This window comes from Paracoccus benzoatiresistens, from assembly GCF_026913015.1.
Lineage (GTDB): Bacteria > Pseudomonadota > Alphaproteobacteria > Rhodobacterales > Rhodobacteraceae > Paracoccus > Paracoccus benzoatiresistens.
The window spans coordinates 1-42,197 of the sequence record NZ_JAPTYD010000031.1; the positions used below are offsets into that span (position 1 = coordinate 1).

Here is a 42,197-nt window from a genome sequence, read left to right on the forward strand (position 1 = left end):
GTGCGACTGGCGGGACTTCAACCGGCTGACGTCATTCAGGCGTCCTGAGAGACCAACACGATATGCGGACATCCCCTTTTTTTTTGGGCCGCCCCTCACGAAATCGCGGCTTGATCGTGTCCCCGGCGCTGCCTAGCGTGCAGCAGACACCACAGCCGGAGTTCGCCGATGCACCGCCTTGCCCTGATCGCCGCCCTGGCCCTTGCCCCGGCATCCGCCGCCCTGTCGCAAGAGGCAACGGCAGCCGAGGCGGCCGAGGGGGCCGGGAAGGTCGTCAAGACCCATGCCATCGCGCTGTTTGGCGAACCCGCGCTGCCCGCCGACTTCCCCCATTACCGCTATGTCAATCCCGACGCACCCAAGGGGGGCGAGATTTCCTTTGGCGCGGTCGGCGGCTTTGACAGCTACAACCCCTTCACGCATCGCGGCCGGGCCATCGCGCTGGCGGTGATCCAGCTGGAACGGCTGATGGACAGCCCTGCGGACGAACTGGGCGTCGATTACTGCCTGCTCTGCGAGACGCTGGAATATCCCGAGAGCAAGGACTGGGTGATCTTCAACCTGCGTCCCGAGGCGAAGTTCAGCGACGGCACGCCCCTGACCGCCCATGACGTGCTGTTCAGCTTCGAGACCCTGCGCGACAAGGGCCTGTCCTCGTTCCGCATGGCGATGCAGCAGATGGTCGCCAAGGCCGAGGTCCTGGACGACCACCGCATCAAGTTCACCTTTGCCGAAGGCTATCCCCGCCGCGACGTGATCAGCCAGATGGGCAGCCAGATCGTCTTCTCGAAAAAGGACTTCGAGGAGAACAACCGCGACCTGGAGCAAAGCACCAATATCCCTTACGTCGGATCGGGCCCCTACATGTTCGACCGCGCCGACATGGGCCGCACGATGATCGTCAAGCGCAACCCCGACTATTGGGGCAAGGACCTGCCGATCAACAAGGGCCGCTTCAACTTCGACCGCATCCGCTATGAGATGTTTGGCGATTTCGACAGCGCCTTCGAGGCATTCAAGGCGGGAGAATACACCTTCCGCAACGAGACATCCTCGATGCACTGGTCCACGCGCTATGACTTCCCGGCGCTGGCCTCGGGCGCGGTGGTGCGGGAAACGCTGCCTGACGGGCAGATCGCCAGCGCCGATGGCTGGGTCTTCAACCTGCGCCGCGAGAAGTTCAAGGACATCCGCGTGCGCGAGGCGATCGGGCTGATGTTCAACTTCGAGTGGACGAACCAGACGCTGCTTTACGGCCTGGAAACGCGCGTCAACTCGTTCTGGGACAACAGCCAGTTCCGCGCCGACGGCCCCCCCACGCCCGAGGAGGTCGCGCTGCTGGAACCCGTCGCGGGCGATCTGCCCGAAGGGATCCTGACCGAGCCCGCCGTGGTCCAGCCCACCTCGGGTGAACGCCAGCTTGACCGCAAGAACATGCGCCGCGCCGTGTCCCTGCTGGACGAAGCCGGATGGACGGTGGGCAGCGATGGCGTGCGCCGCAATGCGGCGGGCGAGGTGCTGACGCTCGAAATCCTGAATGACGATGTAGGCAACGACCGGATCATCAACCCCTTCATCCAGAATCTGCGCGCCATCGGCATCGACGCCACCAACCGCCGCGTGGACAATGCGGAAATGCAGTTGCGAACCCGGTCCAAGGATTTCGACATGGTCGAGGATTCGCTGGGCCAGTCCTATGCCATCGGCGGCTATGCCGGCCAGGTCTTCGGGTCCGAGGATGCGGATGACGTGTTCAACCCGATGGGCCTGGCGAACCCGGCCATCGACAAACTGCTGGAGGTCGGCCAACAGGCGGAAACGCAGGAGGACAACATCGTGGCGATCAACGCGCTGGACCGCGCGCTGCGCAGCCTGCGCTTCTGGGTGCCGAAATGGTTCAAGGCGGAATACACGCTGGCATATTACGACATCTATCGCCACCCCGAAACCATGCCGCCCTATGCGCTTGGCACGCTGGATTTCTGGTGGGCCGATACTGCCCGCGAGGCTGAACTGAAGGCGGCGGGCGCGATCCGCTAACGGCAGGGTTGATTTCCCGGCGGTCCGGCCCGACAAGGGCCGACAACGGAAAAGGGGCCGCGAAGGCCCGCAAGGGGCAAGGGCAATCCGATGGGCGCCTATATCCTGCGGCGGTTGCTGCTGATCATCCCGACGCTGATCGGGATCATGGTGGTGAACTTCACCCTGACGCAATTCGTGCCGGGCGGCCCGATCGAGCAGATCGCGGCCCAGGTTCAAGGGGCGGGCGACGTCTTCAGCAACATCTCGGGCGCAGGCGCCGGGGCCGATACCGGCGTGGTCGAGGGGTATGAGGGCGCGCGAGGCCTGCCGCCCGAGTTCATCGCCCAGCTGGAAAAGGAATTCGGCTTCGACAAGCCGCCCTTGCAGCGGTTCCTGTCGATGATGGGCAATTACCTGACCTTCGATTTCGGGACCAGCTGGTTCCGGTCGATCAGCGTCATCGACCTGGTGGTGGAAAAGATGCCGGTATCGATCACGCTGGGCCTGTGGTCCACGCTGCTGGCCTATCTGATCTCGATCCCGCTGGGCATCCGCAAGGCCACGCGGGACGGAACGCGGTTCGACACCTGGACCTCGGCCGTGATCATCATGGCCTATGCCATCCCGGCATTCCTGTTCGCGGTGCTGCTGATGGTGCTGTTCGCGGGCGGCAGCTATTGGCAGATCTTCCCGTTGCGGGGGCTGACCAGCGACAACTTCGCCGACCTGTCGCTGTGGGGCAAGATCAAGGACTATGCCTGGCACGCGACGCTGCCGGTCATCGCCTCGACCATTTCCAGCTTTGCCACCCTGACCCTGCTGACCAAGAACAGCTTTTTGGACGAGATCAACAAGCAATACGTGATGACCGCCCGCGCCAAGGGCCTGACCGAGGGCCGCGTGCTTTACGGCCATGTCTTCCGAAACGCCATGCTGATCGTGATCGCGGGTTTTCCGGCGATGTTCCTGGGCGTCTTCTTCGGGGCGTCCATCCTGATCGAGACGATTTTCTCGCTGGACGGGCTTGGCCGCCTGGGGTTCGAGGCGGCGGTGCAGCGCGATTATCCGGTGATCTTCGGCACGCTTTACGTCTTCGGCCTGATGAGCTTGGTCGTGGGTCTTCTGTCGGACATGATGTATGTCTTTGTCGATCCGCGCATCGACTTTGAATCGAGGGCCGGGTGATGGCGCTCAGCGAACTCAACCGCCGCCGCTGGCGCAATTTCCGCCGCAACGGCCGGGCCTTCTGGTCTCTGGTGATCTTTTCGGTGCTGTTCGTGGTGGCGATGTGCGCCGAGATCGTGGCCAACGACAAGCCCATCGTTGCCAGCTATCGGGGGGAATTCTATTTCCCCGCCTATCGCTTCTATCCCGAGACTACCTTCGGCGGCGATTTCGGGACCGAGGCGATCTATAACGACCCGGCCGTGCAATGCCTGATCGTCACCGGAGGCAGCCAGGATTGCTGGGATACCCCCGAGGATCTGATCGCCGCCGTCAGGGCCGGGACCAGCGACATCCCCGAGGCCGAGCAAGGCTGGATGATCTGGCCACCTATCCCCTTCCATTACTCCACCATCAACAACGTGGGCAGCGCCCCGAGCGCGCCTGACGCCACCCACTGGCTGGGCACCGACGACACCGCGCGCGACGTTCTGGCGCGGGTGATCTATGGCTTCCGCATCTCGATCCTGTTCACGCTGATCGTGACGGTGGTGGCATCGGTCGTGGGGATCGCTGCGGGCGCGATCCAGGGCTATTTCGGCGGACGCACCGACCTGGTCTTCCAGCGGGTGCTGGAGATCTGGGCCTCGACGCCCTCGCTTTACGTGATCATCATCCTGTTCGCGATCCTGGGGCGCAGCTTCTGGCTGCTGGTCTTCGTGACCATCCTGTTCGGCTGGCCCGCGCTTGTGGGCGTGGTCCGGGCCGAGTTCCTGCGGGCGCGCAACCTCGAATATGTTCGCGCGGCGCGCGCCCTCGGCGTTTCCGACCGCACCATCATGTTCCGCCATATCCTGCCCAATGCCATGGTCGCCACGCTGACCATGCTGCCCTTTGTCGTGACGGGCACGATCAGCGGCCTGGCGGCGCTGGACTATCTGGGCTACGGGCTCCCGGCATCGGCGCCCTCGCTTGGGGAACTGGCGCTGCAGGCCAAGCAGAACCTTCAGGCGCCGTGGCTGGCCTTCACGGCCTTCTTCACCTTCGCGATCATGCTGTCGCTGCTGGTCTTCATCTTCGAAGGGGTGCGCGACGCCTTCGATCCGCGAAAGACGTTCAAATGACCAACGACCTGCAGCCCGTCATTCCCGCCCCCGGCGCAGCCGCCGCCGTGGCCGAGGACCATGGCGCGCAGATGCCGGGCGAGGCGCGGGGCCGCCCCGTCCCGTCGCCCGCCAGCGATGCGGTCCTGGCGGTCCGTGACCTGCGCATCAGCTTTCGCCAGGAAGGCCGCATCGTGCCTGCCGTCAAGGGCGTCAGTTTCCATATCGGCAGGGGCGAGACCGTCGCGCTTGTGGGCGAATCCGGGTCGGGCAAGTCGGTGACGGCGCTGTCCACGGTGCAGCTTCTGGGCGATGCGGCCCTGATCGAGGGTTCGGTCAAATACGAAGGCCGCGAAATGGTCGGCGCCCCCGACCGGGTTCTGCGCGACATCCGGGGCGATGACATCAGCTTCATTTTTCAAGAGCCGATGACATCCCTGAATCCGCTGCACACGCTGGAACGGCAGCTTGGCGAAAGCCTGGCGCTGCACCAGGGGCTGACGGGCGCGCGGGCACGGGCGCGGATCGTGGACCTGCTGACCCGCGTGGGCATCCGCGACCCGGAAAGCCGGCTGGCCGATTATCCCCACCAGTTGTCGGGCGGGCAGCGCCAGCGGGTGATGATCGCCATGGCCCTGGCGAACGGCCCCGAACTGCTGATCGCGGACGAGCCGACCACGGCGCTGGACGTGACGATCCAGGCGCAGATCCTGGATCTGCTGGCGGAACTGAAGGCGGCCGAGGGGCTGTCGATGCTGTTCATCAGCCATGACCTGGGCATCGTGCGCCGCATCGCAGACCGCGTCTGCGTGATGAAGGATGGCGAGATCGTCGAGCAAGGCCCGGTCGCGGCGATCTTCGCCAATCCGCAGCACGACTACACCCGCAAGCTGCTGGCGGCAGAGCCCGCTGGCACCGCCGACCCTGTGCCCGATGGCGCGGAAACCAGGGTCGAGACGCGCGACCTGAAGGTCTGGTTTCCGATCCAGCGCGGCCTGCTGCGCCGGACCGTGGGCCATGTGAAGGCCGTGAACGGCGCCACCTTGGCCGTGCGTGCGGGCGAGACCCTGGGCATCGTGGGCGAATCGGGGTCCGGCAAGACCACGCTGGCCCTGGCGATCATGCGGCTGATCGGCAGCGACGGGCCGATCCTGTTCATGGGGCAGGACATCTCGGCCTGGCAGTCAAGGCAACTGCGGAAACTGCGCCGGGACATGCAGATCGTCTTCCAGGACCCCTTCGGCAGCCTGTCCCCCCGCATGACCGTGGAGCAGATCATTGCCGAGGGCCTCGGCGTCCACGGCGTCGAGAAGGGCCACGACCGTCGCGCCATGGTGGCCGATATCATGGCCGAGGTCGGGCTGAACCCTGACACCATGCACCGCTATCCCCATGAATTCTCCGGCGGCCAGCGCCAGCGCATCGCCATTGCTCGCGCGATGATCCTGCGGCCGAAGGTGGTGGTGCTGGACGAACCGACAAGCGCCCTGGACATGACGGTGCAGGTGCAGATCGTCCAGCTTCTGCGCGGCTTGCAACGGAAATACGGTCTTGCCTTCCTGTTCATCAGCCACGACCTGCGCGTCGTGCGCGCCATGTCGCACAAGATCATGGTCATGCGGGCGGGCGAGGTGGTCGAGCAGGGCAGCACCGCCCAGATCTTCGACAATCCGCAGCAGGAATACACGCGCGCCTTGCTGGCGGCGGCGTTCCGCGACCACCACCGATGAAGATCCTGTTCGTCCACCAGAACTTTCCCGGACAGTTTCCCCATCTTGCGCCGGCGCTGGCGGCGCGCGGCCACCAGGTTCTGGCCCTGACGGACGAGAAGAACCAGCGGCCAAGCCCTGTCCCGACCCTGCGCTACAAGACGCCCGAGCCGGTCGAGACCAGCAGCGCCTTTGGCCGCAGCTATGCGGGACACGCCGAACGCGGCTATCTGGCGGCGCGGGGCGCGCGGGCGATGCGCGACCGGCACGGCTTCACGCCCGACCTGATCATCGGCCACACGGGCTGGGGCGAAACGCTGTTTCTTCAGGAAATCTGGGCCAAGGCGAAGCTTCTGGTCTATGCGGAACTTCTGTATCGCACGCGTGGCCATGATGTCGGCTTCGACCCAGAATTTCAGGCGGACAACGACGAATCGCGGATGATGGCCTTGGCCCGCAGCGCCCATCTGATCCAGGGAATCGTGCAGGCTGACGCGGCGATCTCGCCCACCCGCTACCAGGCCGACAGCTTCCCGCCCGCGTTGCGGGGCAAGATCACCGTCATCCATGACGGCATCGACACCGCCCGCGTCCGCCCGAACCCGGCAGCCAGCCTGACCCTGCCGGGCGGGCAGGTGCTGCGCGCGGGGGATGAGGTCCTGTCCTATGTCAGCCGCTCGCTGGAGCCCTATCGCGGCTTTCACATCTTCATGCGCGCCTTGCCCGATGTTCTGGCCGCCCGTCCGCAGGCGCAGGTGGTCGTGGTCGGGGCCGAGGGCGTCAGCTATGGCAGCGCACCCCGGGAAGGCGGCAGCTGGAAGGCCAGGATGCTGGCAGAACTGGGCGACCGGCTTGATCTGTCGCGCGTCCATTTCCTGGGGCGCGTCCCTTATCCCGACTATCTCTCGCTGATCCAGTTGGCCCGCGTCCATTGCTATCTGACCTATCCCTTCGTGCTGTCATGGTCCCTGACCGAGGCCCTGGCGGCGGGAGGCTATGTCGTGGCGTCCGACACCGAACCCGTGCGCGAGTTGATCCGCGACGGCGATAACGGCCGCTTGGTGCCATTCTTCGACATTCCCGCGCTGTCCGCCGCTCTGATCCAGGGCCTTGAGGGGGATCCCGAGGCAGACCGCCTGCGGGCGGCGGCGCGGCAGACCATCCTTGACGGCTATGACCTGCACCGCCACAGCCTGCCGCGCCAGATCGCATGGGTGGAAAGCTTCGCCCCGATGGGCTAGATCCGCGATGACAACGAAAGGCGCATCATGGTCGAGATCCGGCTGACGAATACCCGCACCCGCACCAAGCAGGCGTTCCAGCCTCTGGACCCGCAAAACGTGCGGCTCTATCTCTGCGGGCCGACCGTCTATGATCGCGCGCATCTGGGCAATGCCCGGCCGGTGCTGGTCTTCGACGTGCTGGTGCGGCTGCTGCGCCATGTCTATGGCGCGGACCACGTCACCTATGTCCGCAACTTCACCGACGTGGACGACAAGATCAATGCCCGCGCCGCCGCCACCGGCCGCGACATCCGCGAGATCACCGAGGAAACGGTGGCCTGGTATCACGACGACATGGACGCGCTTGGCGCCGACCGCCCCGATCATGAACCCCGCGCGACCGAATACATCGTGCAGATGATCGCCATGATCGAGACCCTGATCACACGCGGCCATGCCTATGAGGCCGAGGGGCATGTGCTGTTCGACGTGCGCTCCTTCCCCGAATACGGCCGCCTGTCGGGCCGTTCCGTGGATGACATGATCGCAGGCGCCCGGGTCGAGGTCGCGCCCTTCAAGCGCGATCCCATGGACTTCGTCCTGTGGAAACCGTCCGAGGCCGACCAGCCCGGCTGGGACAGCCCTTGGGGCAGGGGCCGCCCGGGCTGGCATATCGAATGCTCGGCCATGTCAGCGGCGCTTCTGGGGCCAAGCTTCGACATCCACGGCGGCGGCATCGACCTGCAATTTCCGCACCATGAGAACGAGGTCGCGCAAAGCTGCTGCGCCCATCCCGGCGCGGGTTTCGCCAATGTCTGGCTGCACAACGAGATGCTGCAGGTCGAGGGCAAGAAGATGTCCAAGTCGCTGGGCAACTTCTTCACCGTCCGCGACTTGCTGGACCGTCGCATCGCGGGCGAGGTGATCCGGTATGTCCTGCTGTCCACCCATTACCGCAAGCCGATGGACTGGACCCAAGGCAAGGCGGACGAGGCGCGCGACATCCTGTGGCAGTGGCGGCTCTTGACCAAGGACGTGGAGCCGGCAGCCGCGCCACATCCCGAGGTCATCGAAGCGCTTGCCAACGACCTGAACACGCCGGGCGCGATTGCCGTGCTGCACCGGCTGAAGGACGACCCGGCGCTGCTCTTGGCCTCGGCACGCTTCATCGGGCTGCTGCAGGCGGGCGGTGACGACTGGATGCGGGCCGATTACCAGGCGCTGGACAGCCAGTCGGCCTTCAAGGACTTCGACCAGATCCTGGCCGCGTTGCAGGACCGGCTGGCCGATATCCGGGCTCAGGCGATGGCCAGCAAGGACTTCTCGCGCCTCGACCGGGCAAAGGCCGATCTGACCGGCGCGGGGCTGGAGGTGCGCATGTCCAAGGCCGGGATCGAGCTTCTGGTCCGCCCGACCACGGTGCAGCGGGACGTGGCCCGCATCGCCGAGGACTTGCTCGCGTGACGCTGGAGGCCTGCACCGAACTGGTGCGGAGCCAGGATCCCGACCGCTTTGGCGCCGTCCTGGTGGCACGCCCGGAGGATCGCCCTGCGCTGATAACGCTTTATGCGCTGAACCTCGAAATCGCGCGCGCACCGTTGCAGTCGGACGAGCCCATGCTGGCCGAGATGCGGCTGCAATGGTGGATCGATCGCCTGGCCGAGATGGGGACAGGCAAGGCGCCGCCCCTGCATGACGTGCTGACCCCCTTGTGGGAGGTCTGGGGCAAAAGCGCCGGCCAGGCCGTTCCGCTGGCCGAGGCGCGCCGCCGCGATTGCGAGCGGGAGCCACTGGCCGGTCCGGATGCGGTGGTGGATTATGTGACCGATACCGCCGGCCGGCTGATGGGACTGGCGGCGGAACGGCTTGGGGCCCCCGCCGAGGCACGCAGGGTGGTGGCCGACCAGGCGCTTGGCGCGGGGCTGGCCGCCTGGCTGCGTGCCTTGCCGCGCCTGCAACCTCTGCGGCTTGGGCTGGACCAGCCACGACCTGCGGATGCGGTTGCGCTGGCCGGCATCGCCCGGGATGCCCTGCGCCGCGCCGCCCGGGCGCGGCATCTGCTGCCCAGACGGGCGACGGCAGCCCTGTATCCTGGCCCCCGCGTCCTGCACTTCCTGGCTGGTGTCCTGAGAGGTGACATAAACTGTTTTTCGGAAACACCTGATATCACGGAATTTCAGCGAAGGGCCGCTCTGGCGGGGCTGGCGCTGACCGGGCGATGGTGGCGATAGCGCCGGCGGGATGACAGTCGCATAAACCCTCTTTTCACGCTTTCGCCGATATGAAAGGAATTGAGATGAGGGCGCGGCGGGAAGGATCGGATGGCCAAGGCACTGGATGCACAGGCGAGGCGGGGTTATGCCCTCATCGCGCCGCCGTTCCTTTATGCGCTGCTGATCCTGGCCGCGCCGCTTCTGACCATCCTGACCTACAGCTTTCTGACCGACGGCTATCTGGAAGTCGTGCGCGACTTCACCCCCGCCAACTATGTCCAAGTCTGGACCGATCCGATCGTGCGCACGGTGATGCTCCGGTCGCTGATGGTCTCGGCCCTGGTCACGCTGGTGACGGTGCTTCTGGCCTTTCCGGTGGCCTACTACGTCAGCTTCATCGTCCGGCCCGAGAAGAAGGCCCTGTGGCTATTCCTGATCACCATCCCGTTCTGGACCAGCTACCTGATCCGGGTGTTCTTGTGGAAGGTGATCCTTGGCTATAACGGTGTCATCAATTCCAGCCTGACCGGGCTTGGCATCATCGATGAGCCGCTGACCTTCATCCTCTACAATGTCAATTCCATCGTGATCACCCTGGCCCATGCCTATGCGCCCTTCGCGATCCTGCCGATCTTCGTGGCCCTGGAGAAGATCGACCGGTCCCTGCTCGAGGCCGGGCGCGACCTGGGGGAAAGCCGCGCGATGACCTTCTGGCGGGTGACGCTGCCCCTGGCGATGCCGGGGGTGCTGGCGGCGGTGCTGATCGTCTTCATCCCGACCATCGGCGATTACGTCACGCCCGAACTGATCGGCGGCGGCAAGATCCCGATGATCGCCAACCTGATCCAGGTGCAGATGCTGGCCCTGGACAACAGGCCGCTGGGATCGGCGCTGGCCGTGACGGCCATGGCAATCGTCGCGCTGGTCAGCATCGTGTTCCTGCTGATCAACCGCCGCTTCCTGAAGGCGCGGTCATGAGCGGGAAGGGGCGCGGCCTGCAGGCTTATGCGGCCTTGTACCTGCTGTTCCTTTACGCGCCGATCATTCTTCTGCCGCTGTTCGCGTTCAATTCGGGCACGATCATCGCCTTTCCCCTGCAAGGCTTCACCACCAACTGGTTCGCGCAGATGTGGGCCAATGCCACGCTGCGCACGGCGCTGACCAACTCGCTGCTCATCGCGGTCAGCGCGGCGATCCTGGCGACCTGCCTTGGCATCTTCGCCGCCCGCGCCTCGACTCGGTTCGAGTTTCCGGGCAAGGGCGGCATGATGGGCTTCATCCTGCTGCCCATGGTGCTGCCGGAAATCATCATCGCGATGTCGCTGCTGGTCGTGCTGCTGGGCGCCGGGGTGCAACTGTCGATCCTGACGGTGATCGTCGGCCACGTCCTGATCTGCATGCCTTATGCCATCGCGATCCTGTCCACGGCCTTCTCGTCCCTGGACAAGTCGCTGGAGGAAGCGGCCTATGACCTGGGAGAAACGCGGTGGAGCGCGTTCCGGCTGGTCACCCTGCCGCTGGTCATGCCCGGCATCATCAGTTCGCTGCTGATCTCCTTCACCATCAGCCTGGACGAATTCATCATCGCCTTCTTCCTGGCGGGCAACCAGCCGACGCTGCCCACCTATATCTTCAGCCAGCTGCGCTTCCCCAAGCAGATCCCGATGATCATGGCGCTTGGCACCGTGCTGGTGGCGCTGTCCATCGTGCTGCTGACGCTGGGCGAGTACTTCCGCCGCCGCGGCAATGCCCGCATGGGCGGCAATCCTACCGGAGGGTTCCTGTGACCGACGACCGCAAGCCGATGATCGAATGTCGCGGCGTCCACAAGCATTACGGCGACTATCACGCGCTGCGCGGCATCGACCTGACCATCCGGGCGGGCGAGTTCTTCTCGCTGCTGGGCCCCTCGGGCTGCGGCAAGACCACGCTCTTGCGCACCATTGCCGGCTTCGAGGATATTTCCGACGGTGCCATCCTGATCGACCAGAAGCGCATGGACGAGGTGCCGGCCAACAAGCGGCCCACCAACATGGTGTTCCAGTCCTACGCGATCTTCCCGCACCTGACGGTTGCGCAGAACGTGGCCTTCGGGCTGCGCCGCGACCCTCGCAGCAAGGCGGAAAAGGCGGCCCTGGTCGACGAAGCCCTCGCCATGGTCGGCCTGCGCGGTTTCGGCAACCGTGCGGCTCATGCGCTGTCGGGCGGGCAGCGCCAGCGGGTTGCCCTGGCTCGCGCGCTGATCCTGAAGCCCAAGGTGCTGCTGCTGGACGAACCGTTGTCCGCGCTGGACCGCAAGATGCGCGAGCAGATGCAGGTCGAACTGATCAAGCTGCAGCGCCAGGTCGGCATCACCTTTGTCCTGGTCACGCATGACCAGGAGGAAGCCCTGGTCATGTCCGACCGCATCGCCGTGATGTTCGACGGCGAGATCGCGCAGCTTGACGGCCCCGAGGCGCTTTATGCCCGGCCCGCCAACCGCCGGGTCGCCGATTTCATCGGGGTGATGAACTTCCTGCCAGCCCGGATCCTGGGGGAAAGCGACGGTGCCGTCACGGTCGAGGCTCCGGGTCTTGGCGTGGTCGAACTGCCTGCCCGTCAGGTCAGCCGCGCAAACCCGGATGACGAGGGCCCGACCTTGGGCTTCCGGCCCGAAACCATGACGCTGGTCGGCGCGAACCAGACCCACAGCCAGCCGCGCGAGACGAATGCGACCATCGACGAGGTCGTCTATTACGGCGACATGACCTATTACGACCTGCGGCTGGATGGGGCGGCAGGGTTGGACGGCAGGGCGCGGCCCGTGCGGATCTCCATGCGCAACGTCTTCGGCCGCGACGTGCAGGAGGTCGGGACTCGGACCCGCCTGGCCTGGTCCCCTGGGTCGCTGGTGCTGTTCCGCTGAGGGGGATCGTGGTCGCTTTCTGAACCGCCGCGCCTTGAAGGCCCGGTCGGCGTCCCCTTGTCTTTCGCCGGGGAAAAGGGATGCGTTTCCTTGTCCGTCCGTACCGGCGAGTGGAGCGGGCGCTTGCAGAACCGGCACCGCTTGCCTAGAACGCGGCCTGACTTGGCTGAAAGGGGCGCGTCATGGGCTTTCGCATGGGAATTGTCGGCTTGCCGAACGTGGGCAAATCGACGCTGTTCAACGCGCTGACGAAGACGGCGGCCGCGCAGGCCGCCAACTTCCCCTTCTGCACCATCGAACCGAACGTGGGTGAGGTCGCGGTGCCCGACCCGCGCCTGGACAAGCTGGCCGCCATCGCCAATTCCAAGCAGATCATCCCGACGCGGATCACCTTCGTGGACATCGCGGGCCTGGTGAAGGGCGCCAGCAAGGGCGAGGGGCTGGGCAACCAGTTCCTGGCCAACATCCGCGAGGTCGATGCCATCGCCCATGTCCTGCGGTGCTTCGAGGACGGCGATGTCACCCATGTGGAGGGCCGCGTCGATCCCCTTGCCGATGCCGAGACCATCGAGACCGAACTGATGATCGCCGACCTGGAATCGGTCGAGCGTCGCCTTGCCAACATCGCCCGCAAGCTGAAGGGCGGCGACAAGGAGGCCGTGGCCCAGGAAAGGCTGCTCAAGGCCGCGCAGGCCGCGCTTGAATCCGGCAAGCCCGCCCGCACCGTGCAGGTGGCCGAGGACGAGCGGAAGGCCTGGAACATGCTGCAGCTGCTGACCGCCAAGCCCGTCCTGTTCGTCTGCAATGTCGAGGAGGACAAGGCCGCGACCGGCAACGCCCAGTCCAAGCGCGTGGCCGAAATGGCCCGTGCGCAGGGCGCGGGCCATGTGGTGATTTCCGCCAAGATCGAGGAAGAGATCAGCCAGCTTCCGCCCGAGGAGGCCGCGATGTTCCTGGAGGAGATGGGGCTTCACGAGGCGGGTCTGGATCGCCTGATCCGCGAGGGCTACAAGCTCTTGGGGCTGGACACCTATTTCACCGTCGGCCCCAAGGAAGCCCGCGCCTGGACCATCCACAAGGGCACGCTGGCCCCGCAGGCGGCGGGCGTGATCCATGGCGATTTCGAGCGCGGCTTCATCCGGGCCGAGACCATCTCCTATGACGATTACGTCACCTACAAGGGCGAGGCAGGGGCGCGCGAGGCGGGCAAGTTCCGCGTCGAGGGAAAGACCTATGAAGTCAAGGACGGCGATGTCCTGCACTTCCTGTTCAACGGCTGACCCCTAGCCCATCCACAGATACACACCCACGGCCGCAGCCAGCAGGATCGCGGCCAAAACACCGGCTGTGCCGCGCCACCAGGGGGTCCGTTCCAGCGGATCGACCGCCAGGGGCGCCAGCCCGTGGCCCAGGTTTTCGCGGATCCGCTGGCGCGCCCGTGCCGGGGCCATGACCGGGGTCAGGTCCCCGGCAAGCAGGGCCAGCCGTTCCTGCCAGTCGCGCAGCCGACGTGCAAAGGCAGGATCAGTAGAGGCGCGCGTCGCAGCCTCGGCCGCCGAAGCATCGGTCAGGCCAAGCGCCAGTTCGGCGGCCAACACCTCGTCCGGTTGGAGGAATTCGGCGGCCATCTCGGCCAGCCCCTCGTGCAGGTGCTGGCGGGCAGCCTCGACCGACAGGCCCGTGCGCTGCGCGAAGCCTGCCGGATCGAGCCCCTGCAGATAGGCATGGCGCACCGCCAGCACGGGATCGGACAATGCCTCGGCCAGTCCCGCATCGGGTAGCATGGCGGGCGCTGTCACCGCAGCGGGGTGCGCCTCCTGGCGGCGCAGGCTGTCGATGGCCCGGTCGCGCGCGAGCGTTGCAAGCCAGGCCATGGGCGACAGCCCGCTCTCGGCGAACTGCGGGGCGGTCTTCCAGATCTGGATAAAGCTCTGTTCCAGCGCTTCCTCGGCCTCGCGCCGGTCCCTCAGCACGGACAGGCAGATGGCGTTCAGCTGCGCCGAGGTCGCCTGATACAGCGCATCGAAGGCAGGACGGTCGCCTTTGGCGACCCGGGTGATCAGATCCTGCAGATGGGTGCGGCGGGTGTCCGGCAACGGCAATCCTTCCATGGTTGCAGGGGACAACTTAGCAGCCCCTTGTGGCCCGTCAACGCAGCCCCGGCTTGCACGCGGCAGACTTATGCGCGATCAAGGCTGACGATGCGAGGAAAGGTGCCGACAATGATGGACATGAACGCCAAACCGACTGAGGAGATCGACCTGCGCGAGGTGTTCGGTCTGGACAGCGACATGAAGGTCAAGGGCTTTGCCGAGCGCTCTGACCGCGTGCCGGAAATCGACAGCACCTACAAGTTCGATCCCGACACCACCATGGCGATCCTGGCGGGCTTCGCCTATAACCGCCGGGTGATGATCCAGGGCTATCACGGCACCGGAAAATCGACGCATATCGAACAGGTGGCGGCGCGGCTCAACTGGCCCTGCGTGCGCGTGAACCTGGACAGCCATGTCAGCCGCATCGACCTGATCGGCAAGGACGCGATCAAGCTGGTCGATGGCAAGCAGGTCACGGTCTTCCACGAAGGCATCCTGCCCTGGGCGCTGCGCAACCCCACCGCCATCGTCTTTGACGAATATGATGCGGGCCGCGCGGACGTGATGTTCGTGATCCAGCGCGTGCTGGAAACCGACGGCAAGCTGACGCTGCTGGACCAGAACGAGGTCATCACCCCGAATCCCTATTTCCGCCTGTTCGCCACGGCCAATACCGTGGGCCTGGGCGACACGACGGGCCTGTACCACGGCACCCAGCAGATCAACCAGGGCCAGATGGACCGCTGGTCGCTGGTGTCCACGCTGAACTACCTGTCCCACGACGCCGAGGCCGCGATCGTGCTGGCCAAGAACCCGACCTACAACACCGAGAAGGGCCGCAAGATCATCGGCCAGATGGTGACGCTGGCGGACCTGACGCGCACTGCCTTCATGCAGGGGGATCTTTCCACCGTCATGTCGCCGCGCACGGTGATCGCCTGGGCGCAGAACGCGCGCATCTTCGGCAACAACATCGGCTATGCCTTCCGGCTGACCTTCCTGAACAAATGCGACGAGCTGGAGCGCCAGACGGTGGCCGAATTCTATCAGCGCCTGTTCGACGAGGAACTGCCCGAAAGCGCGGCCGCGCGGGCCAAGTGAACCGGTCCATCGCTTAAGGAAAGGCGGGCCAGAAAACGGCCCGCCTTTTTCATGATCAGACTTCCTCGGCGATGGGATAGTCCACGTAGCCTTTCGGCCCGCTGCCGTAGAAGGTCGAGGGGTCCTGCTGGTTCAGCGACAGGTCCTCGGCAAAGCGGCGGGGCAGGTCGGGCGTGGCGATGAAATCCTTGCCGAAGGCCACCGCATCCGCGCGGCCCGACTGCACCATGTCACGGGCACTGTCGCGGGTCAGCTTTTCGTTGGCGATCACCACGCCCCCGAAGGCGGCCTTGATGTCGTCCATCAGGCTGTCGGGGCCCAGGTATTCGCGCAGGCAGATGAAGGCCAAGCCGCGCTGCTTCATCTCGCGCGCGACATGCGTGAACAGCGCCTTGGGGTCGCTGTCGCCCATGTCGTGGTTGTCGCCGCGCGGGGACAGGTGCAGGCCCACGCGGTCCGCGCCCCAGACGCCGATCACGGCATCCGCGATCTGGTTCAGGAAGCGGGCGCGGTTCTCGATCGGGCCGCCATATTCGTCGGTGCGGCGGTTGGTGCTGTCCTGTAGGAATTCGTCGATCAGATAGCCGTTGGCCGCATGGATCTCGATCCCGTCGAAGCCGGCGCGCTTGGCGTTCTCGGCCCCCTTGCGATAGGCCTCGACGATGCCCGGGATTTCATCGGTCTCAAGCGCGCGGGGCGTCTCGTAGTCCTTCTTGGGGCGCACCAGGCTGACATGGCCCGCGGGCTTCACGGCGCTTGGCGCGACGGGCTGCTGGCCGTCAAGGAAGATCGGGTCCGAGATCCGGCCCACATGCCACAACTGCATGAAGATCAGCCCGCCCGCGTCATGGACGGCCTTGGTCACCAGCTTCCAGCCTTCGACCTGTTCGTCGTTCCAGATGCCCGGCGTGTCGGCGTAACCCACGCCCATCGGCGTCACGCTGGTGGCTTCCGACAGGATCAGCCCGGCCCCCGACCGCTGCGCGTAGTATTCGGCCATCATGGCGTTGGGCACCCGTTCGGCACCGGCGCGGGCGCGGGTCAGAGGCGCCATGACGATGCGGTTGCGAAGGGTCAGCGGCCCGACCTGGAGCGGATCGAAAAGGGTGGGCATATGCGGTCCTTTCTGTTGTTGCGTTGTGTGCAACTGTGCATCGGCCGGCGCAGTTTCAACATGCCGCGCGTGCATGACAGCCTTGGCCTGCGCGCCGTGGCGGGCTAGAACCGCCTTCCGTTTTCGGAGGATCCCATGGACACAGCCGCCCGCATCGCCCGCATCATCGCCGCCGAAATCAGCGCCTCGCCCGCCCAGGTGACGGCGGCGGCGGAACTTCTGGACGGCGGCGCGACCGTCCCCTTTGTCGCCCGCTATCGAAAAGAGGCGACGGGCGGGCTGAACGACACGCAACTGCGGAACCTGGCCGACCGGCTCGCCTATCTGCGCGACATGGAGGCGCGGCGGGCGGCGATCCTGAACTCGATCAAGGACCAGGGCAAGCTGACCGACGACCTGGCCCGTGCCATCGCCGGGGCCGAGACAAAGGCCACGCTCGAGGACATCTATCTGCCCTTCAAGCCCAAGCGCCGCACCAAGGCGATGATCGCCCGCGAGAACGGGCTGGAGCCGCTGCTGCGCGCGATCCAGGCGGATCGCGGGACCGATCCGGCGGTGCTGGCAGCGGGCTATGTCACGGGCGCCGTGCCGGACGTGAAGGCCGCCCTGGACGGCGCACGTGACATCCTGGTCGAGGAACTGTCGGAAAACGCCGCATTGCTGGGCGCCCTGCGCGACTTCATGCGCACCGAGGCCTTCATCGCGGCCAGGCTGATCGCGGGCAAGGAAGCCGCGGGCGCCAAGTTCAGCGACTACTTCGACCATCGCGAGAAGTGGTCCGCGATCCCCGGGCATCGCGCGCTGGCGATCCTGCGCGCCGCGAAGGAGGAGATCGTGACCATCGACATCTCGCCCGACCCGGAAACCGGCGCGCAGCGGGCCGAGGGGATCGTGGTCCGGGCCATCGGCACCCTGGGCAGCGGCTCCGGCGATCAGTGGTTGCGGCAGGTCGCGGGCTGGACCTGGCGCGTGCGGCTGTCGAACACGATGTATATCGACCTGCTGACCGAATTGCGGAAGCGCGCTCATGACGAGGCGATCCGCGTCTTTGGCCGCAACCTGCGCGACCTGCTGCTGGCCGCGCCTGCCGGGGCACGGGTGACGCTGGGCATCGATCCCGGCATCCGCACCGGCTGCAAGATCGCGGTGGTGGACGCGACGGGCAAGCTGCTGGACACCGCGACCATCTATCCTTTCCAGCCCAAGAACGACCTGCGCGGGGCCGAGGCGACCCTGCTGGCGCTGATCGCCCGGCATGGCGTGGACCTGATCGCCATCGGCAACGGCACCGCCAGCCGCGAAACCGAACGCCTGGTCAGCGACGCGCTGAAGCGCCTGCCCACGGGCATGAAGGTGCCGACCAAGGTCGTTGTCAGCGAGGCGGGGGCCTCGGTCTATTCGGCCTCGGAACTGGCGGCCAGAGAGTTTCCGCAGCTTGACGTTTCCCTGCGCGGCGCGGTCTCCATCGCGCGGCGCTTGCAGGATCCGCTGGCGGAACTGGTCAAGGTGCCGCCCGAATCCATCGGCGTCGGCCAGTACCAGCACGACGTTGACCAGCGACAACTGGCGAAAACGCTGGAAGCCGTGGTCGAGGATGCCGTGAACGCGGTCGGCGTGGACCTGAACACGGCATCGGCCCCGCTGCTGGCCCATGTCGCCGGCCTCGGCCCGTCGCTGGCGCAGAACATCGTGGCCTGGCGCGACGAGAACGGCGCCTTCCCGTCGCGTGCGGCGTTGAAGAAGGTGGCCGGCCTTGGGCCGCGCGCCTTCGAGCAATGCGCGGGCTTCCTGCGCATCCGCGACGGCAAGGAGCCGCTGGACGCCTCGGCCGTCCACCCCGAGGCCTACGGCGTCGCCCGCAAGATCGTGGCCGCCTGCGGGCGCGACATTCGTGCGATCCTGGGCGACGGGGCGGCGCTGAAAGGCATCCGGGCCGAACAGTTCGTGGACGAGCATTTCGGCCTGCCCACCATCCGCGACATCCTGTCGGAACTGGAAAAGCCCGGCCGCGACCCGCGTCCCAGCTTTGTCACCGCAAGCTTTGCCGAAGGGGTCGAGGAGATCACCGACCTGAAGCCCGGCATGGTGCTGGAAGGCACCGTCACCAATGTCGCGGCCTTTGGCGCCTTTGTGGATATCGGCGTTCATCAGGACGGGCTTGTCCATGTCAGCCAGCTGGCCAACCGCTTCGTCAAGGATCCGAACGAGGTGGTGAAGGTCGGCGACGTGGTCCGCGTCCGCGTGACCGAGGTGGACGTGGCCCGCAAGCGGATCGGGCTGACCATGCGCTCTGACGCCGAGGCCGCTAAGCCCGCGCAGAAGGCGCAGGCCAAGTCAGGCCCCCGATCAGCCAGCACTGCCCCGAAAACAGGCGAGCAGGGCGGTTTCGGGGCAGCCCTTGCCGAAGCGATGCGCCGTAAATAGGAAGTTGCGCGCGCCGCGGATCCGCATCCTGCCGCCGGTCGTTTGGTGCCGTGGCAACCAGGGACGGCAGGGATGCGGATCAGGATCGAAGTCGAGCTTCACTACAGGCTTCTCACGCCGGGGCCGGCGATCCTTGCGGTCGAGGCCGCAGGCGCCTTCGGGCAGGAGATCAGCAACGCCGAGATCGATTTCGGCCCCGTCGAACATCAGGCCCGCGTTCCGGGCGAGGAAGGCATCGGCGAAAAGATCATCATCCGCGCAGCCGAGGACCTGCATTGTCGCTATTCATCCGACGTGGTGGTGACGCGCCCGCGCCCGGTCTTCGAGCGGATGGCCGCGCTGGAGGTCGATCAGATGTCGGGCGACGCGCTGCGCTATCTGTTGCCGTCGCGATACTGCCAGGCGGAGCGCTTCGTGCCCTTTGTCCAGCAGCGTTTCGGCGACAAGGCGGGGGGTGCGAAGGTGCTGGCGATCCGCGAATGGATCGAACAGCGGCTGGACTATGTCTCGGGTGTCAGCAACGCCTCCACCACTGCGGCCGATACCTTCCTGGAACGACGCGGGGTTTGCCGCGACTACGCCCACCTGATGATCGCGCTGTGCCGCGCCGCGCAGATCCCCGCGCGCATCGCCAGCGTCTTCGCGCCTTCGGTCGAGCCGCCCGACTTCCATGCGGTGGCCGAGGTCCATCTGGACGGCACGTGGCACCTGATCGACCCGACGGGCATGGCCGAGGCTGACGAGATGGCGCTGATCGCGGTTGGCCGCGACGCGGTGGACGTGGCCTTCCTGACCACGGTCACGGCGACCGAATTGCAGACGCAGACGGTCAAGGTCACGAGGGCGGAATAAGAGAAAGCCTGGCCGAGGGTTTCTCGGCCAGGCTTCCAGTGCCTTGCAGGAACGGACGGATCAGTTCTTGGCGTAGTATTCGACGACCAGGTTCGGCTCCATCACCACGGCATAGGGCACGTCGCCCAGGGCCGGGGTGCGCACGAAGGTCGCGGTCATCTTGTTGTGGTCGACTTCCAGGTAGTCAGGAACGTCACGCTCGGTCAGGCCGACGGCTTCCAGCACGATGGCCAGCTGGCGCGAACGCTCGCGGATGGCGATCACGTCGCCTTCCTTGACGCGGTAGGAGGCGATGTTGACGCGCTGGCCGTTCACCTCGATGTGGCCGTGGTTCACGAACTGGCGCGCGGCCCAGATGGTCGCAACGAACTTGGCGCGATACACGACGGCGTCCAGGCGGCGCTCCAGCAGGCCGATCAGGTTCTCGCCGGTGTCGCCCTTGACGCGCTCGGCCTCGGCATAGATGCGGCGGAACTGCTTTTCGGTCAGGTCGCCGTAATAGCCCTTGAGCTTCTGCTTGGCGCGCAGCTGGGTACCGAAGTCGGACAGCTTGTTCTTGCGGCGCTGGCCGTGCTGGCCGGGGCCGTATTCACGCTTGTTCACCGGGGACTTGGCGCGCCCCCAGATGTTCTCGCCCATGCGGCGGTCGATCTTGTACTTGGCAGACGTGCGTTTGGTCACGGCTGATCTCCTTCTTGCGTTATCGAAGGGCGTTGTCCTTTGGCCAGGGACTTGCGGTCCTGGGCCCGACAGGCTTCCCCTTGCGGGGTCCGCCAACACCAATGAAGTGCGCGCTTATAAGGGCAGGCGCGGCGCTGTCAAGTCAGCGCGCCGCCTGGCTCGAAGAAATGCGCGAGCGGCAGGGCGGCGGCACCCAGGATGCGGGCGCTGCGGGCCAGGCTGCCCTCGATGACCTGGGGGCGGTCGATGCCCGCGGCGGGCAGATGCGCCAGGGCCTTGCGCGTGGCGTCGGCCAGCGCGCGGCGCGTGGGCTGCGGGATGGCGCCGTCTATGACCGCCACCGGGATGTCCAGCAGCGCCACGGCGGACAGGACGACAAAGGCCAGAGCCTCGGCCGACTCCGCGACCCATTGCTCCTCGATGTCTGGCGGAACCTGCCAGCCGGAATCGTCTGGCGGCAGCGACCGGCCCAGCCGGTCCTCCAGGGTTGAGACAGAGGCGATGTCCAGAAGCTGGTGCCCGCCCGGGACCGGCATGGAGCCAAGCGCCCCGGCATTGCGGCGCGGCCCCACGCGCAGGCGGCCGTCCAGCACCACCCCCCCGCCCGCGAAATGCGCGATATAAAGATGCACGAAGTCCCGCGGCAGGACCGACCGTCCGAAGATCAGTTCGGCCGCGCAGGCGGTGCTGGCGTCGTTTTCCAGGAAGACCGGAAAGGGCAGGTCCTCGGCCAGCCGGGCCGCCAGGTCAAAGTCGTGCCAGCCCGTCATCTCGGCCCCCCAGTCCCACAGGCGGAAGGGTGTGGCAATGCCGAGCCCCGCGATTCGGGCCGGCTGCGGAATCGAGCCAAGGATTGTGGCGATGCCGTTCTTCGCAAAGCTCAGCACCCGGTCGGGGGTCGGATGGCTGTATATCTCTTGCCGATGGATTTTTACCTGGCCGACGAAATCCACCAGTGCCAGCTCGACCAGCCTGCGCCCCAGCTTCAGGCCAAGGAACAGCGCACCCCCGGGCGCAAGGGACAAGGGCGTGGACGGCTGGCCGACCTTGCCGCGCACCACTGCGCCGGCGTCCAGAAAACCGTGGTCAATCAGTTTCCTGGTCAGATTCGTGATGGCCTGGGGCGAGAGCCCCGTCGCTTGCGCCAGCGCTGCACGAGGCATCGGTCCGCGTCTGCGGATCAGCGACAGGATCTGCCGCTCGTTCCGGCTGAGGTCAGGCCGGTGCATCACATCGATCGACATGGGCGTGATCCTTTCCAGGCGGTATTAGTCAACGGAATTGATTTATTGACAAGAGGAAATGCTTCGTGCTTTCTGAAACAGGAAAGCGGAGGAGGCGCCGCTGTTCGGAGGAGTTTCAAGAATGATGACCAAATCTTTGGCAAGCCTGTCCCTGGCTGCGTCCGTCGTGGCCCTGTCGGTGGGGGTCGCCAGCGCGCAGGATCCGGTCAAGGCCTGCCTTATCACCAAGACCGACATCAATCCGTTCTTCGTGAAGATGAAGGAAGGCGCAACCGCCAAGGCCGAGGAACTCGGCATGGAGCTGATGACCTTTGCGGGCAAGATCGACGGCGACCACGAGACGCAGCAGCAGGCGATGGAAAGCTGCATCGCGGCGGGCGTGAAGGGCGTCCTGATCACCGCGTCCGACACCAAGGCGATCACCGAATCTGTCAAGCAGGCGCGCGACGCGGGCATCCTGGTCATCGCGCTGGACACGCCGCTTGACCCGATCGACGCGGCCGACGCCACCTTTGCCACCGACAACCGCGAGGCGGGCCGCCTGATCGGGGCCTGGGCCGCCGGAAAGATGGGCGACGGCGCGAAGGAAGCCAAGATCGCCATGCTGGATCTGGCCGCCAGTGCCCCTTCGGTCGATGTGCTGCGCAACCAGGGCTTCCTGGAAGGCTTCGGCATCGATGTGAAGGACGAAAACCTGATCGGGGACGAGGAGGACGCGCGCATCGTCGGCCATGACGTCACCTCGGGCAATGAGGAGGGCGGCCGTCAGGCGATGGAGGCGCTGATGCAGAAGGACCCGGCAATCAACCTGGTCTACACCATCAACGAACCCGCCGCCGCAGGCGCCTATGAGGCGCTGAAATCCTTTGGCATGGAAGGCAATGCGACGATCGTGTCCATCGATGGCGGCTGCCCCGGCGTGGAGAACGTCAAGGCAGGCGTGATCGGCGCCACGTCGCAGCAATATCCGCTGAAGATGGCGTCGATGGGCATCGAGGCGATCGCCGCCTTCGCCAAGGACGGCACCAAGCCGCAGCCCACCGAAGGGCTGGACTTCACCGATACCGGCGTGAACCTGGTCACGGACCAGGCGGTCGAGGGCGTGCCCTCGATCAGCGTCGAGGATGGCCTCGCCCAGTGCTGGGGCTGACCTGACCACCGGGCGGCGGCATGGAGGCCGCCGCCTTTCTCGAGAACCCGGAGGGCCCGATGTCCGACATCCCCGATCCCGTGGTCGAGCGCAACAAGACCGAAACGGTCGCCAGCTTCGAGCATCACTCGCGCGGCGCGCTGGACCGGGTGCAGCATTTCCTGCACCGTTTTCCAACAATGGTTCCGGTCATCGTGCTGGTGCTGTCGGTGATTGCCTTCGGGCTGATCTCGCCCAACTTCTTCTCGGCCTTCAACCTGTCGCTGATCCTGCAGCAGGTCGCCGTCGTCGGCACCCTGGCCGCCGCGCAATCGCTGGTGATCCTGACGGCCGGCATCGACCTGTCGGTCGGCGCGGTCATGGTGATGGTGTCCGTCATCATGGGCAAGCTGTCGGTCGATTTCGGAATTCCGGTGCCGATCGCCATTGTGATCGGGCTGGTCGTGGGGGCGGGGACCGGGGCGCTGAACGGGGCGCTTGTGACCCGGCTGAAGCTGCCGCCCTTCATTACGACGCTGGGGACATGGAATATCTTCCTTGCGTTGAATTATTACCTGTCCAACCGCGAGACGATCCGCAGCCAGACACTGGATGCCGAGGCGCCGCTGCTCAAGCTCTTCGGCGAACGCTTCAACCTGGGCGGCGCGGTGCTGACCTATGGCGTGGTGCTGATGCTGCTCGTCTTTGCCGTGCTCTGGTATGCGCTGTACCAGACGGCCTGGGGTCGCCGGGTCTATGCCGTGGGCGACGATCCCGAGGCCGCGGCCCTGGCGGGCATCCAGACCAAGCGCGTGCTGATGTCGGTCTATGTCGTCGCGGGCGTCATCTGCGCGCTGGCGGCCTGGTCCTCGATCGGGCGGGTTGGATCGGTCAGCCCGACCTCGTTCTTCGAGGCGAACCTGGAATCCATCACGGCCGTCGTGATCGGGGGCATCTCGTTGTTCGGCGGACGCGGGTCCATCCTGGGGCCGCTGATCGGGGCGCTGATCGTGGGCGTCTTCAACTCGGGGCTGCGGCTGGCGGGCGTGGACGTGCTGTGGCAGCTGTTCGCGACCGGCTGGCTGATCATCGTCGCCGTCGCAATCGACCAATGGATCAGGAAGATTTCGTCATGACCGAGCCGCTTCTGTATGCACGCAACCTGGTCAAGCGCTATGGCCGCGTGACCGCCATGGACCACGCCGACTTCGATCTGTACCCGGGCGAGATCCTGGCCGTGATCGGCGACAACGGCGCGGGGAAGTCCAGCCTGATCAAGGCGCTTTCGGGCGCCGTCCAGCCTGACGAGGGGGAAATACGGCTGGACGGCCAGCCCGTCGCCTTTGCAAGCCCCCTGGAGGCCCGCAAGGCCGGTATCGAGACGGTCTACCAGACCCTGGCCCTGTCGCCTGCGCTGTCCATCTCCGACAACATGTTCATGGGTCGCGAAATCCAGCGCCAGGGCTTCATGGGCAAGTGGTTCGGGATGCTGGACAAGCCTGCGATGGAGGCCTTTTCCCGCCAGAAGCTGTCGGAACTGGGGCTGATGACGATCCAGAACATCAGCCAGCCGGTCGAAACGCTGTCAGGCGGCCAGCGCCAGGGCGTGGCCGTGGCCCGCGCCGCGGCCTTTGGCAGCCGGGTCATCATCCTGGACGAGCCGACCGCCGCCCTTGGCGTCAAGGAAAGCCGCCGCGTGCTGGATCTGATCCTGGACGTGCGGTCGCGGGGCATTCCCATCGTGCTGATCAGCCACAACATGCCCCATGTCTTCGAGGTTGCGGACCGGATCCATATCCATCGCCTGGGGCGGCGGCTGTGCGTCATCAATCCCAAGGAGCACACCATGTCGGATGCGGTCGCCTATATGACCGGCGCAAAGGTGCCCGAGGTTCTGGCGGCATGAGCGGCGCGGAAGGGGGGCCTTGCCCCCCGTCCTTCGGACTCCCTTCAGGATATTTCGATGAAGAAGAAGGGCAGCGGCTGCTGTCCCGGATCCGCGCCCTGGAAGGGGCGCGGGTTCTGGTTGCGGTGGCGGGCGCGCCTGGATCGGGGAAGTCCACCTTCGCAGAGGCTCTGGTCGCGCGGCTGGACGATGCGGTGCTGGTCCCGATGGACGGCTTTCACCTGGACGACTGCGTGCTGGAAGCGCGCGGGCTGCGCGCCAGGAAAGGCGCGGTCGAGACCTTCGATGCCGAGGGTTTTGCGGCGCTGGTCCAGCGGCTGGCCCTGCCGTGGGACGATGTGTTCTTTCCCGTCTTCGACCGCAGCCGTGAGCTGGCCGTGGCCGGGGCGGGGGTCGTCAGCCCCGATCATCGGGTCGTGGTGATCGAGGGCAATTACCTGCTGCTGGATCAGGCGCCCTGGAGCCGGCTGCGATACGATCTGAGGGTCTGGCTGGACGTGCCCGAGGCGGAACTGGAACGCCGCCTGACCGCGCGGTGGCAGGGCTATGGCAAGGACGCGGACCAGATCGCCGCGCATCTGGAAAACGACCTTGCCAATGCGCGCTTCGTGATCCGGCGGTCGGGCGGGGCGGACCTGTCAGTCGCGCAGCCGGCCCATTAGGAGCCATGCAAGGGCTGAGCAGATCAGCGTCGCTGTCATGGCGGGGATCGGGGTGCCGTTGTAAAGCTGCCCGACCGGCGCCGCAATCAGCGTCGCCGCGATAGTGGACAGGGCCGCGATGATGGATGCGGCCATGCCAGCGATATGGCCCATGCGTTGCAGCGCCAGCGCGTTCAGGTTGCCGAAGGTCACGCCGGCCATGAAGAAGACGCTGACAGCCCAGAAGAAGAAGGCCGGGAAGCGCAACCCGGCGGGCAGGGCATCCGTCAGCGTCAGCGCCAGCATGCAGACCGAGACGACGGTCTGCATGACATAGGCCCATTTCGCGATCCGCCGCATTCCGAAGCGCATCACGAAGGTCGCGTTCAGCAGCGTGCCCGCGCCTGACAGGATCGCCATCAGCGCGAACCAAGCCGGGAAGTTCTCACCCTTGCCGTAAGCCTCTCCGAACAGTTGCTGGGCGGATGACAGCAGCGCGAACATCTGGCCGAAGCCCAGGGTCAACACCAGGGTGCAGAGCATCACCTGACGGTCGGACAGGACCTCTCGTGCGGCGGCGGTCAGGGGGCCAAGGCGCAGCGGGCGCCGTTCCGAGGGCGGCAGGGTCTCGGCCTGGCGAAGGCCAAGCCAGCCGGCCCCGATCAACGCGAACAGAATGAAGGCACCGAACACGCCGTGCCATCCCGAAAACGCGATGATGCCGGCGCCGATCGAGGGTGCCAGCGCCGGGATCATGATGAAGACCATCATCACGAAGCTGGAGATGCGCGCCATCTCTCGCCCGGAATACAGGTCGCGGATCAGCGCCAGGCCGACGATGCGCGGGCCGGAGGCGCCAATGCCCTGGACGAAGCGGGCGGCCAGCAGGAACTCGATCGATTGGGAAAAGATCGCGGCGATGGTGGCGGTGATATAGATCGCCGTGCCCAGGAAGATCGCCGGCTTGCGGCCGATGGCATCCGACAGCGGCCCGGCAAACAGCGTGCCCAGCCCCATTCCCGCCATGAAGGCCGTCAGGATCAGCTGCGCCCTGTTGACATTGTCGGGCGTCAGCTCTGCCGCGATGTCGGGCAGGGCGGGCAGCATGGCGTCGATGGAAAAGGCGACCGTGGCGAACAGGAACGCCAGCAGCGCCACGAATTCGGGCAGAGCCAAGCGACGCTGCGGCGCAGCCGTGTCGGAGGCGGTCATGGACATGGGCGAGCCTTTCGGTCAGGCTCTGCCCTATAATCGAAAACTGCACGATGTGCAAGTTAGGCTGGCGCTGCCCCGGTCAGTTCATCGATCACCTGCTGCCACAGGCTGGCAGGCTGCGCACCGCTGACCGCGTGGCGGTTCGACACGATAAAGGTCGGGACCGAGCTGATGCCACGTTCGCGGGCGTGCTGTTCGCGCGACGCAACCTCGGCCCGGTCGGCGTCGCTGGCCAGCAGGCGGGCCACCAGTTCCCCATCCATCCCCGCCCCGTCCGCGATCCGCACGAGTTCGGACGCATCGCCGATGTCGCGGGCCTCTTGCCAATGGGCTCGTAGCAGGCTGGACATGACACGCGTTTGCGCCCCCTCGAGCCCGGCCCAGTGCATCAGCCGATGGGCGTCGGTCGTGTCCGGCTCGGTGGGCGAGGGGTTCAGCACCAGGCCAAGCGCGGCTGCCCTTTGGGCCACGGTGCGGGATGCGTCCTCGGCCCGGTCGCCCAGCTTGGCGTGCAGATGAGCGATTCGGTCCACGCCGCCCCCGGGCATCTGCGGGTTCAGCCGGAACGGATGCCAAGCGATCTGGAACGGATGGGACGGGCGGCTTTCCAGCGCGCGGTCAAGTTCGACCTTGCCGATCAGGCACCAGGGGCAAACGGGATCGGCGAAGATGTCCAGCGGGATCATGGCTGGTCCTTTTGATCGTGGCGGGATGTGGCCCGCAAATAAAAACGGCCCGCGAACGGGCCGTTCCGCAACCTTTCGGAAGCTGGATCAGAGCAGCTTCAGATCGCTGGCCGAGGCGCGGCCGTCGCGGCCCGACTGCAACTCGTATGCGATCTTCTGGTTGTCCTTGAGGCCCGTCAGCCCGGCGCGTTCGACGGCCGAGATATGGACGAACACGTCCTTGCCACCTTCATCGGGGGCGATGAAGCCATAGCCCTTGGTGGCGTTGAACCATTTAACCGTTCCGGTCGCCATAACCGTTCTCTCCTTCAAGTCATCCCGACGCAGGATTGCGCCAGGCCGTGCAGCCCGCTTTCGAACTTCCGGCTGCCCATGAAGGGAGGCGGTAGAAAGGCATTCGCTCACGCATCTGAGAGGATGGACGAATCGTTAAAAAAGGCAAGCAGGAAACGCGCGCAGAATGCGATCTGCGCGCCGGAAACCAGCGAAAACCGATGCACTTCAACGCAGGTCGGGTGGCGTGGCTTCGTCTTTCAGAGTGGCAACAGCTTCGGCTAGCGGTAACAGACGCGAACCTTGTTGATCGAGACGCCGAAGCGATACCGTGCGATCTTCTACCTCTTTCATGCCGATGGCAAGAATCGCCGGCACCTTTGCCACCGAATGTTCGCGGACCTTGTAGTTGATCTTCTCGTTCCGGGTATCTGCCTCGGCCCGGATGCCCGCGGCGCGCAGGCTATCCACCACTTCGTGCACGTATCCGTCGGCGTCCGAGACAATCGAAGCGACGACCACCTGCCGGGGCGCGAGCCAGAAGGGCAGCTTGCCCGAGCTGTTCTCGATCAGGATGCCGATGAATCGCTCGAAACTGCCCAGGACCGCGCGGTGCAGCATGATGGGGCGGTGCTTGGCGCCGTCGGGGCCGACATATTCCGCGTCCAGCCGTTCCGGCAGGTTCGGGTCCACCTGAAGCGTGCCGCACTGCCAGTCGCGGCCGATGGCGTCGCGCAGGACGAATTCCAGCTTGGGCCCATAGAAGGCGCCTTCGCCAGGGAACAGTTCGTATTCGTAACCGGCGGCCTTGCAGGCATTGCCAAGCGCGGCTTCGACTCGGTCCCAGCTTTCGTCCGACCCGATGCGCTTCTCGGGCCGCGTGGACAGCTTGATCCGCCATTCGGTGAAGCCCAGGTCGGCATAGATCCCGGCCAGGAACTCGATGAACTTCTTCGTCTCGGACTCGATCTGGTCCTCGGTGCAGAAGATATGCGCGTCGTCCTGCGTGAAGCCGCGCACGCGCATGATCCCGTGCAGCGCGCCCGAGGGTTCATAGCGGTTGCAGGATCCGAACTCGGCCATGCGCAGGGGCAGGTCGCGATAGGACTTCAGGCCGTGGTTGAAGACCTGCACATGGCAAGGGCAGTTCATCGGCTTCAGCGCGTTGACGGTCTTGGTCTTGGCATGCTCCTCGTCCACTTCGACGATGAACATGTTTTCCTGGTAGTTGTCCCAGTGGCCCGACGCTTCCCACAGCTTGCGGCTGACGACCTGCGGGGTGTTCACCTCGACATAGCCGTCGGCGCGCTGCTTGCGGCGCATGTAGTCCTGCAGCGTGGTGTAGATGTTCCAGCCGTTCGGATGCCAGAAGATTTGGCCCGGCGCTTCCTCCTGCATGTGGAACAGTTCCATCTCGCGGCCCAGCTTGCGGTGGTCGCGCTTGGCGGCCTCCTCCAGCATGGTCAGGTGGGCCTTGAGTTCGTCGCGGTTGCGGAAGGCCACGCCATAGATGCGCTGCAGCATCGGGCGCGTGCTGTCGCCCAGCCAGTAGGCGCCCGCGATATGGGTCAGCTTGAAGGCGTCGGCGGGCAACTGGCCCACGTTCTGCAGATGCGGGCCGCGGCACAGGTCCTGCCAGTCGCCGTGCCAGTACATCCGCAGCGGCTCGCCTTCGGGAATGCGGTCGATCAGCTCGACCTTGAAGGGCTCGCCCCGGTCCTTGTAATAGGCAACGGCGCGGTCGCGGTCCCAGACCTCGGTGCGGACCGGTTCGCGCAGCGCGATGATCTGCTTCATCGCGGCCTCGACCCGGCCCAGATCCTCGGGGGTGAAGGGCTCGGCGCGGTCGAAGTCGTAGAACCAGCCGAAATCGCGCACGGGCCCGATCGTAACCTTCACGTCAGGCCACAGTTCCTGCACGGCGCGGGCCATGACATGGGCGAAGTCGTGCCGGATCAGCTCCAGCGCAGGGGCGTCGTCCTTCATCGTGTTGATGCTGATCGCGCCCGACGCGTCGATCGGCCATTGCAGGTCGATGTGCCGCCCGTCCAGGCTGGCCGAGATCGCGCGCTTGGCCAGGCTGGGCGCGATGCTTTCGGCGACTGCGGCGGCGGTGATGCCGGCGGGATAGTCGCGCGAATTTCCATCGGGGAAGGTCAGGGAAATCTGGGACATATCGTCCTCCTCGTCGGTTTGGCGCCCACGGAACGCCCGGTTGCGGGTTATCTGCGCCCTCCATTGGACCGAGGCGGGAAAACTGTCAAGATAAGCGCGACCACCGCAGGAGAGCCGCGAATGAGCGAATATCTGGAAACCCCCGCCGGGCGTCGCATCGCCTATCAGCGCAGCATCGGGCGCGGGCCGGGCGTGGTGTTCCTGGGCGGGTTCAAGTCCGACATGACGGGCACCAAGGCCGCCTGGCTGCACGACTGGGCGCGCGAACGGGGCCGGGGCTTCCTGCGCTTCGACTATTCCGGCCATGGCGACAGCAGCGGCAGTTTCGAGGAAGGCAGCATCGGCGACTGGTCCCAGGACGCCCGCCACGTGATCGAGACGCTGACCGACGGGCCGCAGGTGCTGGCGGGGTCCTCGATGGGCGGCTGGATCGCGCTGCTGGTCGCCCGCGCCCTGCCGCAGCGGGTGGCGGGGCTTGTCACCATCGCCGCCGCGCCGGATTTCACCGAGCAGGGCTTCTGGGCCGGGTTCGACGAGACGCAGCGGCAGGCGCTGACGACGGCGGGCCGGGTGGCGCTGCCAAGCGATTACAGCGACCAGCCCTATGTCATAACCCGCCGCCTGATCGAGGATGGGCGCGATCATCTGGTGATGAACCAGCCGCTGCCGCTGCCCTTCCCGGTACGCATGTTGCAGGGCACGGCGGATGCCGATGTGCCGGTCGATTGGGCCATGCGCCTGCTGGACCACGCCACGGGCGGGGATATCCGCCTGACCCTGGTCAAGGGGGCCGATCACCGTTTTTCGTCGCCCGAATGCCTGCGGCTGATCGCGCAATCGATCGACGATGTTCTTGCTTAAGCTGGCGCTTGCGCTGACCCTTGGGCTGGCGCTGCTGTGGATTTTCGGGCCGCGCGACAGGCTGCGGCTTGACCAGGTGGCGGTCGATCTGCCCGCCGACCCGCAGGCCTGGCTGGCTGCGCGCGAGGCGGGGATCCGGCCAGAGGTGGCTTCCTATATCCAGTGGGCCGGCCAGCCGGGGCAGGTTGCCGATCTGGCGATCCTCTATGTGCACGGCTTTTCCGCCAGCCCGGCCGAGTTGCGGCCCTTGCCCGAGGATCTGGCGCGGCAGCTTGGCGCGAACCTGCTGGCGATCCGCCTGACCGGGCACGGGCAGGGCGGCGCGGAACTGGCGGCCGCACGGGCCGGGGACTGGTGGCGCGACTTGACCCAGGGGCTGGCCGTTGCAAGGCAGATGGGCCGGAGAGTGATCGTCATTGGCATGTCCACGGGTGCGACCCTGACCGCCCTGGCGGCGCGCGATCCGCAGATGGGCAGGGCGATGGATGGCGTCGTCCTGATCTCACCCAACTTCGCGCTGCGCAGGCGGGGCGCATGGATGCTGGATCTGCCCTTTGCCCGGACACTCCTGCGGCTGGCGGGCGACCCGGAACGGTGCTTCGTCGTCCGCAACGACATGCACCGGGCGCGATGGACAAGCTGCTATCCCGCCTCGACGGTGCTTGCCGTGGGCGCCGTGCTGCGGCAGGCGCGGCGGGGCAATTATCGCGCCACGATGCCGCCCGCGCTGTTCATCTGGTCCGATGCCGACCGGATCGTCGACCACCGAGCCAGCGACCGGGTGGCGGCGGAATGGGGCGGCGGGGCAACGGTCATCAGGGTGACGCCGGGGCCGATGGACGATCCCGACGCCCATGTAATCGCGGGCGAGGCGCTGTCGCCCGGACTGACCCGCGATGTTGTCACTGCGATTGCCGGCTGGATCGGCGGCTTGCGCTGATCAGAAGGTCAGCGTGTAATGTTCGCCCATGTCGGGCTTCTGGCCGGTGACCTTGGATTTCGCGATCTCGTAGATGAAGGACAGCTTGCCGCCGGTGGCCCAGACCTCGGCATCGGCCAGATCGAAGCGCATCAGCTGGATATCGGGGTCGCGCTTTCCTTCCTCGAACCAGCTGGAGGCGACGGCGTTCCACAATTCGTCCAGCTTTTCGTCGTCGTCCGATAGCGACAGGCTGCCATGGATGCTGGCATAAAGCCCTTCGGCGGCGTCGCTGACGACGTGGACGGCAGGCTTAGCCCCGTCTGCCACCGATCGCGCCAGATCCGTGCCCTTGGCCGTTATGAACCACAGGACCCTGGATTCCGGTTCGGCGTAATGGGACATCGGAATAAGCCGCGCACCCTCGGACAAGCCCAGCATGCCGGAAGTGATGTCCTCGAGGCGGTCCCAGAAGGTTGCGGCGTGCGTTTCTTCGGTCATCCTGTTCCCCTGTGCCGCAGCAGGCGGCTGTCAGGGAACAACGGATGACCGCAAGGCCGGGTTCCTAGACGGCGAGCTTGCTGCTGTCGCCGATCGGATCGTTGACGCCGCAATCCGCCGCGACGCCGCCACGGGCGCGCCGCTTCTTCGGCTTGATCGAGTCGGGCACCGACATGTGGTCGTCGATGAAGTCCAGCACCAGCGGGCGGATGTTCAGCCGCCAGGACTTGCCCGCGAAGATGCCGTAATGTCCCGCGCCGGGCTCCAGGTGCTGTTGCTTGCGTTCGGCAGGAACGCCCGTGCACAGGTCCAGCGCGGCCACGCATTGACCGGGGGCCGAGATGTCGTCATTCGAACCCTCGACCGTCATGATCGCCACGTCGGTGATCTTGCCGATATCGACACGGCGGCCATTCACCACGAACTGGTTGTTGGCGATTTCCAGGTTCTTGAAGATCCGCTCGACCGTCGAAAGATAGAACTCGGCCGTCATGTCCATGACCGCCAGATATTCGTCATAGAACTTGTTGTGCTTGTCGCCTTCGGAGCCGGTGCCGCGCGCCTCGGACCAGATCTTGTCGATGAAGGCGCGGGCATGGGTTTCGGCGTTCATCGCGATGAAGGACGCCAGCTGCGCCAGCCCGGGATAGACCATGCGCCCGGCGCCCCGATACTTGAAGCCCACCGACTGGATCACGGTATGTTCCAGTTCGCCCATGGTCATGCGGTTGCCGAAATCCGTCACCTCGGTCGCGGCGGCGTCGGGATCGACCGGGCCGCCGATCAGCGTCAGGGTGCGCGGCTGCGAGGTGGGATGATCCTCGGCCAGAATGGCGGTTGCAGCCAGGGCCAGGGGCGCAGGCTGGCAGACGGCGATCACGTTGGTGTCGGGTCCCAGGTGGCGGATGAAATCGACCAGATACTGGGTATAGTCCTCGATGTCGAACTTGCCCTCGCTTACGGGGATGTCGCGGGCATTGTGCCAGTCGGATACGTAAACCTCGCAGTCGGGCAGCAGCGAGGTCACGGTGGACCGCATCAGGGTCGCGTAATGGCCCGACATCGGCGCGATCAGCAGGACCTTGCGGGGCTGCACTTCGCGCCGGGCGACGCGGAAATGGACCAGATCGCCGAAGGGCCGCTTCATTACCGGCTCGACATAGACGATATGGTCCTGGCCCTGGTCGCCCGGGATCGGCGGGATCTGCCAGTCAGGCTTGATTACCATGCGGGCGAAGCTGCGCTCGGTGACGCGGCCCCATGCGCTCATCAGCTTGAAGGCGGGGTGCGGGTAAAGCGCGAAGACCGGGTAGGATGCGATGGCTCGGGCCGAGGCGCCCATCCATTCGTTCGTGTTCCGAATGGTTTCCATTGCGTCATAAGACACGATGCCCTTGATGCCCTTGATCGTCACCTAGATCGCCCTTTCGCTGCTCGGCGTGACAGAAAGCTTGGCCGTAGCAATCCGGTTCCCAAAACCCGTGTTTGCGCAACGCCTGCCCTGCGCTTATCATTGACCCTGTATTAGGGGGGAACCGGGATCATGGCAAGAAGTGCGGGATCTGGTGGAAATAAAATTGCCAAGAGCGCAAGTATTCCTGAAACAATCGCAAAGTCAGGGAATGCTGCTGCCAAAAAGCCGCGCAATGCAGGCAACAAGGCACCGCGCAAGCGCAAGGCAGTGACAGAATCGGTCCCCGCGACCGAGTCATCCACGATGCAGGCGCCGGGCATGGCGGCTCCGCACTTGCACCTTGACAAGGCGGCAGCCGTGGCGGCCGAACCGTTGATCGAAGACGGTCGTGCGCCGCAGGCCGCGGCCGAGGCGATGGCCATCGGCTCCTCGCCCTCGACCGCCAGGAAGCTGGCCGAGAATATCGAGCGGATCGAGGCCCTGGGCCAGCGCCTGATGGCCGCTCTGAGATCGCGATCCCTGCCCAATCACAGGATCGAGGCACCGGGGCCGGAACTGCTGATGACCGCCGCCAATGCCTGGATGAAGACGCTGTCCGAGCAGCCCGGCCGCGTCCTGGAACACCAGGTCAACTACTGGGGCGAGACGCTGAAGAACTATGCCAACGCGCAGATCATGCTGACGCGCCGGCAGGCGGGAACGCCCGATGACGACCACCGGGGCGACAAGCGCTTTTCTCATCCGCTGTGGCAAAGCCATCCGTACTTCAACTTCGTCAAGCGGCAGTATCTGATCAATGCCAAGGCGTTGAAGGATGTGGCGCAGAACCTGGATCTGCCCGACGACACGGCGCGGCGGCGCATCACCTGGATGACCAACCAGATCGTGGACATGATGGCGCCGACGAACTTCCTGGCGACCAACCCCGATGCCCTTGAACGCGCCATCGAGACCGAGGGCGAAAGCCTGGTCAAGGGGCTGGAGAACCTGGTCCGCGATGTCGAGCTCAACGGCGGGGACATCGTCGTGTCGCTGGCCGACCGCGAGGCCTTTACCGTGGGCGAGAACGTCGGCACCTCGGAAGGCGTGGTCGTCCACCGCACACCCCTTTGCGAGTTGATCCAGTACAAGCCCGCGACCGCCCAGGTGCATCAGCTGCCCCTGCTGATCTTTCCGCCCTGGATCAACAAGTTCTACATCCTCGATCTCAAGCCCCAGAACAGCCTGATCAGATGGCTGATCGAGCAGGGGCATACCCTGTTCGTCGTCAGCTGGAAGAACCCCGACGCCAGCTATGCCGATGTGGGGCTGGAGGACTATGTCTCGAACTATCTGGAGGCCATGGACAAGGTGCGCGAGCTGACGGGGCAGCCGCGGCTGAATGTCGTGGGCTATTGCATCGGCGGCACCACGCTGTCGCTGACGATGGCGCTGCTGAAGCAGCGGAAAGACGACCGCGTCAACTCGGCCACGCTGTTCACCACGCTGACCGACTTTTCGGACCAGGGCGAGTTCGTCAGCTTCCTGCAGGACGATTTCGTCACCGGCATTGCCGACGAGGTTGCGCGCCACGGAATGCTGCGCGCGCGGCTGATGTCGCGCACCATGAGCTTTCTTCGCCCGAATGATCTGGTCTGGGGCCCGGCCATCCGCAGCTACATGATGGGCGAAACGCCACCGGCCTTTGACCTGCTGTTCTGGAACGGCGACAGCACGAACCTGCCGGGCAAGATGACCATGCAGTATCTGCGCGGCCTTTGCCAGCAGAACGCCTTTGCCGAAGGCGGCTTCGAGATGCTGGGCCACAGGTTGCACATCTCGGACGTGACGGTGCCGCTCTGCGCGGTGACCTGCGAGGCCGACCATATTGCCCCTTGGAAGGACAGCTGGCGCGGCGTGGCCCGCATGGGATCGACCGACAAGACCTTCATCCTGTCCGAATCGGGCCATATCGCCGGCATCGTCAATCCGCCGTCCAAGAAGAAATACGGCCACTACATGGGTAGCAGCGACTTCAGCAAGGATCATCAGGCCTGGAAGGAATCAGCAACCTTCGCCGAGGGAAGCTGGTGGCCCAGATGGGGCGAATGGCTGGCCGAACGGGCAGGGCCGATGGTGCCTGCGCGCGATCCTGGACTGGGCCTTGAGCCGGCCCCCGGAACCTATGTCCATGAACGGGCAGCCTGATCCGAAAACGGATCTTCGGCAGGTCAATGACTTGCCGAAGACTGCCGATGGCAACAGCTGCCGGAACAGCAACTTTTTCTGCGGCGCAGCATAAAAAACTTGAAATGCCGCGCTGCAGCATCCATACTATCGTCACGAGAATGGCTTTAGCTGCGGAAACCTCTCTCATCGATCTCTTCCTTCCGCTGCGCTGATAGGAGTGACTGACATGGCAAAGACCCCTGATTTCGCAAAAACCTTCCAGGACATGATGGCTAACTTCCCGGTCGACACCTCGTCGTTCCAGGAGGCTTTCAAATCGCAGGGTGCCCTGGGCGAGAAACTGGCGCGGGTGGCCCTGACCGCCGCCGAGCGTTCGACCGACATCTCGGCTCGCTGGGCCAAGGACACCATTTCCCGCATGGGTGAACTGGCCGTCGTGAAGCGCGAGCCGTCCGACTATGCCAAGTCGCTGAGCGATTTCGCCTCGGCCTCGGCCGAAGTCGCGGCCGAACACATGGCTGCCTTCGCCGAAGTGGCGAAAAAGGTCCAGATGGACACCGTCGACCTGATGCTGACGGCTGGCAAGGACGTGGCCGACGACGCCCGCACCGTTGCGGAAAATGTCGCGCGCGACAACCAGATGGCCGTGAAAAAGGCCGCTGCCACGACGGCCACCGTCGCCGCGAAGTAATCGCTGACGGACAGTAGTTCGAGGAAAGGGGCGTCACCGCCCCTTTTTTCATGCGCGCAGTGCAGCACCTTGGCAGGTGCAGAATTTTCTTTGCCTTTTGCGCATGCAGCACCCATCATGTTGGAAACCGTTTGCCCGAGGTCCGACATGGCCGGAACGTCCACGCCGCTGCTGATCAAGCGCTATGCCAGCCGGCGGCTTTATAACACCGAAACCAGCGACTATGTGACGCTCGAGGACATCGCCGCCTTCATCCGCGACGGGCGAGAGGTCAAGATCATTGACCTGAAGTCCGGCGACGACCTGACGCGGCAATACCTGCTGCAGATTATCGCCGAGCACGAGGGCCGGGGCGAAAACGTCCTGCCGATCGGCGTGCTGACCGATCTGGTGCGCAGCTATACCACCAGCGCGCAATCGATCGTCCCGCAATTCCTGGCGGCAAGTTTCGAGATGCTGCGCGAGAGCCAGTCGAAGCTGATGGAAAACATGGCGGTCATGCCGAACCCCATGGCCCGCGTCCCCGGCTTCGACGCAATGCACCGCCAGCAGCAGGCATTCCTGAAGGCGATGATGGGCGGCTGGACCGGCTCCTCGGGGCCGGAGCCGACCGATCTGGAATCGCCCGATCAGCCTGGCGACTCTGCGTCCGGCCGCAAGCCCAGGCAGAAGCCCGCGCCCGAGGGCGAGAGTGCCGAGGACATGGCGGAAATCCGGCGCCAGTTGGCCGAACTTCAGCGGCGCATCTCAAAGCTCTGACTTGCGCAAGGCGCGGACACAAGCTAGACCGCGCCCACGGACAGTTGGCCGAGTGGTCGAAGGCGCACGCCTGGAAAGTGTGTAGGCGGGGAACCGTCTCGAGGGTTCGAATCCCTCACTGTCCGCCATACCTTATCTCTTGTTAAAATTCAGTAGGTTAGAGGGTAGTAACCACCTACGCTAACCACCTACGTTATCTACCTACGTTTAGACAGTAGCCAGTTCCTCAAGACAGTTCCCCGCTAAGAGGGAGCTACAGGGTCAAACCCGTGCGAATTTTTTTTTTATTTTGAAAATGTGAGGGGTTACGCGCCTGCCGAAGGGGGGACTACCTGATTTCGAGGGGGGACCCTACAGGAATGAAAAAGAGGACCCTCGATAGAGAGTCCCCGATGGTAAACCTACAACTAGGTTAAGTAAAAGTTAGTGCCACTTGGCTAGTGCAGCTTCCGCCTGTTCTGGATTGTCCTTGATCCTGATAACTGCCTGACGTGACAGGTTATGCATACGGGCAACCTCTGACACACTCACAGAAGCGCGTAGAGCCTCACAGACAGCTTCAAACGTCTTACGGTCATAGGAAGGCTTGCGGCCTAGGTACTTGCCCTCAGAAGCCTTGGCATGGGCGATACCAGCCTTTTGTGCTTCCTTGGTAGCTTCGGCTTGTGCCTGTGATGTAGCCGCCATGAAGGCAATGAGACTGTCGCGGATAGCCTTCTGAACCGGGTCTGTAGTGCTGCCATCAAAGGTAAAGTTGTTAATCACTGTCCTGATGACCACGCCTTGGGCCATGAGGCTACGGATGGTCTGTGTCACATCATCATAATTGCGGCCTAGACGATCTACCCAACGGACCACCAGCGTGTCACCGGGCCGGAGCATGTCAAATAGACGCTTGGCCTCTGGCCGGTCTGCAAAGGCTACAGAGACGCCGCTAACGCCTTCATCAGCCACTACACGGTCAATCTTAAAGCCTGCCTGTTCCGCCTGGTTCTTCTGATGAGCGGTAGTCTGATCGGCAGTCGAGACGCGGGCATAGAGGATGGTCTGCATCGGAGCGATTCCTGTCCGTAAAGGTCATGTCCTTAGATAAACATGTCCGTAGACTTATATCAACCCTTATGGACACCCTTACAGCACTCTTTCTGCATGTCCGTTGCAGTATACCCGTATGGACAGGTAAATCCGCTGGGTAGGTGGTGGGTGTTCAGTTAAGGCGGATGGTGCTTGCGCTGACTGTCGCCATGCTTAAAGGTGACGGTGCTTTCAACATCCTGCTGTATTCATGCCAACTATCGAGCAAGTTCTTGTTCAAAGGGGAGCCGTCCCGTTCAAGGAAGGCAACGTGAACGAAACCTACAAAGGTTTTGTGCGCTTCGCCGATGGAAGGCGGCGTCACGCGATCATCAAAGACCTAAATCAGACGCAACTTGCAAATGAGTTGCTGGCTTCAGTTCTGGGCAAGGCTCTACAGCTTCCGGTCCCAGATTCATACTTAGGCGTGGTGCCAACTGACGTTCTTCCTGTGAGCAAGGTAAAGCTGTCTGATGGAAGCGGGCACCTTGTGTTCGTTAGTGCAGATGTAGCTACCCCTAACCTGACGCAGCAAGTAACCACACATGGGGATTTCGTCGGCCTCTTGTTGATTGAGGAACTGAAGAAGTGGCTGAACCTAGGAGCACTTTATGCTTTCGATTCGTGGATCGCGAACACTGATCGGCACCCTGGCAACCTTCTGATAGATGGACCAAACAACATCTGGCTGATCGACCATGGGCATGCTTTTACGGGTCCGGGTTGGGAACCCGGTGATCTTGATCCTGTGGCAGCTTATCAGAACAAACTGGCGTTGTGGCTTACTGCACGGCTTTCAGCCTCCCAGAAGAGCGAGAAGGTCAATGATGCGGGGGTATTTGCTACACGGATCGGATCGGTAGCCATCCCAGACGCACTACAAAACAGCTTGGCCGACAGGCTTCTACCTACGGACCATGCCAAGGCTCTGAAGGATTTCTTGATGCAACGTGTTCAACATGTTCCGAGGCATGCGAAAGAAGCTCTAGGCGTTCCGGGGCTTACCCTATGATTGACCTTGACATAACTGCTACTTCGATCTCTGACTTCGGCTCTCTAGTGCAAGCGCACTGGGCACCTATAGTTTTGCATCCAATCTCTGGTTCCTACGAGCGCCTTGTAGTTGGTTGTATTGCCGCTAACCGATCAGGATTTCATATCGAGATGGCAAATGCGCTCGACCGCTTGGATTGCTTTTACGGCGAGAGAGCTCAGAGTGTGCGTTTTGCCGTTGAGCTTGCTGGAAAGGCCCTTGAGCTTGACTTAGTTGAACGAGGCTTAGCTGCCCTTTTAGAACCAAAATCTCCACTTAGTGGAGTAACCGTTGTAGAGGCCCGTGAGGTAGAAGGCGGAAGCTTACAGGAAATCGCAAAAGACTGGATGTCTGTGATGTCCTCTCTCTATCAGCAGGGACCGCTATCGTCTGTCGTTGAGCCGCCCGAAACCGAAGTGCTGAAGAGTTCCCGCAATAAAGATCGCCTTCCGCAACTGGTTTTGGCTCACATTGCTGAGAAGGACCTCAGCGTTGCACAACATTTCAGTGATGAGATAGTCTCAGGTAAGACAGGTAAGAAGCGCCGATCCGCCCACGACCTAGAAATTGACTTTAAAGGGCATCGCCTGGTGGCTAATTTTGCAACGCTGAATGCGTCCCGAATTGGCTACGCTGTTGGCAATATAAAACAGCGCCTGTTTGATCTGGGAGTGGAGCGAAAGAACGGACTATCAAGGGGAATTCATCGAGAGCATGAGGTTATTATTCAAGTTCCTCGATCAGACGATCCCCAAATAACTGAGCACCAATACGAACGGCTTGAGTATGAGTATTTGGGACTTCTTGATCACGCAGATAAAGTGGAATTGCGGCTAAGGCAATTCAATACTGCCGGACAGATTGGGGAGCATATCTTGGAAAAAGAAGCGGCCTGATCATTAAAGGACTTTCCGAATGCCAAGTATTTAGCGAGGAGAGCGATGGGGGAGCAATAATCAGCCATAATGGCTACGCGCTTGTGCTGTCGCTACACACAATTAAGCCGCTAAGTAATAGCCTTAGTGCATTGTAAACAAAGAAAATACTGAATATCTACCTCTGAAGAGGATCGAGCACTGACTGTGGGGTAACACTACGTTCGGCGGTACTGATAGCCTACTCTCGCGAGGCCACTAGTGTTCGCCATCTAACAAACGGTTCTCAGCTCGTCGCGGGTCGCCTTGAGCATAGCAACCTAAGCCTAGAGAAGCAGCAATGAGGACAAACCCCTCGTATCCATCTGATCAGACGAGTACTGCTCTGGTACAGGGCATGATGTGACACTCCCACGGACGAATGCAGCGCAATCATATGTCTACTGCATTATGGCATTCTGATTTTTCAGTTAATTAAACTATCCTTGAGATAGACATACCTCCAGGTCTCTGATTGTGGCTGGGCCACGTCTAGTGAAACTGGACATGCGCTACCTGCAATGTTCAGAAGAAGCTTTCTTAACTCTTCAATGGTTTACTTGTTAGGCCTTTTGAAATCCGGTCCTGCTCCAATATGCTCTCAAGGTGCTCTTTCGACAGATGAGTTTTTTGGACGGACACTCTGGGAAGGTTCACAACGTTTAATTCAGCGCCATACCTCAAGAACTCTTCGTCACTACGACTGACAGGTGTTCCAAATCTTCTTTGAGCTACTATCCACTGCGTTCTAGATATTGTAAATGCGGCAAAGTCAGCGATTTGGATTCCGGCGACGTCTTGAGATCTGCTAAAACGGACCGAAGGACCATATATAACGTCTCCCCAGTTGGGCAGAGGTATAATTGAACCCGCGACCGCCAAACCTTCATCAGCAAACATCGGAAGCGTGTCGTTGAAGTCAGGATGACCGTATGCACGCATTTCCCGAGCATATTCACTAATTTCTAAGCAGCAACGCAGAAAACCAAATCGAGGAACGCTAATGTCCCAGAATTGATTGCTATCTAACCGTATACCTTTAAAAAATAAAGAGTGATCATTCAGCGTTTCTTGACTGGTCGTAACGTGAACAATTGGAAGCTCCATCCGGGCAACAAAAGACGCCATCAAGCGGAACATCTTTATTCTATCTTCAATGTCGACCTTCTTCCAAACACCCCTGCCGCTAAAAATGTCGGTGAAATGGAGCTCCGTGGCGCAATGGTCTTGCTTAATGCCTTTGAGGAAAATATCCATTATCTGTGAGCAAACCCTAGCCAAGCTTGGTGGGATGATGACTGCGGTCCAAGATTTTCGCGTCTTTGACAAATGTATGGATCCAGAGTCCGTGCCGGGGTTCCCTGAATCGTCCACATATATCCCAGGTCGCACCCGCATCTCTAAGTCCATTAACAAGCACTCCAAGCCTGACTACACAGGCAGATTATCCGCGTTGCGAACGCAGGTCGAGAACGGGTCATCGAAAAGAGTTTCATTATTATGAGACCTGTCAAAGAAAGTCTATGGCGACGCCATTTCTGCGGACGCATCAGATAGCCTAACGGGCACTAAGCCGTTACCCAAGTGCTTCGCGGATCTTACGTCAGGCGATGAGCACTAGCGAGTTGACATCGAGCAGCCGCTTGATATATATCCTCGCTCGATCGGCCTAGGCCGCTCAGTATTTCTTAAAATGCTAGCAAATATAAGTCCAGAAAGAGATTTCTGGAGGTGTTTTTTATGTGGAAGGGTTAAAATGATTATTGAAGTTCTTGATTCACTACCTGGAACAGGTAAAAGTACTGCCGTTTTCAAGATGATGTCCAGTAAAAGGACTGAAAAGTACATATATGTCAGTCCCCTTTTGTCGGAAGTTACAGATAGCGAAGATGGTCCAGCGAGAATTAATCGGTGTTTATCAAGGTAGTTGTCCGCCGATTTCATGCGACGTCTCTGATCTCAGGGACGCTGGTTTCGCGGTCAGGG

38 protein-coding genes and 1 tRNA gene are annotated in these 42,197 nt (G+C 63.6%); 27 read left to right on the forward strand and 12 right to left on the reverse strand.

The genetic code is table 11. The annotated features are described in order from the left end of the window. Nucleotides 1-168 precede the first annotated feature (168 nt). The 11 genes from OU682_RS16400 to ychF all read left to right on the forward strand — a co-directional run bounded on the left by OU682_RS16400 (nucleotide 169) and on the right by ychF (nucleotide 13,619). A complete protein-coding gene (locus tag OU682_RS16400; RefSeq protein ID WP_268943268.1) occupies nucleotides 169-2,040 on the forward strand; it encodes an extracellular solute-binding protein in 1,872 nt (623 codons plus the stop codon). Between the two features lie 90 nt (nucleotides 2,041-2,130). Continuing rightward, nucleotides 2,131-3,207 carry a microcin C ABC transporter permease YejB gene (locus OU682_RS16405; RefSeq protein WP_268943269.1) on the forward strand — a complete coding sequence of 359 codons (1,077 nt, stop codon included), beginning with the start codon at nucleotides 2,131-2,133 and terminating at the stop codon, nucleotides 3,205-3,207. Continuing rightward, nucleotides 3,207-4,310, forward strand: coding sequence for an ABC transporter permease (locus OU682_RS16410; protein ID WP_268943270.1), 1,104 nt, complete (start codon nucleotides 3,207-3,209; stop codon nucleotides 4,308-4,310). The genes OU682_RS16405 and OU682_RS16410 overlap by 1 nt, the downstream gene beginning before the upstream one ends. Before the next feature lie 71 nt (nucleotides 4,311-4,381). Continuing rightward, a complete protein-coding gene (locus tag OU682_RS16415) occupies nucleotides 4,382-6,019 on the forward strand; it encodes an ABC transporter ATP-binding protein (protein ID WP_268943302.1) in 1,638 nt (545 codons plus the stop codon). After that, on the forward strand, nucleotides 6,016-7,239 hold the full coding sequence (locus tag OU682_RS16420; protein ID WP_268943271.1) for a glycosyltransferase: 1,224 nt from the start codon (nucleotides 6,016-6,018) through the stop codon (nucleotides 7,237-7,239). The genes OU682_RS16415 and OU682_RS16420 overlap by 4 nt, the downstream gene beginning before the upstream one ends. Before the next feature lie 27 nt (nucleotides 7,240-7,266). Continuing rightward, on the forward strand, nucleotides 7,267-8,685 hold the full coding sequence (gene cysS, locus OU682_RS16425) for a cysteine--tRNA ligase (RefSeq protein WP_268943272.1): 1,419 nt from the start codon (nucleotides 7,267-7,269) through the stop codon (nucleotides 8,683-8,685). Next, the gene (locus OU682_RS16430; RefSeq protein ID WP_268943273.1) at nucleotides 8,682-9,452 is read left to right on the forward strand and encodes a squalene/phytoene synthase family protein; all 771 of its coding nucleotides are present in this window, start codon (nucleotides 8,682-8,684) and stop codon (nucleotides 9,450-9,452) included. Before cysS ends, OU682_RS16430 begins: the two co-directional genes overlap by 4 nt. 90 nt (nucleotides 9,453-9,542) lie before the next feature. Continuing rightward, complete coding sequence (locus OU682_RS16435) at nucleotides 9,543-10,412, forward strand: ABC transporter permease (RefSeq protein WP_268943274.1); 870 nt, start codon at nucleotides 9,543-9,545, stop codon at nucleotides 10,410-10,412. Beyond that, the gene (locus tag OU682_RS16440; protein ID WP_268943275.1) at nucleotides 10,409-11,221 is read left to right on the forward strand and encodes an ABC transporter permease; all 813 of its coding nucleotides are present in this window, start codon (nucleotides 10,409-10,411) and stop codon (nucleotides 11,219-11,221) included. The genes OU682_RS16435 and OU682_RS16440 overlap by 4 nt, the downstream gene beginning before the upstream one ends. Next, nucleotides 11,218-12,339, forward strand: coding sequence for an ABC transporter ATP-binding protein (locus OU682_RS16445; protein ID WP_268943276.1), 1,122 nt, complete (start codon nucleotides 11,218-11,220; stop codon nucleotides 12,337-12,339). The genes OU682_RS16440 and OU682_RS16445 overlap by 4 nt, the downstream gene beginning before the upstream one ends. 182 nt (nucleotides 12,340-12,521) lie before the next feature. Next, entirely contained in the window at nucleotides 12,522-13,619 is a 1,098-nt protein-coding gene (ychF, locus tag OU682_RS16450) for a redox-regulated ATPase YchF (protein WP_268943277.1), read from the forward strand. Nucleotides 13,620-13,622: 3 nt separating this feature from the next. Here ychF and OU682_RS16455 read toward each other — a convergent pair whose 3' ends face one another. After that, nucleotides 13,623-14,435 (reverse strand): sigma factor, encoded by an 813-nt coding sequence (locus OU682_RS16455; RefSeq protein WP_268943278.1) that lies wholly within the window; start codon nucleotides 14,433-14,435, stop codon nucleotides 13,623-13,625. A gap of 126 nt (nucleotides 14,436-14,561) precedes the next feature. Here OU682_RS16455 and cobS point away from each other — a divergent pair, with 126 nt between their 5' ends. Continuing rightward, nucleotides 14,562-15,536, forward strand: a complete 975-nt coding sequence (gene cobS, locus OU682_RS16460; RefSeq protein ID WP_268943279.1) for a cobaltochelatase subunit CobS — start codon at nucleotides 14,562-14,564, stop codon at nucleotides 15,534-15,536. Nucleotides 15,537-15,591: 55 nt separating this feature from the next. On the opposite strand, the gene OU682_RS16465 is transcribed toward cobS, so the two are convergent. Further along, nucleotides 15,592-16,650 carry an alkene reductase gene (locus OU682_RS16465; protein WP_268943280.1) on the reverse strand — a complete coding sequence of 353 codons (1,059 nt, stop codon included), beginning with the start codon at nucleotides 16,648-16,650 and terminating at the stop codon, nucleotides 15,592-15,594. A gap of 135 nt (nucleotides 16,651-16,785) precedes the next feature. Between OU682_RS16465 and OU682_RS16470 the strand changes: the two genes are divergently transcribed. Both OU682_RS16470 and OU682_RS16475 read left to right on the forward strand, forming a co-directional pair. Continuing rightward, nucleotides 16,786-19,074, forward strand: a complete 2,289-nt coding sequence (locus OU682_RS16470; protein ID WP_268943281.1) for a Tex family protein — start codon at nucleotides 16,786-16,788, stop codon at nucleotides 19,072-19,074. 72 nt (nucleotides 19,075-19,146) lie between these two features. Beyond that, nucleotides 19,147-19,926 carry a transglutaminase-like domain-containing protein gene (locus OU682_RS16475; protein ID WP_268943282.1) on the forward strand — a complete coding sequence of 260 codons (780 nt, stop codon included), beginning with the start codon at nucleotides 19,147-19,149 and terminating at the stop codon, nucleotides 19,924-19,926. A 60-nt stretch (nucleotides 19,927-19,986) separates the two neighbouring features. Here OU682_RS16475 and rpsD read toward each other — a convergent pair whose 3' ends face one another. Next, nucleotides 19,987-20,607 (reverse strand): 30S ribosomal protein S4, encoded by a 621-nt coding sequence (rpsD, locus tag OU682_RS16480; protein ID WP_268943283.1) that lies wholly within the window; start codon nucleotides 20,605-20,607, stop codon nucleotides 19,987-19,989. 137 nt (nucleotides 20,608-20,744) lie between these two features. After that, complete coding sequence (locus tag OU682_RS16485) at nucleotides 20,745-21,851, reverse strand: ROK family transcriptional regulator (RefSeq protein ID WP_268943284.1); 1,107 nt, start codon at nucleotides 21,849-21,851, stop codon at nucleotides 20,745-20,747. Between the two features lie 124 nt (nucleotides 21,852-21,975). Here OU682_RS16485 and OU682_RS16490 point away from each other — a divergent pair, with 124 nt between their 5' ends. Genes OU682_RS16490 through OU682_RS16505 form a run of 4 tightly spaced genes read left to right on the forward strand, consistent with a single transcriptional unit; the run spans nucleotide 21,976 to nucleotide 25,548 of the window. Further along, nucleotides 21,976-23,001: a sugar ABC transporter substrate-binding protein gene (locus OU682_RS16490; protein WP_268943303.1), complete on the forward strand. Its 1,026-nt coding sequence runs from the start codon at nucleotides 21,976-21,978 to the stop codon at nucleotides 22,999-23,001. Between the two features lie 59 nt (nucleotides 23,002-23,060). Beyond that, nucleotides 23,061-24,116 carry an ABC transporter permease gene (locus OU682_RS16495; RefSeq protein ID WP_268943285.1) on the forward strand — a complete coding sequence of 352 codons (1,056 nt, stop codon included), beginning with the start codon at nucleotides 23,061-23,063 and terminating at the stop codon, nucleotides 24,114-24,116. Beyond that, nucleotides 24,113-24,886 (forward strand): ATP-binding cassette domain-containing protein, encoded by a 774-nt coding sequence (locus OU682_RS16500; protein WP_268943286.1) that lies wholly within the window; start codon nucleotides 24,113-24,115, stop codon nucleotides 24,884-24,886. The genes OU682_RS16495 and OU682_RS16500 overlap by 4 nt, the downstream gene beginning before the upstream one ends. Further along, nucleotides 24,883-25,548, forward strand: a complete 666-nt coding sequence (locus OU682_RS16505) for an AAA family ATPase (RefSeq protein ID WP_268943287.1) — start codon at nucleotides 24,883-24,885, stop codon at nucleotides 25,546-25,548. The genes OU682_RS16500 and OU682_RS16505 overlap by 4 nt, the downstream gene beginning before the upstream one ends. On the opposite strand, the gene OU682_RS16510 is transcribed toward OU682_RS16505, so the two are convergent. The 4 genes from OU682_RS16510 to thrS all read right to left on the reverse strand — a co-directional run bounded on the left by OU682_RS16510 (nucleotide 25,525) and on the right by thrS (nucleotide 29,876). Then, nucleotides 25,525-26,739: a multidrug effflux MFS transporter gene (locus OU682_RS16510; RefSeq protein ID WP_268943304.1), complete on the reverse strand. Its 1,215-nt coding sequence runs from the start codon at nucleotides 26,737-26,739 to the stop codon at nucleotides 25,525-25,527. The genes OU682_RS16505 and OU682_RS16510 overlap by 24 nt on opposite strands. Nucleotides 26,740-26,801: 62 nt before the next feature. Next, entirely contained in the window at nucleotides 26,802-27,428 is a 627-nt protein-coding gene (locus OU682_RS16515; protein WP_268943288.1) for a DsbA family oxidoreductase, read from the reverse strand. Nucleotides 27,429-27,515: 87 nt separating this feature from the next. After that, nucleotides 27,516-27,722, reverse strand: a complete 207-nt coding sequence (locus OU682_RS16520; protein ID WP_216033212.1) for a cold-shock protein — start codon at nucleotides 27,720-27,722, stop codon at nucleotides 27,516-27,518. A 207-nt stretch (nucleotides 27,723-27,929) separates the two neighbouring features. After that, entirely contained in the window at nucleotides 27,930-29,876 is a 1,947-nt protein-coding gene (gene thrS, locus OU682_RS16525) for a threonine--tRNA ligase (protein WP_268943289.1), read from the reverse strand. Nucleotides 29,877-29,996: 120 nt separating this feature from the next. Here thrS and OU682_RS16530 point away from each other — a divergent pair, with 120 nt between their 5' ends. Beyond that, nucleotides 29,997-30,737 (forward strand): alpha/beta hydrolase, encoded by a 741-nt coding sequence (locus OU682_RS16530; protein WP_268943290.1) that lies wholly within the window; start codon nucleotides 29,997-29,999, stop codon nucleotides 30,735-30,737. Further along, nucleotides 30,724-31,677, forward strand: coding sequence for an alpha/beta hydrolase (locus OU682_RS16535; protein ID WP_268943291.1), 954 nt, complete (start codon nucleotides 30,724-30,726; stop codon nucleotides 31,675-31,677). Before OU682_RS16530 ends, OU682_RS16535 begins: the two co-directional genes overlap by 14 nt. On the opposite strand, the gene OU682_RS16540 is transcribed toward OU682_RS16535, so the two are convergent. Together OU682_RS16540 and phaZ are read right to left on the reverse strand one after the other, a co-directional pair. Then, nucleotides 31,678-32,157, reverse strand: a complete 480-nt coding sequence (locus OU682_RS16540; protein ID WP_268943292.1) for a pyridoxamine 5'-phosphate oxidase family protein — start codon at nucleotides 32,155-32,157, stop codon at nucleotides 31,678-31,680. It lies immediately after the preceding gene. A gap of 64 nt (nucleotides 32,158-32,221) precedes the next feature. Then, nucleotides 32,222-33,556 (reverse strand): polyhydroxyalkanoate depolymerase, encoded by a 1,335-nt coding sequence (gene phaZ, locus OU682_RS16545; RefSeq protein WP_268943305.1) that lies wholly within the window; start codon nucleotides 33,554-33,556, stop codon nucleotides 32,222-32,224. A gap of 333 nt (nucleotides 33,557-33,889) precedes the next feature. Here phaZ and OU682_RS16550 point away from each other — a divergent pair, with 333 nt between their 5' ends. The 5 genes from OU682_RS16550 to OU682_RS16570 all read left to right on the forward strand — a co-directional run bounded on the left by OU682_RS16550 (nucleotide 33,890) and on the right by OU682_RS16570 (nucleotide 37,318). Then, complete coding sequence (locus OU682_RS16550; RefSeq protein ID WP_268943293.1) at nucleotides 33,890-35,758, forward strand: PHA/PHB synthase family protein; 1,869 nt, start codon at nucleotides 33,890-33,892, stop codon at nucleotides 35,756-35,758. A gap of 47 nt (nucleotides 35,759-35,805) precedes the next feature. Beyond that, entirely contained in the window at nucleotides 35,806-35,952 is a 147-nt protein-coding gene (locus OU682_RS16555) for a hypothetical protein (protein WP_268943294.1), read from the forward strand. A 14-nt stretch (nucleotides 35,953-35,966) separates the two neighbouring features. After that, the gene (locus OU682_RS16560; RefSeq protein WP_268943295.1) at nucleotides 35,967-36,431 is read left to right on the forward strand and encodes a Phasin; all 465 of its coding nucleotides are present in this window, start codon (nucleotides 35,967-35,969) and stop codon (nucleotides 36,429-36,431) included. A 147-nt stretch (nucleotides 36,432-36,578) separates the two neighbouring features. Then, a complete protein-coding gene (gene phaR / locus OU682_RS16565) occupies nucleotides 36,579-37,190 on the forward strand; it encodes a polyhydroxyalkanoate synthesis repressor PhaR (RefSeq protein WP_268943296.1) in 612 nt (203 codons plus the stop codon). Between the two features lie 38 nt (nucleotides 37,191-37,228). Then, a tRNA-Ser gene (locus OU682_RS16570) sits at nucleotides 37,229-37,318 on the forward strand. 295 nt (nucleotides 37,319-37,613) lie between these two features. Here the strand turns inward: OU682_RS16570 and OU682_RS16575 are convergent. Further along, complete coding sequence (locus tag OU682_RS16575) at nucleotides 37,614-38,243, reverse strand: recombinase family protein (protein WP_268943297.1); 630 nt, start codon at nucleotides 38,241-38,243, stop codon at nucleotides 37,614-37,616. A gap of 292 nt (nucleotides 38,244-38,535) precedes the next feature. Here OU682_RS16575 and OU682_RS16580 point away from each other — a divergent pair, with 292 nt between their 5' ends. Together OU682_RS16580 and OU682_RS16585 are read left to right on the forward strand one after the other, a co-directional pair. After that, nucleotides 38,536-39,276 (forward strand): HipA family kinase, encoded by a 741-nt coding sequence (locus OU682_RS16580; protein WP_268943299.1) that lies wholly within the window; start codon nucleotides 38,536-38,538, stop codon nucleotides 39,274-39,276. Then, nucleotides 39,273-40,193, forward strand: a complete 921-nt coding sequence (locus OU682_RS16585) for a hypothetical protein (protein ID WP_268943300.1) — start codon at nucleotides 39,273-39,275, stop codon at nucleotides 40,191-40,193. The genes OU682_RS16580 and OU682_RS16585 overlap by 4 nt, the downstream gene beginning before the upstream one ends. A 558-nt stretch (nucleotides 40,194-40,751) precedes the next feature. Here the strand turns inward: OU682_RS16585 and OU682_RS16590 are convergent. After that, a complete protein-coding gene (locus OU682_RS16590) occupies nucleotides 40,752-41,621 on the reverse strand; it encodes a DUF3800 domain-containing protein (RefSeq protein ID WP_329609818.1) in 870 nt (289 codons plus the stop codon). Between the last annotated feature and the right edge of the window lie 576 nt (nucleotides 41,622-42,197).

Bases quoted from the DNA above. Each gene is read 5' to 3' on its own strand.
- OU682_RS16400 (WP_268943268.1), top strand. From the start codon at position 169: ATGCACCGCCTTGCCCTGATCGCCGCCCTGGCCCTTGCCCCGGCATCC.
- OU682_RS16405 (WP_268943269.1), top strand. From the start codon at position 2,131: ATGGGCGCCTATATCCTGCGGCGGTTGCTGCTGATCATCCCGACGCTG.
- OU682_RS16410 (WP_268943270.1), top strand. From the start codon at position 3,207: ATGGCGCTCAGCGAACTCAACCGCCGCCGCTGGCGCAATTTCCGCCGC.
- OU682_RS16415 (WP_268943302.1), top strand. From the start codon at position 4,382: ATGCCGGGCGAGGCGCGGGGCCGCCCCGTCCCGTCGCCCGCCAGCGAT.
- OU682_RS16420 (WP_268943271.1), top strand. From the start codon at position 6,016: ATGAAGATCCTGTTCGTCCACCAGAACTTTCCCGGACAGTTTCCCCAT.
- cysS (WP_268943272.1), top strand. From the start codon at position 7,267: ATGGTCGAGATCCGGCTGACGAATACCCGCACCCGCACCAAGCAGGCG.
- OU682_RS16435 (WP_268943274.1), top strand. From the start codon at position 9,543: ATGGCCAAGGCACTGGATGCACAGGCGAGGCGGGGTTATGCCCTCATC.
- OU682_RS16440 (WP_268943275.1), top strand. From the start codon at position 10,409: ATGAGCGGGAAGGGGCGCGGCCTGCAGGCTTATGCGGCCTTGTACCTG.
- ychF (WP_268943277.1), top strand. From the start codon at position 12,522: ATGGGCTTTCGCATGGGAATTGTCGGCTTGCCGAACGTGGGCAAATCG.
- cobS (WP_268943279.1), top strand. From the start codon at position 14,562: ATGATGGACATGAACGCCAAACCGACTGAGGAGATCGACCTGCGCGAG.
- OU682_RS16465 (WP_268943280.1), bottom strand. From the start codon at position 16,650: ATGCCCACCCTTTTCGATCCGCTCCAGGTCGGGCCGCTGACCCTTCGC.
- OU682_RS16470 (WP_268943281.1), top strand. From the start codon at position 16,786: ATGGACACAGCCGCCCGCATCGCCCGCATCATCGCCGCCGAAATCAGC.
- OU682_RS16475 (WP_268943282.1), top strand. From the start codon at position 19,147: ATGCGGATCAGGATCGAAGTCGAGCTTCACTACAGGCTTCTCACGCCG.
- OU682_RS16485 (WP_268943284.1), bottom strand. From the start codon at position 21,851: ATGTCGATCGATGTGATGCACCGGCCTGACCTCAGCCGGAACGAGCGG.
- OU682_RS16490 (WP_268943303.1), top strand. From the start codon at position 21,976: ATGACCAAATCTTTGGCAAGCCTGTCCCTGGCTGCGTCCGTCGTGGCC.
- OU682_RS16495 (WP_268943285.1), top strand. From the start codon at position 23,061: ATGTCCGACATCCCCGATCCCGTGGTCGAGCGCAACAAGACCGAAACG.
- OU682_RS16500 (WP_268943286.1), top strand. From the start codon at position 24,113: ATGACCGAGCCGCTTCTGTATGCACGCAACCTGGTCAAGCGCTATGGC.
- OU682_RS16505 (WP_268943287.1), top strand. From the start codon at position 24,883: ATGAGCGGCGCGGAAGGGGGGCCTTGCCCCCCGTCCTTCGGACTCCCT.
- OU682_RS16510 (WP_268943304.1), bottom strand. From the start codon at position 26,739: ATGACCGCCTCCGACACGGCTGCGCCGCAGCGTCGCTTGGCTCTGCCC.
- OU682_RS16515 (WP_268943288.1), bottom strand. From the start codon at position 27,428: ATGATCCCGCTGGACATCTTCGCCGATCCCGTTTGCCCCTGGTGCCTG.
- OU682_RS16520 (WP_216033212.1), bottom strand. From the start codon at position 27,722: ATGGCGACCGGAACGGTTAAATGGTTCAACGCCACCAAGGGCTATGGC.
- thrS (WP_268943289.1), bottom strand. From the start codon at position 29,876: ATGTCCCAGATTTCCCTGACCTTCCCCGATGGAAATTCGCGCGACTAT.
- OU682_RS16530 (WP_268943290.1), top strand. From the start codon at position 29,997: ATGAGCGAATATCTGGAAACCCCCGCCGGGCGTCGCATCGCCTATCAG.
- OU682_RS16535 (WP_268943291.1), top strand. From the start codon at position 30,724: ATGTTCTTGCTTAAGCTGGCGCTTGCGCTGACCCTTGGGCTGGCGCTG.
- OU682_RS16540 (WP_268943292.1), bottom strand. From the start codon at position 32,157: ATGACCGAAGAAACGCACGCCGCAACCTTCTGGGACCGCCTCGAGGAC.
- OU682_RS16550 (WP_268943293.1), top strand. From the start codon at position 33,890: ATGGCGGCTCCGCACTTGCACCTTGACAAGGCGGCAGCCGTGGCGGCC.
- OU682_RS16555 (WP_268943294.1), top strand. From the start codon at position 35,806: ATGGCAACAGCTGCCGGAACAGCAACTTTTTCTGCGGCGCAGCATAAA.
- OU682_RS16560 (WP_268943295.1), top strand. From the start codon at position 35,967: ATGGCAAAGACCCCTGATTTCGCAAAAACCTTCCAGGACATGATGGCT.
- phaR (WP_268943296.1), top strand. From the start codon at position 36,579: ATGGCCGGAACGTCCACGCCGCTGCTGATCAAGCGCTATGCCAGCCGG.
- OU682_RS16575 (WP_268943297.1), bottom strand. From the start codon at position 38,243: ATGCAGACCATCCTCTATGCCCGCGTCTCGACTGCCGATCAGACTACC.
- OU682_RS16585 (WP_268943300.1), top strand. From the start codon at position 39,273: ATGATTGACCTTGACATAACTGCTACTTCGATCTCTGACTTCGGCTCT.
- OU682_RS16590 (WP_329609818.1), bottom strand. From the start codon at position 41,621: ATGGACTTAGAGATGCGGGTGCGACCTGGGATATATGTGGACGATTCA.